Consider the following 57,671-nt stretch of genomic DNA (forward strand, 5'->3'; position numbering starts at 1 on the left):
ACGACAAGTCATATAGGGGTGGAAATTAGTTTTGCAAATGAGGAAAAAAGTAAAAACACGCAAAACACGCAAAACACGCTTGACATATAAATGTCGCTGTGCTATTATGTTTTATGTTGCGTGAGCAAATGCGAAGTAGAGTTATCCACTCTCACCTTAGCACCTATGAGTGACTCGGGTTTTGATTAGATATAATTTACGGTTATTATAGATAAAATGTGGATAGACTTTGCTATCCACATTTTTTTTAACATTAAAAAGTATATAATTATTTGGAGGTGCACTACAATTAGCGAATTAATGATTAATGAAAGAATCAGGGACAGAGAAGTCAGATTAGTAAGTGAAAGCGGAGAACAGCTTGGTATCATGTCATCGAGGGAGGCATTAAAACTTGCAAGAGAGGCAGATTTAGATCTTGTAAAGATTGCACCAAATGCTAAGCCACCGGTTTGTAAGATTATTGATTACGGTAAGTACAGATATGAGCTTGCGCGTAAAGAAAAAGAAGCAAAGAAAAAACAGAAGACGATGGAAGTCAAGGAAGTAAGACTTTCTCCGAATATTGATACAAACGACCTGAACACAAAGGCAAATCAGGCAAGAAAGTTTATCACAAAAGGAGATAAAGTCAAAGTTACTCTTCGTTTCCGTGGAAGAGAGATGGCTCATGTAAATTACAGCAAACAGATACTTGACAGTTTTTATGAAAGACTTGAGGATATTGCGGTAGTTGACAAAAATCCTAAGATGGAAGGTCGTTCAATGGTTATGTTCTTATCACAGAAACGTTAGGATTTTAAAGAGTTGGTAAAGCTTGTCTAAAAGACATTCTTTAGATGGAATTAATAAAGTTCCGATAGATAAACATATGTTAAGGAGGAAATTATCATGCCAAAAATGAAAACCAAAAGAGCAGCAGCTAAGCGTTTTAAGACAACAGGAACAGGTAAGCTCATGAAGATGAAGGCTTATAAGAGCCATATCTTAAATAAGAAATCTACAAAGAGAAAGAGAAACCTCAGAAAAGCAACAGAGGTTGATGCTACAAACGCAAAGATGATGAAACGTATTTTACCATATTCAAAATAATTTAGGAGGATAGATCAATGGCACGTATTAAAGGCGGTTTAAATGCAAAGAAGAAACACAATAGAGTATTAAAGCTTGCAAAAGGTTATAGAGGAGCAAGATCTAAGCAGTATAGAGTTGCAAAGCAGTCTGTAATGAGAGCTCTTACATCTTCCTTCGCCGGAAGAAAAGAGAAGAAGAGACAGTTCAGAAGACTTTGGATTGCTCGTATCAATGCAGCAGCAAGAATGAATGGACTTTCATACAGCAAATTTATGTATGGTCTTAAGCTTGCAAATGTAGATCTTAACAGAAAGATGCTTTCAGAGATGGCAATCAGCGACCCTGAAGGTTTCGCAGCACTCGTAGAAGTTGCAAAATCTAAGCTTGCATAATTGATTCATAAAGCAGAAAATATAAGGGAAGCTGTTGCATAGTGAAGTGGCAGCTTCCCTTTTAAGAAATGAGGAGTATTATGGGAAAATTTCAAATTGAAAAATGTGGTGAGATTGATGGTCTGTATCTGATTCAGCCTACAGTATTTGGCGATTCAAGAGGATACTTTATGGAAACTTACAACTATGAGGAGTTCAAAGAGGCAGGACTTGATATGGTATTTGTTCAGGATAACCAGTCAAGCTCTACTAAGGGAGTTCTAAGAGGGCTTCATTACCAGAAAAAACACACACAGGGTAAGCTTGTAAGAGTTTTATCGGGGGAGGTTTTTGATGTTGCTGTTGATATAAGAAAAGGTTCAAAAACTTACGGAAAATGGTTTGGTGTGACATTAAGTGCCGAGAAGAAAAATATGTTCTATATTCCTGAAGGGTTTGCACATGGATTTTATGTATTATCGGATACGGCAGAGTTTGCTTATAAATGTACAGATTTTTATGATCCTTCATCAGAAGCAGGCATTAAATGGGATGACCCCGCAATAGGCGTAGAATGGCCTATACTTGATGGGACAACTCCAAACATATCTGAGAAAGACGGAAAGCATCCTGCATTTACAAATGATATAACACTTGACTATTAATAATAGATTATTAAAAAGTTGTTAAGAAATAAAAGGTAACAGTTCAGTCTTGCATTTCTTACATTCATAAACCTGCCAGCGAGCTGTCAGTCGCTGCTTTGCAGCTTTTGTTTATTTCATTTCAGAAATGAAAGGCTATTCTACCATAAAAAGCTACTTAACAATACAATGAACAAGTTCATTGTATTGCCAATTATCTTTTTATGGCTGAACTGTTACAATAAAAGGCATAATGTAATATGTGAATGTTGCATTATGTCTTTTATTGTTATATTATGATGTCAGGGTCAAGCCATCAGATAGCAATTTGTATGTAAACATATATTGCTATCTGCTTTTGACTCGTGTATCATAATATAAAAATATAAATATTGTTGGTGAATTGACAATAAACTGCCATCAAAGGAGATTATAGTAGGGATAAAGTATGAGAAATAAAATTTCTTATACCATGCACGAAGATAGTGCATGAATGGTGATAAGTATAAAATATTATGATTTTTATACTTATTTGGGTAAAGTGTAATAATGAGAAATGGAGAGTAAATATGTATAAGATGGCAGAAAAAATGAGAAGAGGTATTAGTTTTTTAATGATTGTTCTGGTCTTTCTGGCAATGGGTATGGCAGGGGTCAGGACTTCGGCAGCAGAGAAGAATACTACAAGCATAAATTCAATTAGAAACAGAAATAAAAAAAGTGTTGATGAATATGAGTTGAGCAAACAAAAAGATGAGATAATCGTAAAGGAAAAGAAAAGGTTATCTGTTCTGAATATAAAAAGAGAATGTAATATAGAATTTAGCAGTTCAGACACTAATGTACTTGGTGTAAAAAAATTATCAGATAATACCTGTGAATACCGTGGAAAAAGAGTGGGAAGTGCTGATATAAATGTCAAGATAACAAAGCCGGGATTTTTGTTTATGCCGGATACCACTTATTTGAAATGCAGAGTAGAAGTATCGCCAAAAGCCGTCAGCATACGCTTTACAAAAAAGAAAATTAAAATAAAATCAGGTAATTCAAAAAAGCTTAAACTGACGACCAGACCAAGTATTTCAAAGGAAAAAGCAACATTTGTGTCATCTGATACAGATATTGTGCAAGTTGATTCAAAGGGCAGGATTACGGCAGGATTTATAGGAACTGCTACAATAACTGCGAGAATATCAAATGGAAAAGTTGCAAAGTGCCGTGTTGAAGTAAGAGCACCGGGCAACAATAAAAAACAAAAGAATTAAAATGTTTTAATTTAAGGAGATGAGGTGTACCATGCAGTATATTTTAATAGCTGATGATAATAAGGATATAACTGATATTTTGTCTGTTTATGTAAAGAAAGAGGGGTATGAGCCTATTATAGCTAAAGATGGAGTTATGGCAGAGGATATGTTTTTTAAATACGAGCCAGCGGCGGTTCTTCTTGATGTAATGATGCCTTTTAAGGATGGATATGAAGTATGCAAGAGCATAAGACAAAAGTCGGCAGTGCCTATTATCCTTATAACGGCAAGAGGTGAGGATTACGACAAGATAATGGGACTCGATATAGGTGCAGATGATTATGTAGTAAAACCTTTCAGCCCAAGTGAAGTTATGGCTAGGCTTCGTGCAGTACTGCGCCGTATAAACCGTGATGAAGTATCAGTTGGCTCAGATTCGGTATTAAGAATAAACAATATGGAGGTAAATCTGGACGAGTATTCTTTTATGATAGATGGAAAAAAGATTCCACTTACCAAAAAAGAAGTAGAGACAATGTGGACACTTGCAGGCAATCCAAACAAAGTATTCACGAGAGATAATCTTTTAGACAGTCTTTGGGGATATGATTATTATGGAGACAGCAGAACAGTAGACTCACATATAAAGAGACTCCGTGCAAAGATAGATTCAGTGGAACATCCGGCGTGGAGTATAAAAACAATATGGGGGGTAGGCTACAAATTTGCGATCAATGAAGAAGATATGTAAAAGAATATCCGATAAAATAAAAGGCAATGACATATCTATAAGGATATATGTATCATTTGCCTTTGTTTTGATATTTACGGGGTTGCTGACTGGTGCAATATTTATAAATTTATATCAGAAAAATTATGTTCGTTCCTATACGGAGCTTCTTACAAAACAAGGGAAAATGATTTCAAAGCGTGTTTCTAAATTTGCAAGTAAGAAAAAACAATCACAGTTTCAAAGATATAATGTATATATGGACGAAATAGAACAGGCGGAAAAAACTGACATATGGATAGTTAGCAATGAACAGGCAGAAAATCCCTTAGATGAGGACTATACAAATGCTGAAATTTCAAGAGAAACCATTACAAAACAGATGGGTATTGTAATGGAAAATGCATATAAAGGACAGATTTCCTCAAATGCAGCTTATGACCAGGTATATGGAATGGTAATATTATATGTCGCTGTTCCAATAAAAATCGTTAAGACAAAAGAGGTATGTGGAGCTGTTCTTATGGTGTCGATGGTAGACAAGCAGACGATGGGAATAGATGAGGGAAAATATCTTATAAGCATAAGCCTTTTTATATCGGCTGTCATATCAATAGCTTTAGGGTTTGCATTTTCAAAATACCTTTCAAGACCGCTTGAAAAAATAGGAAAATATATAAATCGGATAGCGGCAGGAGATTATTCAGGGATAAATGTAAAAAAGCCGGGAAGTCAGATAGGTAAGCTTGAAAATAATCTTGATGATCTTTCAAAACGGCTGTATAAAGCAAAAACTGAGCGTGAAAATCAGGAACAGCTTCGTATGGACTTCTTTGCAAATGTTTCACATGAACTAAGAACTCCTATAACTGTTATGCGTGGTTATACTGAAACTTTAAATGACGGAGTCATAACGGATGAAGTTATGGTAAATGAATATTACCGCAAAATGCTCATAGAATGTCGCAGTATGGAAAGGCTGGTAGGGGATCTGTTCATTTTGTCTAAAATGCAAAACCCTGATTTCAAGATAGAAAAAGAACCGGTCAGCATCAGACAGGTATTTGGTGATGTGCTCCGCAGTGCACGCGAGATAGCAAGAAAGAAAAATATAACCATAACTCAGAAATTATCAGTGGATGATGAAGAACCCTGCATGATTCTTGGAGATTATGAAAGACTCAGACAGATGTTTATGATAATAATAGACAATGCCGTCAAATTCTCGTATGAATCAGGGGAGATAATAATCTCCATAGAAAAAAGAATTACACCAAAAAAACAGGTAAAGATATATGTTTCGATACAGGATTTCGGAGTCGGAATATCAAAAGAAGCGTTGCCATATATATTTGAAAAATTTTATAAATCAAAGTTGAAACAAAATCAGAAAGGAACCGGACTTGGTCTTATGATTGCAAAGCAGATAGCGTTAAGACACGGCTGTGATATTATGGTTGAAAGTGAGATAGAGCAAGGAACAAAATTCTCTTTTGAGTTTGAAGAATGTGTTTCGATGGATGAATATGAATAAATATTAAAAATGTGGTTGTATTTTTTTACGAAAGTGTATATACTATTAGTAACAAAAGCATACATGCCTGGGGTGTTCGATACTCCTGATATTTTGAACCTACACTTTTGAATTGGGATTCCTATATCTATATGAGGATGCCAAGCCGCCACCTATAGCAGCGGAAGGCAGAATCATATGTGCGGTTGCCCACCTAGCACTTGCTAGGACTCAAAATTCGGGACACGGCACTTTGGGTATGCTTTTTTTTGAATAAAAATACTTAACGACAGTTAAAAATGAAATGGAGGAAACAAAAGTGGCACAGAAAGGTGATTTATTATCATTCCGTCCGGACATAAAGGTACTGGACGCAACAATTCGTGACGGAGGTCTTGTCAACGATTTTTATTTTACAGACGAGTTTATCAGAAATCTTTATCTTGCAAATGTAAAGGCAGGAGTAGATTATATGGAATTTGGCTATCGTGCCGACAAAGAAATGTTTGATGCAAACAAGTTTGGAAAATGGAAATTTGCTGAAGATGACACTATCAGAGAAATTGTTGGTGATAATAACACAGACCTTAAGATTTCCATTATGGCAGATGTAGGAAGATGTAACTATAAGCAGGATATACATGACAGGGCAGACAGTCCTGTAGACCTTGTAAGAGTAGCAACATATGTGAACACTATGCCGGCAGCACTCGATATGATAGAGGATGCTCATAAAAAGGGATATGAGACTACTTGTAATATTATGGCTATCTCAAATGCAAAAGAGTCAGATATAAACACTGCACTTGAGATGCTCGGAAACAGTCCTGTTGATGGAATTTACATAGTTGACAGCTTTGGTTCTCTTTTCCCTGAGCAGATAAGAAAAATATCAGAGCAGTATATGGAAATCGCTGATAAGTACGGCAAATATATCGGTATGCACGCACACAACAATCAGCAGCTCGCTTTTGCAAATACTATAGAGTCATGTGCACAGGGTGTATCTTACCTTGATGCAACAATGGGAGGAATGGGCAGAGGAGCAGGAAACTGTCAGATGGAGCTTTTACTTGGTTTCCTTAAAAATCCACAGTACAATCTTTTCCCTATAATCAAATTTATTGAAGAAAATATTGAGCCGCTCAAGGCAGCAGGAGTTGAATGGGGATTTGCTATTCCATATCTTCTCACAGGTCATTTAAACCAGCATCCGCGTACAGCTATCGCAGCTATGAAAGCCGGAAGAAAAGACTATACGGAGTTTTATCGTGAGATTATCGACAGAGATGATTGATAAAGTTTCGATGTTCACATGAAAGTGTGGGTAAAACAGTTTTTTAAAATTGTTAAGAACATAACCGCGGATATGTTGTGAGTGAGCAGAAGACATAAAAATTTGGTAGAGGAAGTGTCATAAGTTTTCTATTACAGCTAACAGAAATGTAAAGCCTGACTGTTATTGTAGTGAAAACGGGCACTTCCTTTTTAATATTATCTTTTTATGGCTGAACTGTTACTGGGATTATAATAATTGTGATTATAAGAAAAGTGTACTATAATAAAAGCGAGTTGTTATTAACACCTGCGGTGCGGACGACAACCAAAATGCCGCAAGGCAAAATATAGAAAATATTAAGGGAGAATAAAAGTGAGTATAGATAAAAAGAACGAAAAGCCCATAGGAGTATTTGATTCAGGGGTAGGGGGGATAAGTGTACTTAGAGAACTGGTAAAGATAATGCCAAACGAAAATTATCTGTATTTTGGGGATTCAATAAATGCTCCCTACGGAACAAAAGAAGTCAGTGTGATAAGAGAGCTTACTATAAAAAATATTGAGAAACTGTTGGATATGGGTGCAAAATCGATAGTAGTAGCTTGCAATACTGCGACAAGTGCCGCAGTAAGAGTGCTCAGGCAGATGTATCCTGAGATACCGCTTGTAGGTATAGAACCGGCAATAAAACCCGCCGTTGAATATAAGGAAAAATCGAGAGTGGTAGTGATGGCTACACCGATGACTTTGAAACAGGAAAAATTTCAGAACCTTATGAAAAAATATGAAAATCAGGCAGAAATAGTGCCGCTCCCATGTCCGGGACTTATGGAATTTGTAGAGAGAGGCGATTTAGAAGGGGAGGATCTTTACAACTATCTGTCGATTTTATTTGGTTCGGTAAACAGTAAAAAAATTGACTCAGTTGTACTTGGATGCACACATTATCCATTTGCAAAAAAAGCCATAGAAGCTGTAGTTGGTAAAGATGTGCAGATATTTGACGGTGGTGAGGGAACAGCGAGAGAAATGCGAAGAAGGATGCAATGTGCATCACTTATAAATCCTTCTAAAGAGAAAGGAACGGTGAAATTTATAAATAGTAAAGACACTGAAGAGGAAAGAGAATTATGTGAATTTTTATTAAATTTGAAAATGTGATGATATAAGGGTGAAAAATAGGCGGTAATGAATTATATAAGTTTAAGAGAGGAAATGGGTTAGGGTAAAATGGTAAATAACAGGGAAGATATTGAGGAGTGTTTTCTAAAATGTCCAACAGAGACAAGGCAGTCTTTTATGGCAGCTTTACAGATGGTGTATGATGAGGTTTTTGAAATAAATCCATATGATGACTGTGTATATATTTTAAATAGCAGATATGATACAGCTATGTGCGGCATGACGGTATGTTATTCAGATTTTTTTGGGGAATATGTAGATGCTATGGTTTACTTATATGATTGTGAGGAATTCATATCAGATTTTGAGCCGGAGGCATTAAGGAAATTTGCAGAGTCAGAGGATATGAAACAGGAGAAGAAATTTGTAAGACTTAGAACAGATACAAATAAAAAAGAATGGTATATAGCTACATTAATAAAAAATCCGGCTGACAAAAGAAGAATCATACTTCTGATGAAAAACGAAAATGAAGTATGTATAAATGAGATGCAAAAAAAGGCAATCATGGAGGACTATGATTATGTAATAGGTATAAATATACAGAATGAAAAGATAAGCATATACAGCAACAATGAAGCAAAATATGGACATTCAACATTATATAATGTCTTTTATGAAAAATTTTTAAACCAGCGAATAAAAAAATATGTATTAAGTGAGTATGCCGAAAAAATATCAGAAAAAATGCAGCTTGAAAATATAAAAAGACAGTTAGAAAAAAATGAAGTTTACATATGTTACGCAACTATGCAATATCGTGGAGAAATATTTCATAAAAAATTCAGGTTTGTTTATCTTGATGACAAGAAAGAAACAATACTTCTTTCACAGATGGATGTGACTGAACAGATAGAAAGGGAAGAAAAGAAAAATGATGCGGTAAAGATTGCCGTTCAGGAAGCAAGAAAGGCAAATGAGTCAAAGAGTTATTTTCTTTCAAGGATGAGTCATGATATGCGTACACCGTTAAATGCCATAATAGGCATGGACATGATAGCGGCATCACATATAAATGAAACGGATAAGGTTATGGAAAGCTTAAACAGTATACTTTATTCAAGCAAAAATCTTCTGGAGCTTGTCAACGAAGTGCTTGATGTAAGTAATTTTGAGCGTGGAAAGTTTTCGCTTAATGATGCGGTATTTTCATGGACAAAAGAGATAGAAAATATTATGCAGCTTATAAGACCTCTTGCAGATAAAAAACATCTTGAATTTGATACAGACTATAAGAAGCTTCGGTTTGAAAATGTGGTTGGTGATGCAAAGCGTATAAGACAGTTATGTATAAATCTTTTGAGTAATGCAGTCAAGTACACTGAAGATGGAGGAAAGATTTATTTTTCAATATCAGAGAGAGGTGTAGTAAAAGAAGAGACAGATAATATTTATATGGAATATGAGATAATAGTGAAAGACAATGGGATAGGTATTTCCGAAGAATTTATGCCATATCTGTTTGATATGTTTGAAAGAGAGAAAAAGGTTCTTGGAGAAAACATATCAGGCACGGGGCTGGGTATGACGATAGCGAGAAATCTTGCAAGGCTTATGGACGGCGATATATATGTCGAGAGTAAAGAAAACGAGGGTACGAAATTCAGTGTTACCTTAAGACTTAGATTACCTGCACCCGATGAATCAGTGACAACAGATGATATAAATATGGGAATATCAGGTGGAGTTATACGGTTTTAGGTTAAATTTTAAAATGCAAAGGAGAAAAAAGATGAGTTATTTTCCGTTTTTTGTTGATATATCGGATAGGGAGTGCCTTATTGTCGGAGGTGGAAAGATAGCATACAGAAAGGCGTGTGCCGTACTTAAGTATGGTGCAAAGGTCTTAGTCGTTGCACCAGAGATATGTGAGGAATTTGAACTATTAAAAAAAGAATATACGGGAGCAGTAAAGACTTGGCAGAGGGAATTTACTGACTCAGATACTGACAACAGATTTTTTGTGATAGCGGCAACTGACGATGAAAAGATAAATAAAAAGGTATCAGAAATCTGTTTTAAGAAAAACATACTTGTAAATACCGTTGACAGAAAAGAATATTGTAACTTTTATTTTCCGTCGATAGTAAAGAAAGGGGACATAGTTGTCGGTGTAAGCAGTGGAGGAAAAAGTCCAGTACTTGCAAGAGAGCTTAGAAAAAAAATAGAAAATGCGATACCTGAAAACCTTGAAAAGGTAAATGTATGGCTCGGAGACTTAAGACCATATATCAAAGAACAGATACAGGAAGAAGAAAAAAGAAAAGAAGCATTTGAAAATATATACAGGATGTGTGAAAAAAAAGGAGATATACTGACGGAGGAGGAACTAGACAAGGCATTAGAAGAGTTATAGAGCACATAAATGTGCAAAGCAGCAACATTATAAGAAACAATTAATAGTAAGCAGAAGTTACAAAAGACATAAAATGTAACTAACAGCAAAAGGCATTTATTCGGATGAAACCGGTAAATGCCTTCTTTGTGTTGAAAAATAAGGTCAAGTCATAAATTTTTATTAAAAAAATCTTAAAGGTTTACCTGCTTTTTTCTTAAAAAAATAAAGCATAGTATATTAGGTATGAAAAAAATTAAAAAAAATTTTGAAAAGTTGCAAGATTTTGGGTTTTTATTTTGTTTAGTATAGTGAAGGGTATAAAATTAGTTATGTGAACATAGGTTGACAGTTGGTATAAAGTGCATGGGCGGGAGGAATCAAAAAGTATTCCTGCTACTAATTGACTATTGGACTTAACAGATATTATGTCAAATATGGAGAAAGGAGGAAGAAAATTTGAAAAATCATTGGTGCAAAACAATACTGTTAGGAATTTTGGCAGTTACTATGATATTAGGAAACTCAGAAAAAACATTAGCTTGTGACAATCTTGAATGTGAACAAAGTTCAGAAATTGCTACATTAGCTTCAGTCATGGAAAAGGCTAGCAGTCATTTAAGCATATCAAAAGGAAAGGCTGAGATGAAATTGAATTATATAGCTGAGACTAAAATGGATTCAATAGTGGTTTCGGTCAGACTGCAAAAGTATAGTTCCGGAACATGGAAGAGATTAAAAATCTGGGATGATGTTAAGTTTTCGGGAAGAATAATTACAGTAACAAAGAACTATAAAGTGACATCCGGTGGTAAGTATAGAGCTAAGTTTGTAGTTACTACAAAAAATGGTAATAGCCAGAAGACAGAAACATTCTTTTCTAATGTAGTTAATTATTAGATGAGAAACTATGTTTAAGGGAAAATTATTAAAAGTGATGAGGATTATATGTACAATTTAAAGAAAAAGAAAGAGAGGAAGAAACTATGAGAAAAGAGATAAAAAAACTTATAGCAGCAACGATGAGTATGGCATTAGTGCTTGGAGTGGGAAATATGGTAAATAGTAGTGCTGCTGAGAAAAAAATAGCTTATAGAGCGTTTTCTTTTAAAGTTGAATCAGGTTATGCAGCAACTAAAAATAAGGGAGATACGGTAAAAAGGACAACGAATGATGTTTCTAATGCATGGGGAGTTAATTTTAAGACATCGGATGAACCGACTAAAGATAATAAAAAAACATATACAATCTTTTATATTGCAGAAGTAGTAAAAAATGAAACTAATAAATATGGTTCTGCATTACACAAGATACAAGAAGGTTCAGGGCTTAAGACTTATTCTGCATATAGAAATGTAAGTCCGGGACCAACTGCATTATATGCAAAGGATAATAAAGATGGTTCAAGAGAAGCATATACGATTACAGGAACATGGTCGCCTCAGATTGGTGATACTCCTGAGAATGATGGTGAATAAATGATTTAGTTATAAATATTCTAAACAGACGCCCTGTGCTATATATTTATATGTATGGCATGGGGAGGAATGGAGTTGTATCTATGAATAAATTTGTCAAAATATTATTGGGAACTTTAGCAGGTGTTATCATCGTGGGAACAATCTTAAAACAGTCAGGTGTTATCTCAAAAATTCACGATGATAACGAAATTGATAAGATGGCAGAAGAAAAAAGAAGCTGGGAAAGCAAAGCGGTGGGGAATGCAAAATTTTATCTGGAGATATATGATTATACAGGAAATAAGGAACTTGGAGATGATTTTATAGGATTTAGAGTAAAATCCAAAAAGGACAGTTCTTTTTCTGATGATGGAGATGTATATGTTTCAGTCAAAGATATGGAAAAGAAATCATATAGAAATCTTAGGCTTGCATCTGCATTTCAAGTTGGTGAGAATGGTGATATTTCTAAAAAGAATTATTATTATTTTGTTTTACCAATGAGTTGCGAATATTTAAAATTCGGAAATAAAAAATTTAAAACAGATATTGGGGAAATAAACACGAAAGCAAGAGGAAAAGTGAAATTTAATATTTGTTTGTTTCATGACGGAGACAATGCTGATGTTTATAAAGATGGAGCTATAGTGTTTCACGATAAAAACGGGAAAGATTATGAATATGTGATGGAGTAGAATAAATATCTGTTTAGAGATTAGAGCATAGAAAAGGGGAAAATATGATAAGAAGTGAATTATATAAATTTTTTAAATCATGGAAGTCGAAAATAGTAATATTTATAGCTTTAGTATTAGGAGTATTACATTCGATTGATTCAATATTTTTTACGGGAACAAGTGATGTGAAGTTAAATCCGTATCATCCTGCATTTGCTTCATTTATGAGTGGAATATCGGCAAAGGGGTATTATAGAACATATTTTCTGTGGACAATGCCTGTGCTTTTTATGATTGCATATTGTGGAAAGTATGTTGTGGAACATAAACATAATGTTGCCATGGTCAGTTATATGAAAAAGAATAAAAAAACTTACTTTTTTTCTAAAATAATAACTTCAGCAATCGTTGCAGTAATAATAAACATTGTGCCAAACATTGTAAGTATTGTTATGACGGTTACTTTTCTTCATGGAAAAAAGGGATTTATGGATTCTGAGCAGTTCTCTGTGGCAGAGCTGGGAAAGTTTTCGTATTGGTGCGTTCATAATCCGGATTTAACATATATAATATTTCTTTTAACAAATTTGCTTGTGGCAGCTTTGTTAGGCATTATGTGTCAAAGTATTATATTTTTGCTTATGGATACAAAACTTTCAATGCTCATTGTGAGTGCAATATGGATTGGAATTTATTTTGGGAATGGATATTTCTTTATAGGGAATGTTATGCAGCCGTTCGTTGATGAAAATACCTTACAGACATTTTTAATGTGTTTTGTTACATATATTCCGATGGTTTTAATCTGGAGTGTTGCAGCATATTTTAAGGTGGTGGGAAAAAATGATGAAATTTAGTGTCAGAAATAGAGAAGTGATAAAAGTATTTGCCTGTGTGCTGTTTATGTTTGTAATATTGTGGTGCAGTATAAATATGCGTATAATCTTTGGAAGTGTAAAAGTGAGCCCTGACAATATTACTTCGATAATGAGGGACAAGTACCAGAACTGCATACAGATACTTGGAATTATAGTACCTATTGTATATTCATTGGCATTTTATAAAATTTTTGCTCTTGGCGAAAAACACATTATAATAAGATATGGAAAAAGAAGATATGAAAAAATAGAATCAAAAAATATATTTATTTTTTCATTTATATTTGCTGTTGAATATATATTGACGGATTTTATATTTATGAATCTGTTTTCAGATATTTCCGTGCTGTTAAAGAGTGCATATTATCTATTTGTACTTTTAAAGTTTATAATGCTTATCTTATATTTGAATTTAATTGGAGCAACTTTATATATTTTAAGAAACATATTGGGATTTTCAAATTTATATATTATTGTCGGTTCATTGATATATGTTTTATGGACGTCACTTTATTATATTTTATTAAGTGATACCTGTCCCTCATTTTATATGAATTTTGCAACAGAATGGTTTGACTATCATACATTTGACTCTTTTTCCTACATAATAAATCTGGCAAAATTATTCTTTGCATCGCTTATACTAAAATATTTGGGAGAGATTGTCTTTTTAAGAAGGGATATTTTGGAAAATGAAGAAAACTAAAATAACATATATCTGTGCAATGATAGTCATATTTATTTCAGGAATATGTCTGTCAGGGTATGGGGAAGAGATGATGTATGGTGGTGTGGGATTTGAGAGCATAATAGGACCTTATCTGTTTTCGGCACTAAGTTTTATCTGTTTTACGATTGTTGAGAAAAATAATCCGCTTTCAATGTTTGCGGATGGAAATCTTGCAAGAATGATGCACATACATTCCAGGAGAAAGGCAGTTACATTCGATATTGTCCGTATATTTATAACGGTATTTGTATTGCAGGTATGTGAGGTTGTTGCAATTTTAACAGGTTCACTGTTATGGCAGAAGAGTTTGTCGGTGAGTGTATTGATTCAATATTTTCTGATGAATTATATTATAAGACTGCTGCTTATTTATGTGCAGTATTTTTTAGAACTTAATATTGCATATAATTTTGCATTTATTGCAATATTTCTTGTTTATGTAGCAGGTTTGTTTGCCGGAATGCATTTATATGAGAAGATTATGGAAGAATCAGATATACACAAACAAAATCTGTATAAATTCATAAATAAGTGTGATTTTTTAAATTATACGAGTGTACCACGCACGAGAGAACTTGTCGGTAATTGTATTACCCCGGTGGGTATCATAATTTTATTGATAATTCTTGTATTGGTTATAATAAAAATTTATGTAAAACATATTGATTTGCTTAAAAAAGATTAGGTGGTTGTGAAACCGATTATATGTTGTGTTAATTGTTATATCCTTACAATTTAATTACAGATTATGATAGTTTCACAAAAATTTATAGATAACATGGATATACGGAAAGGAAGAACGATTATGAAAATAGAGATTAAAAATCTAACAAAAAAGATTAAGGGTAATACGGTACTTGAAAATGTGAATCATACTTTTGAAAGTGGAAGAGTATATGGACTTCATGGAAGAAACGGAAGTGGAAAGACAATGCTTTTAAGAAGTATCTGTGGTCTTATACTCCCGACTGAGGGAAGTGTTGTTATTGACGGAAAGGTTGTCGGAAAAGACATTGAATTTCCGGAGAGTGTCGGCATAATCATTGAGCATATGAGCATGGTCGATGATATGACAGGATTTGATAACCTGAAAGCTTTAGCTAAGATAAACAACAGTGTATCAGACGATGATATAAGGATGTGTCTTGCGGATGTGGGACTTGACCCTGAGGATAAAAGAAAAGTAAAAAAATATTCTCTCGGAATGAAACAGAAATTAAATATAGCACAGGCTGTTATGGAGAAGCCGAAACTCTTACTGCTTGATGAACCGACAAACGGACTTGATAAGGAGAGCATCGCAAAGTTTTATGACATACTTAAAAGGCTTAAGGCTGACGGAACGCTTATTATAATAGCAAGCCATATAACCGAGGATTTAGATGCATTGTGCGATGAAATAATAGAAGTGGAAGAGGGAAAGTTGGTATAGTATGGGATAAAATCGTTACTGTTTGTACCGTTGGCATCAACAGTAACAAATAAATGAACGGAGGAAAAGATTTGAAGAAGAATAAACTTGATTGGGATTATGAAGAACAAGAAAAATTTGATCAGCTATATAATGCATATTCAAAACTTATGTATTATATAGCTTTTGATGTATTAAAAGATGAAGGTCTTGCTCAGGATGCGGTGCAGGAAGCTTTTATTAATATTTCTAAAAGTTTTTCAAAAATAAAAGAAAAAGATTGCCAGGAACTTAAGGGATTTATTGTTGTAGTAATTAGAAGAGTAGCAATAAATATGTATAATAAACGAAAAAGAAATAATGTTGTATCATTTGAAGAATTATATGAAAAAGGTATTTTGAGTAAGCATGGATTAAAAGAAGATAGTACATTTCAAAATGATTTTACGGAATCAGCGGAAGATAATAAAGTCGTGTATTATATACGTAAATTGCCTGAAAAATACGCAGATATAATGTTGTTTTATTATGTTTATGGTTATACTGCTGATGAAATAGCCAAAATGTTTGATATGAATATAGCAACGGTGTATTCATATCTGAGCAGAGGCAGAAAAAAGCTGGAGAAACTTCTGGATGGAAAAAAAATTTTGATTAGTTAAATGATGGTAGGGAGGATAAGTTTATGAACGATAAGGAAATAAGAGATTATCTTAAGGTGTATGAAAGAGAAGTGGAGAAAAAATATGATGATGTTGACTTGGAAAAAATTCAGTTACCCAGTGACTTTAAGGAACGGACAAAGGATAAGATTATTAGTGGGAGAAATGATGAAAAAACCACAGAATACAGGAAACATAAAATTTTAAGATTACTTACTAAAGCTTCTGCTATAGTTGTTTTTATAAGTTCGGTTTTATTCGCTGCCACAAAAATGGATGCTAATATATTTGGATTTGATGCTTGGAAAACGACAAAGATAGATAAGAATTCAGGTGGGAATGTTGGTATAACTTACGATCAAAATAAGAAAACTAAAGAAAATGGGGCAGATAAAGCTAAGGAAAGAAAAAAAGATTTTCCTGATTATGTGCCTGAAGTTTATAAGATAAGTGAACAAAATACTGATGAAGACTTTAGTTATATAAAATGGGTTGAAAATAAGAAGTATTTATTTTATTCAAAAAATAAAATTTTAAAAGACGCCAGATATTCAGGAAGGGATATAGATGGCAGAAAAGTAAGTATTGCCGGTTATGTGGGTTATATATATGAAGAACAGGGGGAGAGAACATTGCAATGGAATGATGATAAATATATAAATACCATTGGCACAGACGATGATATGGATGAAAGCGAGTTGTTTAAGATGGCTGAGAGTATGTATTAGTCGTAACAAATGGAAGGCTGAACTGTTATTATTAGTCATGTTCATTTTAAAGCATACTTGACTGCGGGTGTATTGTATTAATGATTTTCAGTTAAATAACGCAGGATAAATTTTCAGCCTGCAAGACGGAAGAATGAGCCGTAGCGGGCTACGGCGATTGATGACAACGCAGCAGATGGAAAGTTATACAAGTTATTTGACGAAATATCAATGATACAGTACACTGAGTTATATAGGATGTATTATAATTAAAAACGAATGATGCCGCTGTGGATTGCATTATTGTTATCTGTTTTGCACATTGCATCAAACAAATCCGATATACATAGAAACGAGGTCAGTATGATTAGGATAGGAACAAGGAAAAGTAAACTTGCTTTAATTCAGACAGAGCTTGTCAAAACTCAGATCTTAAAATATTTTCCGAATGAAAAAATTGAGATTGTCCATGTGGTTACGCATGGTGATAAGGTTCTTGATAAGCCGCTCGGTGAGATTGGCGGAAAAGGTGTTTTTACAAAAGAGATTGAGGAAAAGCTGCTCGACAAAACCATAGATATTGCCGTTCATAGTGCAAAGGATGTGCCTATGGAACTTGCGGATGGGCTTTGTCTTGGGGCGGTTCTTTTAAGGGATGACAACAGGGATGTTATTCTAAAAAGGAAAGAAACAAAAAAAATCGGTGCAGGCAGTATCATCGGAACAAGCAGCTTGAGGAGAGAAATCCAGATAAAGCAGATTTCCCCGGATGTTACGATAAAATCACTGAGGGGCAATGTCGGAACAAGGATAGATAAATTAAAATCAGGTGAGTATGATGCTATTATTCTTGCGGCGGCAGGGTTAAAAAGGCTTGGTCTTGACAATGATACAGAGCTTGATTATATATACCCTGACGAGGAGAAATTTATATCTGCGGCAGGGCAGGGGATTCTTGCAATCGAGTGCAGAAATGGTGATTTAAAAGATGTAATGGCGGTACTTGATGACAGAAAGGCAAGGATATGTCTTGAAGCTGAGCGTGAATTTTTAAAATGTCTTGACGGAAGCTGTAATGCACCATGCGGTGCTCATTGTACGGTGGATGAGCACGGTTTTTATTTCAGGGGAATGTATGCTTATGATGGAAAAACTCCAAAGTATGCTGTTATAAATGAAAAAACGGATGAACAGTGGGAAAAAATCTCTGAGCCTGTCAATGCAGATAATACGGATTTAAAATTTGCCATTAGTCTTGCAAAAAGGCTTGTTGATGTTTTGAAATCTGATGCTAAGAATACTGATATTAAAAATGAGAATGGAAATAAAAAATGTTGTGTAAATTTAAAATCAGATAATGGAAATACTGATAAAAAAGATATTGATATAAATACGAAAAAAGATGAACTAAAAAAGTCATTTACTGGTAATAAAGGAATGGTTTCTCTTGTCGGTGCGGGTCCGGGAAAGAGGGATTATCTTAGTATCGAGGCTCTAAGATGTATTAAAAAGGCGGATGTTATCGTATATGATGCACTTATCTCACCGTCAATATTAAATGAAGCGAAGATGGATGCAGAGCTTATCTATGTTGGAAAAAGGGCTGATACGATTTATAAAAAACAGCCTGAGATAAACGAACTTCTCGTAAATCTTGCTTTGAGCGGAAAATATGTTGTGCGTCTTAAGGGGGGTGACCCCTTTATTTTTGGTAGAGGAGGCGAGGAGGCTTTAGCACTTAAAAAAGCGGGGATAAGCTATGAAATCGTGTCAGGAATTTCTTCTTCGTACAGTGTCCCGGCAAGTGCAGGTATTCCGGTAACGCATCGGGGGGCTGCTTCATCGGTTCATATTATTACGGGGCATGAACATCCTGCAAAGCCATCAGAAGCTCTTGATTTTTCTGTTATTGCAAAAGAGGAGGGAACTCTTGTATTTCTGATGGGACTTAGAAGTCTTGGAAATATCTGTGAAAAACTTATCAAAAACGGAAAGAACGGAGAAACCCCCGTGGCTGTTATATCAAAAGGAATGACGGCAAAACAGAGGACTGTATATGGAAATCTGCTTACTATTAAGGATGAGGTCCGAAAAAATAATATAGAAGCACCGGCAATAATAGTGGTCGGTGATGTTGTCGGAGTCGGAAAACAGATATGTGAGTGGCAGAGCAAAAATGAAAAAAAAGTGCTTAGCGGAAAGCGGATACTTGTAACAGGTTCAAGGAATATGGCGGACAGTCTTGAAAAAGAATTTGAGCAGTACGGCGGTGAGACGATTGCGATAAGCCTTGTTGAGACAATACCTGATTACAGTGATTGTGATGATATATTTAATAATCTTGAAAAATATTCATGGTTTATCTTTACAAGTGCAAATGGTGTAAATATTTTCTTTGACAGGCTGAGAAATTTAAGAGTAGATATACGAAAACTTGCAAATGCCAGATTTGCCGTAGTGGGTACATCGACAAAGAAAGCACTCGAAAAATATGGTTTATATGCGGATTTTATACCATCAAAATTTACATCAAAAATATTGGCGGAGGAATTGTCAAAAGAATTGACAGATAAGGATAAAATACTTATTGTAAGAGGAAAGCAGGGTAAAAACTTTATCGAGGATAAATTTAGTGAAATGTCGGTTGAGTTTGATAAAATCTGCATTTATGAGACAATTCAGGACGAAAGGCGTGCTGACGAAGTAAAAAGGATATGTCCTGATGTTGATTATATTGTCGTGACAAGCGGCTCAGGTGCAAGAGCATTAAGGGATATGGCAGGTTGTGAGAATGACAATATCGTTGCGATAGGTCCGGTGACAAAGAGGGACTGCGAGGAGGCAGGACTGAGGGTGAAACTTGTTGCAGAGGAGTTTGATGCAAGAGGTATTGTGGATGTTATTGTAAGGGATGTTGAAAAACAAGGGTAGGCTGTGATGATTGTACAGTTACCGTACAATCTATTACAGGTAAAGATAGTTTTAAAATAGATATTATAATTTAAGATAAAGATAGTTTCATAATATAAATTTAGAAGAATAATTAATTATACTATATAGATATATAGAATTTATATAGGTATTATTAAGATGAATATTTGTAAATATAGATATGGAGGTACTTTTTAAGATGAATATAAGGTCGAATATGGAAAATTCTAAGGTTTTGTTTGAGAAGTCACTTGAGAAGATTCCCGGTGGTGTTAATAGTCCGGTGAGAGCATTTGGCAGTGTCGGAGGTTCACCTCTTTTTATAAAAAGTGCTAATGCCGACCACATTTACGATGTGGATGGCAATGAATTTATTGATTATGTATGTTCGTGGGGACCAGGAATTTTAGGTCATGCACATCCACAGGTTATCGAAGCGGTAAAAAAAGCCTGTGTTGACGGTCTTACTTTTGGTGCTCCTACTAAAAAAGAATTGGAGCTTGCTGAACTTATAACTGATGCAATGCCATCTATTGAGAAAGTAAGGCTTGTAAATTCGGGGACAGAAGCTACGATGAGTGCCATTCGTACTGCAAGAGGCTATACGGGCAGAGATATGATAATAAAGTTCAGGGGAAATTATCACGGTCACTCTGACGGGCTTCTTGTGAAAGCTGGTTCGGCAGCTCTTACGACTGCTGTTCCTGATAGTGCGGGAGTTCCGGCTTCTTATACGCAGAATACTCTTGTTGCAGAGTACAATAATGAGGACTCCGTAAGAGAACTTATGGAGCAGTATGGTGAAAATGTTGCCGCAATCATAGTTGAGCCTGTAGCCGCCAATATGGGGGTTGTTCCTCCGAAAGAGGGATTTTTAAAATTTCTTCGTGATATTACATTAAAATATGGAACAGTTCTTATATTTGACGAGGTTATAACAGGATTCAGGCTTAAATTTGGCGGAGCACAGGAGTATTTTGGTGTTAAGCCGGACATGACTACGCTCGGTAAGATTGTCGGCGGTGGTATGCCTATCGCTGCATATGGCGGAAAAAAAGAGATAATGGACAGGGTTTCTCCGACAGGACCGGTTTATCAGGCTGGTACATTGTCAGGAAATCCTATTGCGACAACGGCAGGAATTGAAACTCTTAAGATTTTAAAAGCACATCCTGAATACTATAAACAGATAGATGAGAGTGCAAAAAAACTTGCAGATGCGTACAGAAAGATGGCAAAAGAGAAAAACATTCCTCTCCATGTAAATCAGATAGGTTCGCTTTTATCTGCGTTCCAGACAGGTGAGGTCGTGGATGATTATGATAGTGCACTTACATCTGATACAAACGCATATACAGAATATTTCTGGAAAATGCTCGACAATGGGATTTATGTTGCACCTGCACAGTTTGAAGCAATGTTTGTATCAGTCGCACATACAAAAGAGGATATCGAGAGGACTTGTGAGGTTATCAGTTTATGAGCATACAATTACTTTGCGTTAGTCATAAGACCGCAGATACAAAGATAAGAGGTCTGTTTGCATTTGATGATGATGCAAAGGCGAGGATAATGGAAAGGCTTATAAGTTCGCCTTATATAAATGAAGCGGTACTTCTTGCAACTTGCAACAGAACGGAACTTTATTGCGAAGTCAGGGAAAAAACAGAGACAGCGGTGCTTTTTATGCAGCAGGTACTTTTAGAAGAAGCCGGAGTTTCAGAAAATTCAGAAATTCAGGATGTAATATTAAGATACGAAGAAAAAAAGGCGGTTCATCATCTTTTTATGGTGGCGGCAGGTCTTGACTCTGTTGTGCTTGGTGAAGACCAGATTTTGGGACAGGTAAAAAATGCTTATCTTGCAAGTGACAAAAAAGGATATATAGGAAATTCGTTTCACTCACTTTTTCAGGCAGCGATGGCGGCGGCAAAGAAAGTAAAGACAGACACACCTATGTCAAAGACTTCCGTATCGACTGCAAGTCTTGCACTAAAGCAGGCGGGCGAGAAATTTGGTACATTATCCGGAAAAAACATTATGATAATAGGTGCGTCCGGAAAAATCGGAAATATAGTTATGCTGGATGCACTTGATATAGAGGGAGCAAATGTTTATGTAACCGCAAGAAACCACATTCCAGAGAAAAATGCGAGATGCAATATAATAGATTACAAAGACAGATATGAACATATGGAAAAGATGGATGTTATAATAAGTGCAACATCAAGTCCGCATTATACTGTCACAAGAAAGCATTTTGAGGAAAAGGAGCACAAAAATAAAGTTGTGTTTATCGACCTTGCAGTTCCGTTTGACATATCGCCTGATATAGAGGAAATACAGGGTGTGGCGAGATATTCAATGGAAGATATGGATAGGCTTGCCGCAAAAAACAATGAATTAAAGAAAAGTTATTTGTGCGATGCAAAAGAGATAATAAGAGAATATGAGCAGGAATATCTCAAAAATGAGATATTTAGGGCAAACCGTGAAAAAATAGATAGATTTATGGCATATATCAAAGAAAATGCTGAGAAAAAATCACTGGATGCGGCGGTTCATAAGATGATTTTTGATATAAAAGAAAAGAGTAATGCACAGGAATTTCAGGATTTTGTGGAAATAATTGCAAAAATACAGTGGTATTGTTGATTTATCGACGAGATATTATTGCTGTATGATTAAAATATGTATTGATGCAGAGGGAAAAATAATTTTTGTACTAAACATTATATTTTTGATAACAAATTTTGTGAGAAAAACAGATATAAAGAAAAGAGGGCAAATATGATACAGAGAGCAAGAAGATTAAGACAAAATGAGATATTAAGGAAGATGGTGAGGGAAACAAGAATGGATAAGTCATCGCTTGTTTATCCTATGTTTGTAAGAGAAGGAGAGAATATAGTAGAGGAAATCCCGTCTATGGAGGGACAGTTCCGTTATAGTATAGACAGAATGTCCGAGAAACTTGAAAGTCTTAAAAAAGCAGGTGTTAAAAGTGTTATCCTGTTTGGCATACCTGATGTAAAAGACGAAGTCGGAAGTGGTGCTTATGATGATGATGGAATCGTGCAGAGAGCTTTAAGAGCTGCAAAAAAAGATTTTTCAGATATGTATTTTATAACAGATGTGTGTATGTGCGAATATACTTCACACGGTCATTGCGGACTGCTCTGCGGTCATGATGTAGACAATGATTCCACACTTGAACTTTTGGCAAAGACAGCGGTTTCTCATGTAAAAGCCGGTGCGGATATGGTTGCACCGTCAGATATGATGGATGGAAGAGTGCTCGCTATCAGAAATGCACTCGATGAGAATGGATTTACCAACACACCGATAATGTCATATGCCGTGAAATATGCATCATCATTTTATTCACCGTTTAGGGATGCTGCAGGCTCAGCACCGTCTTTTGGTGACAGAAAATCTTATCAGATGGATTATCATAACAGAAAAGAGGGCATAAAAGAAGCATTGCAGGATGTTGAAGAAGGAGCGGACATCATTATGGTAAAACCTGCAATGAGTTATCTTGACATAGTGAGGGAAGTTGTTGATATAGTGGATGTGCCTGTGGCAACATACAGTGTGAGCGGAGAGTATGCTATGGTAAAAGCGGCTGCAAAAGCAGGCTGCATAGACGAGGAAAAGATAGTGTGTGAGATGGCAGCAGCAACCTACAGAGCTGGTTCAAGCATATATCTTACTTATTTTGCTGAGCAGATAGCAGAGTATATGGATAGAGGACTGCTTGGGTAGTGAAAATAGGTGGAAAGATGAGGGGTATATGGACGAGAGGAGAACGAACAATGACAACAAGAGAAGAAGCATTAAACTTCGGACTTTCATTTCCAAACACTTACCAGAGTGCTCCGTTTCACGATGAAAACTGGCAGCTTGTGCGTGTAAAAGGAAGTAAAAAGGTTTTTTTATGGACATATGAAAGAAACGGCTTCATCAACCTTAATGTAAAGGTAAATGATGAGTGGCGTGACTTTTGGAGAGATGCTTTTGAGTCTGTTATTCCGGGGTGGCATCAGAATAAGGAAAACTGGAACACTATCATTCTTGACGGCTCAATTCCTGACAAGGATATTAAAAGGATGATTACGGAAAGCTATGAGATAGTGACTGACAGTCCCACTAAGAGGATTTACGAGGCGGTTAAAAAAATCCCCGCAGGAAAAGTTGCAACTTACGGGCAGGTTGCGGCTATGGCTGGCAATCCTAAAATGTCAAGAGCCGTCGGCAATGCCCTGCACAAAAATCCAGACCCGGAGAATATACCGTGCTTCCGTGTGGTAAATTCTAAGGGGGAACTTTCGGGAGCATTTGCGTTCGGCGGTGAAAACGAACAGAAAAAAAGACTCGAAGCTGACGGCATAAAGGTTGAAGATGGCAGGGTGGAGCTTAGTCGGTATGGAGTTGATTGGTAAAACAAAACTGACACAAAAATAAAACAAAACTGACACGAAATTTTCGTCCCGGTGACACGAATTATCTTTATCATATATTTAATCTTGACAGGTACATGATTTATATGTAGAAAAATGCACTTTTTTGTGATATAGGAATTTAAGCCATATCATGCAGTTAAAGCATTATTATATGATAACAAAATGAACTACCAGAATTTTTAGTTCAGAAGAATTTGAGAGTACATCAAAATAAAAAGGAGTCACCGGAATGAATATTAAGAGTCAGTTAAGCAATGTGATAAAAAAGAAATTATTTAATACATTTATAATCAATGAAGAAGTTTTTTCACAGATGGCTGAAAAAGAACAGCTTTCAGAAAATCAGGAAAAATACGGATATGCTACAAATATTGAAAATGTTCAACAGTCTATGGCGGTGCAGACTTATAAAAAAGAACTGGCGATAAAGCGCATTTTAGACAATGATATTTACAGTTTCAAAAATGCTCTTTTGATATTAAATCCTTATAAAATATCGTTGTTGACGGCAGTGCTGCTTTTTAACACTGAGATGCAATGTATGGTGAGATATGTGATAAAAGGGATTCGTGGCTCTAAAGATTATACGGTGTGTGATGAGACATACACAACAAGACACAGAGTTCCGATAATAGGTCTTTATGAAAATGCTTATAACCTTGTTCAGGTGTATCTTTTAGATGCTGACAAAAATGTACTTGATATGAACAAGATAATGATACATACGCCTAAACTTAGAGGAAAACTCGAAACGAATGTAAATGTGACGGGGCAGACGGATGAAAAAGACGACAGATTTATGCTTGTGACAGGCGGTTACAGCGGTTCAACTTATGCCTTTGATGAAAATGGAAATGTCCGATTTATACTTGGAAGACCGTCGCATCCTTATGGCATACATGAGCTTGGCAATGGAAGATTTTTATATGCTGAAAAATATATGCGTCAGCCTAATTACGGAAATGCACATTCTGTGGTGATGCACGAGATGGACTATATGGGTCGTGTTTATAAGACATTTCTTCATCCAAACGGATTTCATCATTGGGCAGTGAGAGAAAAAAATACCGGAAATTATCTTATAGCATCAAGTTCGATAAATGATTCATTTGCAGAAAACATGATAATTGAAATAGATGCGGAAACGGGAAATGTGCTAAGAAGCATAAATGTGAATGAGCTGTTTGATGATACATATGTTACGAGAAGTGACTGGGCACATATAAATTCATTTGACTACATAGCTGAAGAGGACTGCGTCATAGTATCAATGAGAAATATACACACGATAGCGAAGATAAGTCTTAAAGATAATGAACTTGTATGGATTATTGCAAATCCAAAATTTTATAAGAATACAGCACAAAAGGACAAGGTATTAAGACCGGCAGAGAGTATGGAATGGTTTTTTCAGCAGCATGCGGTTTCACTTTTAGATTATGACAGTGATGCAGGGAAATATAAGATTATCTTATTTGACAACCATACGGCTAATCGAAGACCCGTAAGATATTTTGATAAGATAGAGGGCTCAAATGTACTTATATTAAATATAGATGAAAAAAAGGGAACAGTGTCAAAGGAAAAAAGAGTGCCGACTGCTTTAAGTATCACACGCTCGAACGCATTTGTGACAGATGACGGAGATTATATATATGCGATGTGTGGAAATCTGAAAGAGGAGATTGACGGCTGCAGGGCAAAAATATATAAATATGACTATCAGACAGGTAAATGTGTAAAAGAAATATCCTGTAAAAAGGATTTCTTTAGTGGAAGCGAGATGAAATTTGATGCAAAAGAATTATCGAAATCTGTTTGCGGTGACGGAGATATAATTGTAGGGGAACTTAAAGCTCCAACATATAAAGAGGGAAATTTTGAAAATCTCAGCAATGCCATTGCCATAAATGAGTATGAAGAAAGTGATGATGTGGAGTGCTTTGAAAACGGTCTTCCTGTCATTGTTCGTATAGTCGGAGACCTATTGCAGATATACGGCAGGGATCACTTGGTAAAAAAGGTGTATCTCTACAATGAAAATGGAACATATGAGCAGGATTTCTCAGATACGGAGCAGAAAAGTCAGATATTTATAAAGCAGAAATACTATGTAAATGTGCCGTTAGACAGGATAAAAAACGGGAGTTATAATATTGCATTAAATATAGATGATAAAATTTACACCACAGAGTATTTTATAAAAAGTAACAGGCTGAACTGTTACTATAAATAAGCATTGCAAAAATATGTGATTGACATTAAACAAAATATTGTGTACTGTTATAATGTATGACATTCTAAAATCATTATTATAATGTTATATGTTATGCATGAATATGTGACTTGTTTTTGTCATATAAATATGCGAAACTGATATTAAAATGTACTCTCGGAATCTTCTGAACGAAGAATATCGAGGTGGATTTTTGATATGCAATAACATTTTCGTAGTGCTTACACGGTGTGTACGACGAGAAACTGGAAACAATATATCGGAAATCCAGCCGAAAGGACTCGTTTTGAGGAGATACAGAGGGTATATTAAAAACCAAAGGAGGATATGAAGTGAAAAAATCAGTTAAATTTTTAGTTGCTACAGTTGCACTTACAGCGGGTATGCTTGTCTTTTCTAAGGCAGACAGTAAGGCGGCAGTAACAGGAGTTACACAGACAGAGGGGGATAATAGCAGTATAGGTCTTCAGTGGAATGCGGATCTTGGAGCTAAAAGTTATGCGATTCAGTTTAGCCAGGACGGAAGTACATGGGTTACTGTACAGACTACATCATCTGCAAGTGATACGGTCTATTCTCTCACGGCAGGAAGTACATATTATGCGAGAGTTGGAAGTTTTTCTACATATTCATGGAAAATTGATAAGACTAATACACCGACACCAGCTTCAGGATGGTCAGAGCCTGTCGAAGTAGTTACAGCTCCAAATGCAGATGGTATGACACTTATTCAGACGGGCGCTGCGACAAATAGTGTTACGATGAAAAGTTCAGATGTTGTCGGAGCTAATCTGTATCAGTTATATACAGGTGATTTTCAGATAGGTGAAAGCACAACAAGTACAATAAAGTCTTCGGTGGCACTTAATACTGGAACAAGCTACGATGTGAAATGTTATCCTTGCCGTAAAGCAGAGACAACAGGATTTATAGCAAAATCCGGTTATGCAAGTAAATGGGGAGTAAAAACACTTACCAACAAAGTAGATTCTTCTAACTTTGGATTTACAAATATCTGGTATAATTTGAATGATTATAAGATAGGTATCTACGCTGATTCAGCAGTAGGAGCATATGACGGAGTTCAGGTTCAGCTTCAGACACCGGCAGGAAAAAATAAAAGAACTTGTTCAAATGCTGGAAACACAGTCGAGATAACAAATTTCAACGGTACATTTTATCGTTACAGAATTCGTACATATGTGTCATGCGGCAACAATAAAAAGGCATACAGTGCATGGAGCAGTTACAGATATGCAGGACTTTCTTCAAAAATATCTGCAAAGGCAAATAAAAAAAGTGTGAAATTAAGCTGGTCAAAAGTAAAAAATGCTTCAGGTTATAAGGTGATGATTTCTACAAGTAAGGAGTCTGGTTTTAAGACTGTTAAATCAACTAAAGCAAAGACAACAGCCCTTACTATTAAAAAATGCGGTAAAAGTAAGATTAAAAAGCATAAGACATATTATATAAGAATACTTGCAAGCACAAAGTCAGGTAAGAAAACTTATAAGAGTGACCTTATAAACACATACGAATTTTATATTTACTAGTGTAGTGTATCATTGATTTTCAGCTAAATAACGCAGCGTAAATTTTCATTCTGCAAGGCGGAGGAATGAGCCGTAGCGGGCTACGGCGATTGACAACAACACAGCAAATGGAAATTTATGCAAGTTATTTGGCGAAATGTCATTGATACAGTACACTAGAATGTATTAAGAAAAGAACATTTTTAATATGGGATAATTAAAGAACTGCTGTTTTGGATGCATATTTGGATGGCAGTTCTTTTTATGGCTGAACTGTTAGTTATTTTGTAACAGTTCAGCCTTGCATTTCTTACATTCATAAACCTGCCAGCGAGCTGTCAGTCGCTGCTTTGCAGCTTCTGTTTATTTACGCGAAAGCAAAGTGAGGATGGAACAAATAAATTTGTTCCATCTGAGCGCACTCGCGAGGGCTTTGCCCTCATTTCAGAAATGAAAGGCTATTCTACCATAAAAAGCTACTTAACAATACAATGAACAAGCTCATTGTATTGCCAATTATCTTTTTATGGCTGAACTGTTACCTTATTTTTAATATTTTTATATAATTCCTATTGACATGATAGGAAAAGTAGGGTATAGTTATAGCCATGAGTTACTAAAACATATAGAAAAAGTAGGAAATACGATAAATAAAGGGGGTTGGCCAATGGATTTTAGAGAACTGACAACCGATGTGCTGGTCATTGGCGGCGGCACGGCAGGCTGTTATGCAGCTATCACGCTCGGTCAGGAGAAGGATGTAAATGTCCTTATCGTTGAAAAAGCCAATATTAAGCGAAGCGGCTGTCTTGCAGCAGGTGTAAATGCCATAAATGCTTACATCACAGAAGGTCATGTTCCACAGGATTATGTGGATTATGCAAAAAAAGACGCTGACGGTATAGTGAGAGAGGATCTGCTTCTTTCAATGTCAGAGAGGCTAAATGAAGTTACGGCACATATGGAACACCTCGGTCTTGTTATTTTAAAAGATAAAGATGGCAAATATGTTGCAAGAGGCAACCGAAATATAAAAATAAATGGTGAAAATATCAAGCCTATACTTGCAGAGGCAGTAAAAAAACTTGATAACACAACAGTTATAAATCATGTAAACATCACTGATTATATAGTTGAAGACGGTGTTATCAAAGGTGCTTACGGGTTTGATGTAAATGACAGGACGGTTTATAAGATAAATGCAAAAGCAGTCATCTGTGCGACAGGCGGTGCGGCAGGTCTTTATAGACCGAACAATCCGGGATTTTCAAGACATAAGATGTGGTATCCGCCGTTCAACACCGGAGCAGGATACGCTATGGGTATAAAGGCGGGAGCCGAGATGACAACATTTGAGATGCGTTTTATCGCACTCAGATGTAAAGACACGATAGCACCTACGGGAACTATTGCACAGGGAGTTCATGCAAAGCAGTTAAATTCTGCCGGTGAGATATATGAAGATAAATATGGTATTACAACATCACAGCGTCTTTATGGTACAGTAACAGAGAACAAAGAAGGCAGGGGTCCTTGTTACTTAAAGACAGACGAAATATCAGATGAACAGCAGAGCGATCTTTACAAGGCATATCTCAACATGGCACCGAGCCAGACGCTCAAATGGATAGAGTCGGGAAGAGGTCCTAAAAATGAAAATGTCGAGATAGAGGGAACAGAGCCATATATAGTAGGTGGTCACACGGCGAGCGGCTATTGGATAGACAATGACAGAAAGACAACTATCACCGGTCTTTATGCGGCAGGTGATGTTGCAGGAGGATGTCCTCAGAAATATGTCACGGGAGCATTGGTAGAGGGTGAGATAGCGGCACAGTCGGCAGCAGAGTATGTAAAAGAATTTGCAGGCTCGGATACAGATAGTAAGGCAGCAAATGATTCATCAGTAAAAGTTATCGATGGCAAAGATGCTTCGACAGATGAAAAGAAAGCCGAGTATGAAAGCTATTTCGCAAATCCAAAAGGATTTATAGATACAGAGCAGCTTGAGGAGACCATGCAGAAAATAATGGATCAGTATGCAGGCGGCATAAGTACAAATTACGAGTATAATGAGAGCAGACTTGAGATTGCAAAGAAAAAGATTGACGATATTGAAAAACTTTCTGTAAATCTTCATGCGGATGATATGGACGATTTGCTGAGAATTTATGAATTAAAAGAGAGATTAGTCGTATGTAAAGTTTTAATTGAGCATTTAAAGGCAAGAAAAGAGACAAGATGGCACAGTTTTGCCGAAAATTTGGATTATACTAATAAGAGCGACGATTATCTCAAATATGTAAACTCAAGATATGAGGATGGCAGGATAAAAATTATTTACAGAGATTTGGTGACGGGAGGTAAGGTTTATGAGCATTCGGATAAATGATGAAAAGTGTGTCGGATGCGGACTTTGTATTGAAGCCTGTCCGGGAAATCTGATTAAAAAAAATGAAAAAGGAAAAGCTTTTATAAAGCATGAAAGAGATTGCTGGGGTTGCACATCATGTATAAAAGAGTGTAAAATAAATGCAATTGACTTTTTTCTGGGAGCTGATGTTGGAGGCGCAGGCAGCGTTTTATCAGTATCCTCTAAGGGAGATATAAATACATGGACGATCACAAAGGCTGACGGAAGTGTAGAGGAGATAGTTATAAACCAAAAAGACGCTAATAAATATTGATAAAAGGAACAGGAGGTTCGTTATGGGAAGTTTATCTCATCTTGATGAATTAGAGGCAGAGGCAATCTACATAATAAGAGAAGTGGCAGCGGAGTTTGAAAAGCCGGTAATGCTTTACTCAATCGGTAAAGACAGTTCGGTAATGCTTCATCTTGCAATGAAAGCATTTTATCCGGAGAAACCACCATTTCCATTCCTTCATGTAGATACAACATGGAAATTTAAGGAAATGATAGAGTTTCGTGACAAAATGGCAAAGAAACTTGGAATTGACCTTATAGTATATACAAACGAAGATGGAGTTAAGAAAGGAATCAATCCTTTTGACCACGGTTCAGCTTATACTGACATTATGAAAACACAGGCACTTAAACAGGCACTTGATAAATATCAGTTTACGGCAGCATTTGGCGGCGGCAGACGAGATGAAGAGAAATCGCGTGCAAAAGAGAGAATCTTCTCATTTAGAAATGAAGCTCATGCGTGGGATCCTAAGAACCAGCGTCCTGAGATGTGGAAACTTTTCAACAGTAAGATATTTAAGGGTGAGGAAGTAAGAGCATTCCCGCTTTCAAACTGGACAGAGAAAGACATCTGGCAGTATATAAAGAGAGAAAACATTGAAATTCCTTCACTTTATTTTGCAAAAGAGCGTCCTGTCATTGAGAGAGACGGAAATATCATTATGGTAGATGATGACAGACTTAAACTCAGACCGGGTGAGAAGATAGAGTACAAGAAAGTTCGTTTCCGTACACTCGGATGCTATCCTCTTACGGGTGGTGTTGAGTCAGATGCAGAGACACTTGATGAGATTATTGAGGAGACACTTAGTGCGGTAGAGTCAGAGAGAACAAGCCGTGTTATTGACCATGAGGCAGCAGGCAGCATGGAAAGAAGAAAGAAGGAGGGTTATTTCTAGGATGAAAGGATTATTAAAATTTATTACATGCGGAAGTGTGGATGATGGAAAATCTACACTTATAGGACATATATTATATGATTCAAAATTACTTTATGCCGACCAGGAGAAATCACTTGAGCTTGATTCAAAGGTTGGAAGCAGAGAGGGAAAGATTGACTACTCACTTCTTCTTGACGGACTTATGGCAGAGAGAGAGCAGGGTATCACGATAGATGTTGCATACCGTTACTTTACAACAGACAATCGCAGTTTTATCGTTGCCGATACACCGGGTCATGAAGAATATACAAGAAACATGGCAGTAGGTGCATCATTTGCAGACTTATCGGTTATACTTATAGATGCAAAGCAGGGTGTTTTAGTTCAAACAAGAAGACATGCACGCATCTGTGAGCTTATGGGAATTAAATACTTTGTATTTGCCGTAAACAAGATGGATCTTGTAGATTACAGTGAGGACAGATTTAAGGAGATAGAAGCTCAGATTGCTGAACTTGCAAAAGAGCTTGACCTGGCAAATTATGTCATCGTGCCTGTATCAGCAACAGAGGGTGATAACATCACGACAAAATCAGAAAATACACCGTGGTACACAGGTGTTCCGCTTCTTGAGTATCTCGAAAATGTTGATATTGAAGAAAAGACAACAGAAAAAGGTTTCTATATGCCTGTTCAGAGAGTAAGCCGTCCAAACCACACATTCAGAGGTTTCCAGGGACAGGTTGAAGCAGGAACAATAAGCGTAGGTGATGAGATAACAACACTTCCAAGCAATGAGAAAGCTCATGTAAAGAGCCTACTTGTAGGAGACAAAAAGGCTGAGACTATCGAAAAAGGACAGCCGGTTACAATACAGCTTGACAGAGAGGTTGATGTATCAAGAGGATGTGTACTTGAAAAAGACACAGATATAAAAGTATCATCATCAATCACGGCAACACTTCTCTGGATGGATGATGATATTCTCGAAAACGGCAAAAACTACTTTGTAAAACTCGGAACAAAAATGATTCCTGGTATCGTAACGGAAATCGTTCACACTGTAGATGTAAACACAGGTGAGGAAAAGAAAGCTGACAAACTTTCAAAGAATGAAATCGCACTTTGCACAATATCGCTTGCGGATAAGATTGTAGTAGATGAATTTAAAAACCACAAGACACTTGGAGAACTTATCCTTATCGACCGTGTAACAAACATGACATCAGCTTGTGGTGTTGTTGAAAAAGTAAATGAGGGCGGTGAAGGACTTTTTGCAGGAAGAGTTGACAGAAATGTACGAGCAGCATTAAACGGTCAGAAAGCAGTAGCAATAGCATTCCCGGTTGAGAGACAGGGCGTGTCAAGAAGTCTCCTTGAAAAAGTAGAAAAAGAACTTTCAATCCAGGGCAAGCATACATACCTTTATGCTCCGGGGTCAGAAGAAAATATTTCAGATGTTATCAAGCATCTTCACCATGCAGGAGTTATAACATTACTTCTTGTAGAGGAGAAATATGCATCAACAGTAAGAATTGCGAGTGAAGAGTATTATCATGTACTTCCTGAGGATATCAAGGTCGAGACAGATGAAATTGTTAAATATATTGATGAACTTTCTGCCTATGATGTGAGAGTGGCAGGAAACGGTGAATTTATTTGAAGAGCAGAATAGGCATTGCCCGGCTTTTGTATGAACGGTAATGTTAAGAAATAATGTACTCTCGGAATTCTTCGTTCAAAAGATTACGAGAGTACATAATAAAATATGGAGGGGTTGTAGATATGAAATTATCCAAGAGAGGCAGATATGCGTTAAGAGCATTGGTTTATCTTTCACTTAACAGTGATAAAGAGAAAATGACATTGAGCAAGATAGCAAAAGAAAATGATATATCTACCAAATACCTTGAGCAGATTTTTTCAAATCTAAAACGCTCCGGTATTGTAAAAAGTGTGGCTGGTATAAACGGAGGTTATCTTCTTGCAAGACCATCCACAGATATAAGCGTGGAGGATGTATTAAATGCAGTGGAGGGTGATTACAAGATAGAGGACGAGGAAATATCCGAAAACTGTATGGTAAAAGGTATATCCAAAGCACTCCAGAGACTTGTTATAGACCGTATAAATGAGGAGACAGGAAAAGTAATCAAAAATGTAACACTCAGAAAACTGGCTGATGAATATTCAAACACAGACAGAGATGCGGATGAGATGTATTATATCTGATGAGATAAAATGGAATGGAAAGATGGACTGTTTGCAATGCAGGTAGTCCGTCTTTTTTATTATGTTTACTATTGTATGGTAAAAAACTGAGAGGTGATGTATAAGAAAAAAACATTATCAAATTATAAAATTAAAGAGTCAATCATTGCTTTTGTGTGATGGGGCAATACATGATTGTACGTAGCACGAATATCCTTTCATGAATGAAATGTCTTGACGAACATATATTCATGTGATAATATAGAAATACAAAAGACGAACAAATGTTTGCAAAACTGGGAGAAATTATTGCATTTTTATTATACAGTATGTATAATGTAAGAAAGGAGACATTTATGGGGAAAGAAAATGACATACAGTGGCATTTGGGATTTTGTGCCGCAATGGAACTGGAGCTTAGGGAGTATGCAGACAAGCTGGAATTTCACAGAGAATATCCACTCAGTCGAAAGCCATTGCTCATAGACCTGCTTGTAGTGGAAAAGACAGATGACTTTGAGATAACAAATGATATAGGTCAGATATTCCGGAAGCATAACATTATGGAATATAAGTCTGAAAATGATACACTAAACGAAGATACATATTTCAAAGTTATGGCATATGCCTATCTGTATAAGAGCAGTGAAAAACACATAGGTGACATAGATATAAACAGTGTGACTGTTACATTTGTGAGGGAAAGAAAGCCGGAAAAACTTTTAAGATGGTTTTCGGATAATAATTACAAAGTATATGAAAAAACTAGAGGAATATACTATGTAGAAAAAGATGGATTTGTAAAAACTCAGGTCGTAGTCACGGCAGAAGTTGGAGAAAAAGAACATATATTTCTAAAGACATTAAAAAGAGGATTGAAAAGAAGTACGGTAGATAATTTTTTAGATGAAGCATTTGAACTGCATGAGCCTTTTGAAAAAGACTGCATAAATTCATTACTGGGAATAATGGTATCATCAAATCAGGAGTTATTTGACAGTATAAAGAATGGAGGGACAGGAATTATGAATGAAGTATTAAGAGAATTTTTTAAGGATGAGATAAAGGCAAATGAAGAACAGGCAATGAAAAAAGGAATAGAGCAGGGAATAGAGCAGGGAATAGAACAAGGAATAGAACGAGGCAGGATAGAAACTTTATATAACGACTGCAATATGTCAGTGCCGGATATAGCAAAAAAAGTATCAAAATCTGAAGATTATGTAAAAGAGATTATAAAGAAAATATCAGCAGCTTGTCTGTAAAAATATGGAAATATATCTGAAAATACAGAAAATACAGATACAAAATAGAAAACATCAATTAAAAAATGAAGAAAAGATGGACTATCTAATACCAAGATAGTCCATCTTTTAATATAGAGGGAAATGCTCGTAATGTAGTGTGATACCAACGAGAATTGCGAAGCAATTCTTGTTGGCAAAACGCCGGTTTTGCCTTTTTTTTTGCTGAAAAAAACGGAAACCGATTTTTGACATGGGTGTGTTATGGTAGTAAATACAGGTAATTTAGTTGGTTGCAAAACTGGTTTTATGTTGTGATTATCACAGTTTTGCAAATGCCTAAATAATTTGTGAAAGGAGGATTTGCAGGATGTGAGAGACAAAGACACTGATGACTGAAAAATACTATAGAAAGAGGTGAAGTGATATTTTCTTGATAAAATAGCTAAAGAAATAAAAATTAAACTATATTAAATAAGAAACGGAGGAAAAAGAAAATGAGAGAAAGGGTAAAAAAATATTTATATGTAATAATTTCATTATTGCTTGTACTGAGTGTTTTTGGAGGTGAACTGTCAGCGAGAGATGCACAGGCAAAAACAGTAAATCGTGTATTTAAAGGAAGAAATAACTGGCTGTTTTATAATGCACAGGGTGATGGTACTACGATTTACGATTATAAGGGAATTAATCATTACTCAAAATTCAATTTAAGAAGAGTTGAAAACAATTTAAAGACGGCAAAGAGAGCCGTGAAAAAAAGAGGTGCCGAGTTTGCAGTTTTGTTTGCACCAAACAAAGAGACGATTTATTCAATGTATATGCCAAAATCAATCAAGAGAAAGACGACATATTCACGCTATGACCAGTTGAGGGACTACCTGAATAAAAGTGGTGCGATAAAAGTAATATGTCCGAAGAAACAACTTCTCAAATACAGAAAAAAATATCAGCTTTATTATCCTAATGACAATCATTGGAATGTCAAGGGTAGATATATTGGTGTTCAGGAGATGTTAAAGATTACGGATGGCGAAGATGAGGTTACACCGCTTTCAATCGAGGATGTGAAGTTCAAAAGAATAAAAGACCGCACAGGTGATCTTAATATTTTATCTAACGGTAAGTATAAGTTTAAAAGCAAATGTTTTCTGTTGAAAACAAAGATTAAGAAACAGTATAAGAGCAATAAAAAAGTTTTAATCGTAGGTGACAGTTTTGGGGAATGTATGTCTAAACTTGCGAAAAAGTTTTATAAGAAAGTTGGATTTGTTCATATATACAATTTTAGCATGAAACAGGTTAAAGGATATGATTATGTTATCTGGGAATCTGTAGAGCGTTACCAGGATAAATACAGTAGAATTAATTTTGCAGCAAAATAACAGTTAAATTACACAAGATTTGTGTCTGTGCACACTTGACACAAATTTAATACTATCAAGGAAGTCCCATATTTCTATTGTGCGTAGCAATAAGTGCAATGTGAGGATTTGTTTGTATCAGGAGGGGCTGCAAGCCACTTCTGATATGCTGATGCAGTAGCTGATAGTGTTATGTGCAAGTAGCAGAGCGGATTGCGAATATCCGTTTACTATGTATAAAAAATGTGTGCAGAAATGAGGATTATTATGAAAAACAAAAAATTATTTTTAGGAACAGTATTAGTATTATTGGTAAGTATGCTTTTAGGTGTAAATGTAAACAGTGCAAGTGCTAAGGACAGCAAAGAGAAAAAAGCGTGTGCTGCTGCAATAAAAGCGACAGGAAATGTAAAAAAGATAACATATAAAAGCACAACGGCTTCAGATTTTGATGCGATTTCATTTACACATCAGAAGAAAGTTGCGTCATCATTTTTCGTAACAAGTGATAATATGGCATATTGCGTTTGCGTTGCAAGAGCAAAAAATGTAAATTATGCAAAAAAACTTTACAAGGCATTTAAGAATTATAAGTATAACAAAACACATGATACATATTTTAAAAAGGATTATACAAAAAGCGAACAGAGTGTTCTTAAGAGTGCTGTTTACGGAAGAAAAGGAAAGTATGTATGGTACATTTCAATGGGAAATACAACAAACAATAAAAAAGGTGAAAGAGCCGTCAAGAAAGTATTGTAAGGCTTAGGAGGAATAGAATGGTATTTAGCAGTCTGTTGTTTTTGGTGCGTTTTTTACCAATCGTACTTATTTTATATTACATTTCACCTCGTAAATACAGAAATTTTGTGTTGTTTGTGTCAAGTTTGTTCTTTTACGCATGGGGAGAACCTGTTTATGTGACCTTAATATTGTTTTCGAGTGTTGTTGATTATATTGCGGGAAGAATGGTCGGTTATTATAAACAGCTTGGCAGTAAAAAAGGTCAAAAGATAGCGGTGCTTTGCTCGGCAACGATAAATCTGAGTTTATTGTTTGTGTTTAAATATGCAGACTTTTTTATATCTTTGGTCGACCATGTACCGTCGATAAATATTGCACAGCTAAATCTTGCCCTGCCGATAGGAATTTCATTTTATACATTTCAGACCATGTCTTATACGATAGATGTATATCGCGGCGAGGCGAAGGTGCAGAAAAATTTTATTACTTTTGGTGCATATGTGGCACTGTTCCCACAGTTGATAGCAGGTCCTATTGTTCGTTATCAGACCGTGGCAGAGCAGATGGATTCGAGAAAAGAAACACTTGATTTGCTTAAACAGGGAGTTCTCAGATTTGTTGTCGGTCTTGGAAAAAAGGTTTTGATAGCGAACCAGGTCGGTGCTTTGTGGAACGAGATTGCACAGACAAAAGTAAATATGCTTACAACATCACAGGCATGGCTTGGAGCTGTTGCATTTACATTACAGATATATTTTGATTTTTCGGGATATTCTGATATGGCGATAGGTCTTGGAAAGATGTTTGGTTTTGAGTTTTTGGAAAACTTCGATTATCCGTATGAGTCAAAAAGTATCACGGAATTTTGGAGAAGATGGCATATATCGCTCGGAACATGGTTTAAGGAATATGTGTATTTTCCTTTGGGCGGAAACAGGAAAGGGAAAAAACGCCAGTTTCTTAACATAGCCATTGTTTGGTGTCTGACAGGATTGTGGCATGGTGCGGCAATATGTTTCGTAGTCTGGGGAGTCTATTACGGCTTGCTGCTGATAATAGAAAAAAGTATTTTAAAAAAGTTTTTGGACAGGCTTCCGGCTTTTATTGCGAGAATATACACTTTAGTCATCGTTACTGTCGGATGGAGCATCTTTTCATGACCGGATATGCTTGACGGCGGCAGGTATTTAAAAACGATGTTTGGATTGGACGGTGCGGGAATTGGAAACTCCCACACGGCATTTATGCTGCTCAATTATCGGTTTGTTCTTCTGATGGGAATTATCGGCTCTACCTCTTTGGCAAAGCGGTTGTCAAACCGCATCCTGCCGGATGGGACGCTGAGACGGGAGATTTTGGCGGCATTGTTTGTATTCCTTATATTGGGAATATGTATGGCTTATTTGATAAATTCGTCATATAACCCGTTTTTATATTTTCGTTTTTAGAAATATTTTTATGGAAAGGTGGACATATGAGAAAATATTTGTCAGTTATTGTTTTTTTGTGTGTTATTTTTGGTTTTACCATCGGTTCGGCGGTTGTTCCGTCAAAAAAGTTTTCAGAGATGGAAAAGCGTAATCTTCAGCAGAAACCAAAGGTATCTGTCAGTAGTGTTGTAAAAGGCAGTTATCAGAAGAAGTATGAAAAGTATCTGTCAGACCAGTTCTTTTTGCGTGACAAATGGGTGAATATTTACGCTCAGTTAGAAAAAAATACAGGTAAGAAAGAAATCAATAATGTATATATCGGAAGGGATGATTATCTTATTGAAAAATATTCAGAACGGGATTTTGATGATGAATTGCAAAAAATGAATGTAAAAAATCTCGCATTGTTTCTGGATGCCTGCTCGGAAGAATTAGGAAAGTCGAATGTTACTTGTATGTTTGTTCCGTCAAAGATTGATGTATTACGAAATAAATTATCTGTTTTGGAGGAAGATTATGACGGAAGTAAAATCGTGGAGAGGGTATGGTCAAAAGTAAAAAATAAAGACAGGGTAGTTAATCTTGCAGATGTGTTGAAAAAGCGGAGCAACGAGTATATCTACTATCGTTCCGACCATCATTGGACAACGCTCGGTGCATATTATGCTTATCAGGAATATGAAAAGTTAAATGGAAGAACAGCTCCCGCGTTGAAAGAGTATAAGCAGAAGGTTGTATTTGATGATTTTCTGGGAACTACCTACAGTAAATCCCATGTTCCGGTAAAAAAGGACGAGGTCACAACATTTAGCAGGGGAGATGAAAAAGTCAGCATAAACGGCAACAATGGAGAATTTACATCCAATTCATTTTATTTTGAGGATGTTGCTAAAAAAAGTTCTGACCGTTATCAGTTGTTCTTTTCTAAAAATACGGGCAAGATTGAAGTTACAACATCGGCTAAAAACAACAAGGTGCTGCTGGTGTTGAAAGACTCTTATGCAAACTGCTTTATTCCTTTTTTGTCTAATGAGTACAGTAAGATAATCATGATAGACTGTCGCTATACAAAAATGAAAATGAAGCAGATATTCAGGCAGTACCCCGAAATAACAAATGTTCTCGTCATGTATAATATTGAAAAATTCAGAAAAGATACGCATATTTCTTCATTGCAAATGTCTTTGGAGGAGTTGAAAGCTGCAAGGACTAAGACTAATGATAAAGATAAAAAGGATAAAGATAGTGAGGAGGATATTTTTTCTGGCCTTGTTTCGCTTGATTAGTCCGTTGGTTTAATGGGAAAGTATTTAACATTGTCAAACAGGCAGCAGAGCGGATTGTGAATATCCGTTTGAGTTTATATAATTGTAAAAAATAAGAACCTGACTATTTGGAATATAAAGAATCAGGTTCTTATTTTCATATATGCTTGTAATAAAATATGGCAAGCTGTGTCCTGTCACGGAGTCCGAGTTTATCAAGTATGCTGCTCAAATAATTTCTTACCGTTCCCTCACTCAGATAAAGGTCTGCCGCAATTTCTTTGTTACTGTGTCCATCTGCAATTTCTTTAATGACTTCAAGTTCACGCTCATTTATATCGTAGTCAGAGTAATCAAATTCATGTTTTTTATTTAAAAGTTCCGGAAGTTTTGAAATTATCTCAGTGCCAAATACAGACTGTCCGGAGTAAACTGCTTCAAGTGTGGGAACAATCGCCGTATAATCCTGTTTTAATATGTAACCCTTTGCACCATATTTGAGTGCTGTTACTATATATTCATCATCGAGAAAAGTTGTGAGAAGAAGTATTTTTGCGGTATTGTCAAAGGATAATATTTCTTTTGTGGCATCAAGACCGCTCATTTCTTTCATTTGAATATCGGTGAGCAGAATGTCAGGCTTGAATTTTTTATATAATCTTACGGCATCAGTACCGTCTGAACCGGTTGCGGTCACGGTTACTTTGCCTGAGGATTCAAGAATTGTTTTAAGTGCTTCTGTTACAAGTGTATCATCGTCTACTATTATTATATTCATAGTTTATCTCCATTCGTGTTATTTTTTATATAGTATGAAAATTTTTTGGAATAGATATAAAAATGCAAAATCCGTTATCAGTATAAATTTTTATAGTGCCCTTTAACATATGTATTCTGGAGTACATATTGTTTAGACCGATACCGGAAGTTACGCTCAGATAGCTTTCCGATTCATAAGGTGAGCAGTCAAAGTCTGTGGCATTAGTGCCATTGTCCTGCAAAATGAGCTGATATATTGCAGGATGTTCTCTGAGCGTCAGTTTTACGGCAGTCGCATTGCTGTGTTTTTCAATATTTGTCAGTCCCTCTTTTACTATTGCTATAAAGGTATATTTAACATCATTTGGAATATTTTCTTCAATATCATATATAAGGTTTATTTTGCAAAAATCAAAGTCTGCGGTAAGATTTTTAATTGTATTTTCAAGGCTTATGGAATTATTGTGCAGGTTGTGGACACTTTCGCGTATATTGTTCATTGCCGTTGAAAGACATTCTTCAAGGTTATCTATAGAAGGACATAAACTTTCGTTTTTATTTACGACTTTTATCGCACCCGTAAGCATAATTGCACGCGTGAGCATATGACCTACATTGTCATGAATTTCCCTTGCAATACGGTTTCTTTCCATAAGTGTTGCGTTATTTATCTCATAATCCTGATTGGTGAGCAGGCTCTTATTTTTTTCTTTGAGAAGAAGATTTATTTCGGTGCTGTCATCCCTGAACTGTCTTGAATGTTCAATAAGTTTTTCATGTTCATTTGCAAAATGGCATATATGAACTGAAAAAATGCAGAGTATAAAAATATATAAACTCAGATAAACAGATGCACCATTCGGCAGAGTGAGGTTATATAAGTTTCCACAAAGCATACATCTGAACAATGTAAATAACAGGTATAAAGCGGTGATATTACGGTGGCACTGTCTTACGATACAATATAAGGCAATAGGAAGAAAAGCCGTGGCAGTCGGAGAGACAAGCGTAAAAATACCGTATAAACAACATATAAAAAATGTAAAGCGGCTTTTGTCAAGAAAGTATGTATATGTGAGGATGACAAAAGCAAAAAGTATGCCTGTAATCGTAGAAACCCAAAATATGTCTGCGTTTTTATCAAGTGCAAAATAAAAAAGGCATAATATAAAAATTAAAATACAGTTTGTAAAGTGTTTCAAGGCAGACTCCTTTTTATTTTCATTGTAATAGATATAATTATATCACAAAACTAAAAGATATGTCTTTATGAATAAGTATGACATTTGTCATTTTTTTTGATGACAGTGTTCACTACAGGAAATAATGTTTTTTCGTATAATAGGAAGTGTAATCGAAAATAACCTGATTTATTAGAAAAGAGGATTTTTATGAATGAAAAAATGATTAAAATAGATAATATTGTGAAAAGATATGGAAGTTTTGTTGCTCTTGACCACCTTAAACTTGAGATAAGAGAGGGAGAGATTTTCGGGCTTTTAGGTCCGAATGGCAGTGGAAAGACTACTACTATCAGTTGTCTGTTGGCTCTTTTGAGATATGACAAGGGGGAGATTGATATATTCGGGGAAAAGATGACACCGGACAGTTATGAACTTAAAAAAAATATCGGCATAGTTCCACAGGAGATTGCGGTGTTTGATGAGCTTACAGTGAGACAGAATATTGATTATTTCTGTGGATTATATATAAATGACAGGAAAAAACGAAAGAAACTTGTGGATAAGGCGATAGATTTTGTTGGTCTTGAAAAATACATAAAGATGTATCCGAGACAGCTTTCGGGCGGACTTTTAAGGAGACTGAACATAGCGTGCGGGATAGCACACGAACCTAAAATAATAATAATGGATGAGCCTACGGTTGCCGTTGACCCGCAGAGCCGCAACAGCATACTTGAGGGAATTAAAAGACTCAATAAAAATGGTGCGACAATAATATACACTTCACATTATATGGAGGAGGTTGAGCAGATTTGTTCAAAGATAGCGATAATTGACAAGGGACAGTGCATAGCATACGGAACTAAAGAAGAACTTAAAAAGATGATTAAGACGGGAGAAACAATAACTTTAGAAGGAATTATGCTTGAGGCTGAAAATATAAAAGAAATAGAGAACATACCTCATGTTTTTGATGTTTCATACAATGAGCAGACGCTTGTTGTGCGATGCACAGGTGCAAAACACAATCTTATCCGTATCTTAGAGTATATGAATAATAAAGATATTTCATTCGGCAGGGTATTTTCAGAACTGCCTACATTAAATGATGTTTTTCTTGAGATAACAGGGAAGAAACTCAGAGACTAAAGAATATAGAAATGAGGTGCATTATGTTACATGAAATAAAGTATAGGATAATAACGATTTACAGGGATAGGCAGGCTGCTTTCTGGTCGCTTTTATTTCCAATAATACTCGGTACGCTGTTTTCACTTGCTTTTGGAAATTTCGGAAAGGACATAGATACGATAGATACAGCTATTGTAAAGGAAGATACTTCTGACAGTGCAAGGGCTTTTGAAAATTATTTAAAAGAGATAGAAAAAAGTGACCCAAAGGTAATTAAACTTAAAGTCATGTCTGACAAAAAAGCAAAACAAAGTCTGAAAAAGGGAAATATTTCAGGGATTTATTATGTGAAAGAAAAGCCGGAGCTTACAGTTACGGATTCAGATATGCAGGTTAGTATATTAAAAGAACTTTTAAGTGAGTATGACCAGAATGTTTCATTATATAAAGACATTGCGAAAGAACATCCCGAAAAACTTGAGGAGATTATAAAAGATAATTCTTATTACAATATGTCAAAGGAAGTCGGCATAAGCGGAAAAGAGGTTCACGGAGTAGTGCAGTATTATTTTGCACTTATAGCAATGGCTTGCCTTTTTGGAGGATATGTCGGATATACGATAGGAATACAGCTTCAGGCAAATATAAACAAGGTTGCTATAAGGAGAAATATATCATCTTTTGGAAAACTAAAAATGATTGTGTGTGACACATTAGTGGGCTGGGGTGTTCAGACGGTAAATGTGTCGGTATGTCTTTTATATCTCAAATATATTTTAAAAATAGATATAGGAAGCAATATGCCAAAAATGTTTGCCGTATGTATGGTTGGAAGTCTTATCGGTGTTTCAAGCGGTATATTTATCGGCTGTCTTGGAAATATGAGTTATGAATTTAAGATAGGTGTGATAACCACATACAGTATTTTAAGTAGTTTTCTTGCCGGACTTATGATAGCACAGATAAAGGGAGCTATTGAAAAATATTGTCCGATTGTAAATAGGATAAATCCGGCAGCACTTATATCTGATGCGATTTACAGCATGGATATTTATGATGAGCCGTCCAGATTTAATCTTGATATGTTTATTATGATATTTATGGCGGTTTTGTTTACGGGTGTTTCGTTTTTGATAATGAGGAGAAAAAGATATGACAGTATTTAGCGGATGTTTAAAGATTATAAAGAGTAAGATTGGCATAACGATTATGTATTTTGTTATATTTACCGGAATAAGTATAGCAATGCAGTTAAATAACAGTAAACAGTCTGTGACAGATTTTCAGTCAAAAAGGATGGATATAGCATTTGTAGACTGCGATAAAAGTGAGATTTCAGGGTACATATATGATTATCTGAATACAAATCATAATGTACGGAAAATGAAAAATGATAAGTCGCTTATGCAGGAAACACTCTATTACAGTCAGGAAGATATGGTGATAAAAATTCCAAAAGGTTTTGGTGATAAGGCACTTAAAAATGGTGGGACAGAAAGATTTATTCAAATAACACAGGAACTGGGAAGTTATGGATATATTTATGTAGAGCAGCAGATAAACAGAGTTTTAAACAGCATGAGAAAATATGTAAATGCAGGATTTTCAGTAAAACAGGCATACAAAAATACAATATCCGTAAAGAAAAGCCGTGTAAATCTTATTGATATAAACGGAAACGGCGGAGAAAAAACTGATTTTTCATATATGTTTAGATTTTACCCGTATCTCGCAATAACGGTAATCTGTACATCTGTGGGAATGGTGCTTGTAGCTTTCAAAAAAAAAGAAATCGTAAGGAGAATGAATTCGTCGGCGACAAGTCTTAAAAGCCAGAATGTGCAGCTTCTTCTTGTGTTTTCTATATTTGGCATTATTATATGGCTGTTAAGCCTTATAATAGCATTCTTTATGTATGGAAGAATTGAGTTTTTAAAATCTCCTAATATAGGATTATATATATTAAATTCGTTTGTAATGACAATAACGGCACTTACGATAGCATATTTTATAGGAATGATGGTAAAAAAGACAGAGATGGTAAATCTTATCGTGACACCTGTATCTCTTGGAATAAGTTTTATTTCGGGAGTGTTTGTTGAACTTAGTGTGCTTGGAGATACGGTAAAAAAGATAGGCAGATTTCTTCCGGTTTACTGGTATGAGGATTTAAACGATATGCTCTCGACATATAGTGAGCTTAGCAAAAGCCAGTTAAATAAGGTATATACAAATCTGCTGTTGCAGCTTTTATTTGCGGTGGCATTTATAGGAGGAGCACTTGTTGTAACAAAGTACAGGAGAGAAGAGAAATGAAAATATCAGTGCACAGAAAAATGTCAATGATAACAAAAAGTATGTAGAATATGACAAAAATCCGATAAACTCTCTTTTTTATGCTATAGTTTTTATCGTAATAAAAATAAACTAAGCATAGAAAAGAGGTTAATTATGAGAAAGATGTTAAAGAAAATTGTAAGTGCCGTACTTGTTTCAGCAATAATGTTTACATCATTAAATATTCAGTCTGCAGGTGCAGATGCGGCGAGCAAAAATAAACGGAAAAGAAACTTCTTATAAAGTATATAAGAAAAAATTTAAGCAGTTGACAAAGGGCGGAAAAGAAAGTCAGTTTAAATTAAAGAAAAACACCGCAGCAAACAGAAGTAAATATCTTAAATAAAATACGGAACAGTCTGTTATTATCGGCAGGCTGTTCTTTTTGGTTAGTGTAACAGTTCAGCCTTTCATTTCTTACATTCATAAACCTGCCAGCAAGCTGTCATTCGCTGCTTTGCAGCTTTTGTTTATTTCATTTCAGAAATGAAAGGCTATTCTACCATAAAAAGATAATCAACAATACAATGAGCAAGCTCAAGTATTGTCAATTATTTTTTATGGCTGAACTGTTACGGTTAGTAACAGATTACATTATATATACTGGATTTTTTTAATAATATGTTATATTATATAATGGATTATTATGTAATTATATATAAATCCGGAGGTTTGCCGTGAAAGAAATGACGGAACTTGAAAAATATTACAATAAATTTAATGAAGAAAAAAGACTGACGAGAAGACATGGTCAGGTGGAATTTATTACATCTATGAAATACATACATGAGTGTATAGGTGACAGAAAATGTGTAAAAATACTTGATATAGGTGCAGGTACGGGAAGATATTCTGTCGCACTTGCAGAGGAAGGGCATGATGTGACGGCAGTTGAACTTGTAAAGTACAATCTCGGTATATTGAAGTCAAAAAACAGTACGGTCAAGGCGATGCAGGGAAATGCCATGAAATTATCAAAACTTCAGGATGATACTTTTGACATAACACTGCTCTTTGGTCCTATGTATCATCTTTTTGGATTTGAGGATAAATTAAAAGCCATGAATGAAGCAAAAAGGGTGACAAAGCCGGGAGGAAAGATACTTGTTGCGTATTGCATGAATGAATACAGTATATTGACATATGGATTTAAGCAAAATCATATAAAAGAAGTTGTAAAAGCGGGAAAAGTTACAAAAGATTTTCATTGTCTGCCTGAAAAAGAGGATTTGTATGATTATGTGAGGGTCGAGGATATAGACAAAATCCGCAAAGCAGCTGACTTAGACAGGATAAAACTTATATCTGCCGACGGACAGGCAGACCTTATGCGTCCTGTATTAAATGCGATGGATGAGGAGACTTTTAATCTGTTTGTGGAGTATCATCTTGCGACCTGCGAGAGACAGGAACTTGTAGGTGCGGGTGCACACACGGTGGATATTTTGGAAAAGCGATTATAAAACAAAGTTCTTGTAATAAAAGTTTGTGGGATGTATAATAGTGGTTGTGTCAAAATTTCATGCTATGCAAATAAGAGTACACATATAAGGGGATGGTTTCTTAGTCAGAGGCTTTATGGTGTGTATGCAGAACATAGTTGAAGTGACAATGTGAAATATCATATGGAGGAAGAAAATATGTATAATATACTAAGCGGTTGCTTAAATCCAAATCAGATAACAATGATAGGTATTCTCGCAGCATTCCTGCTGACATTTATATGTCTTAAATTTCCATTTCCGTTTCTGCCGGTGGATCAGGGCAGGGAGTTTGCGGTAAACGGTGCATTATCAAAGGGAAAGACAAGAGGTGTCGGACTTACATTTGTAATAGTATTTATTATCTGTTCGCTGCTCTTTATGCCGATAACAAGAGAGTTTATCATATATTGCATACTTTTATTTGCAATAATGTTAAGCGGTTATCTTGATGATGCGGCAGAGACACCATGGCAGGATTACAAAAAAGGTGCGATAGACCTTATTTTATCTATTGTTACAATGTGGACATTCTTAAACTTTAATGAGTCTGTTATACACATTGGAAAAAATGTTATCACACTTCCGATGCCGGTTTATTTTGTGCTCGGTATAATTCTTATCTGGGTTTCAATAAATGTAACAAACTGCACAGACGGTGTGGACGGGCTTTCAGGAAGCCTTTGCTGTGTTGTAATATCAGCGTTTACGGTGATTTTTGCAAATGAACTCGGATATTATGTGATAGCTGATTTTATATTTGTGGCAACGCTTCTTGCTTATCTTTATTTCAATTCAAATCCGAGCAGTATGCTTATGGGAGATGCAGGTTCAAGGGCACTCGGATTTTACATTGCCATTATTGCAATGAAAACGGGACATCCGATAAGCTACATATTACTTGCTATTGTGCTTATAATTGACGGAGGTCTTGGACTTGTAAAGATTTTTTTGAAGAGATTTTTGAAGATTTCAATCCTTGTAAATACAAGAACACCGCTTCATGACCATGCACGAAAAAATAAAGGGTGGTCGGATACACAGGTTGTGTTCAGATTTATAATAATGCAGATAGTCGCTGCGATGATAGGTTATATAATCATTAGTCTGTTATAAAATGACAGGGTATATTTGCAGGATTATATTGCACAAGCTGTTATAAAATACTTTTTGACAAAACATCATAAATAAAAAAGACATGGCATAAATAAGAAGACAGGTCATGTCTTTTTTGATTTATACAGATGTTTATGTATTATTTTGTATTAAAAATTGTGTGGCTGCAACAGATTTTCGGATACAATTATATGCAGGATAGCTGCTGTATCATTTTACCGGGTGGTCATGCACAAAATGTTGTCAACGGGCATAATATATAAATGATAATGTTTAGAGGTGCTTGAGGTGCAATCCTTTCCAAAACCAATGAGTGCAAAAGAAGAGGAAGAATGCATCAAAAGATACCAAGTGGGAGACAGGAGTGCGAGAGAACTTCTTATTGAAAAAAACCTGCGGTTAGTCGCATATATAGTTAAAAAATATAATACATCTGACAGGGAGCTTGAAGATCTTATCTCGATAGGGACAATAGGTCTTATAAAAGGTGTGGATTCTTTTGACGGTTCAAAAAATATAAGACTTGCAACTTATTGTGCAAGATGTATTGAAAATGAAATATTGATGAATATAAGAACGGAAAAAAAGACATCAAGAAATGTTTATCTGTACGATTCGATAGGTTCGGACAAAGAGGGGAATGAAATAAATCTTATAGATGTTATCGAGTATGAAGATGAGGATATTGTAGAAAAGATTACGCAGGATGAGAGAATAAAGAGACTTGATGATAAAATAAAAGAAGTTTTAAGTGGGAGGGAGCAGGATATTATAAGGAAGAGATACGGTATAGGTGGTTTTAAGATAAAAACGCAGCGTGAAATTGCAGCCGAGTATGGAATATCAAGGTCTTATATATCGAGAATAGAAAAATCAGCATTGCTTAAGCTGAGAAAAAGTTATGAAAATGATTGTTTATAGATGGCGGTTGTGTTAATATATAGGATAAGAATGGGAGATTTTGTACGATTGATCTAAACCTGTAGTTTGATATTACAGGCTTAGTATAAATTTTCGGTGATTTATAGTACAGATTGTAGGAGGATATCAATGAAAGTACTTTTAGTAGATGATGCGGCATTTGTGCGTATGTCGTTAAAAAAGATCCTTGATGATGCAGCATTTGGATTTGAATATGTTGAAGCCGGTGATGGGGAAGAGGCTATAGAAAAATATAAATTATATTCACCGGATCTTGTCATTATGGATATTACGATGCCTAAGATGGATGGGATTGCGGCAGTAGGCAGGATAAAAGAGATTGATGACAATGCAAGGATAATAATGTGTTCATCAATGGGATATCAGGAGAAAGTTGTTGATGCAATTACAGCGGGAGCAAAAGATTTTATTATAAAGCCTTATGAGGCAGAAAAAGTTATAAAATCGGTAAAGGCAGTATTAAAATTAGATAAGGAATAGTATGGAAAGTAAAAAACTTTCTATGCACAAAAAATATGTGCAGAAATGAGGATTAAAATGACATATTTAGAAGAATATAAAGAGGGAAATAAATTTTCCGGGATTTATCTTTGTAAGTCTAAACAGATATTAAAGACAAAGGCAGGAAAGACATATTATTCTCTGATACTTCAGGATAAAACAGGAGTTATAGACGGAAAAGTCTGGGAGTTGAATGCCGGGATAGCAGAATTTGACAGTATGGATTTTATTATGACAGATGGCACTGTAACATCATTTCAGGGAGCCCGTCAGGTAAATATAAATCGCATAAGAAAAGCCGGAGAGGGTGAGTATGACCCTAAAGAATACATTCCGGCATCAAAGTATGATATAGAGGAAATGTATGCAGAGCTGAAAGGTATCATAGCAACGATAAAAGAACCACATCTTAAACAGCTTACGGAAGAATGTTTTATAAATGATAAAGAGTTTGTAAAAGAATTTAAGATTCATTCGGCAGCCAAATCAGTACATCACGGATTTATCGGAGGACTTTTGCAGCATACGCTTGCAGTTACAAAGATGTGTGTATTTCTTGCAGACAATTATCCTATACTTGACAGAGATTTGCTTGTTACTGCCGCAATCTTCCATGATATAGGAAAAGTATCTGAATTATCAGATTTTCCGGCAAATGATTACACGGATGACGGTCAGCTTTTGGGACATATATTTATCGGTGCGGAACTTATAGGAAATAAAGTGCGTCAGATAAGCGGATTTCCACCGGTACTTGCAACGGAGCTTCGCCATTGCATACTTGCTCATCACGGAGAACTTGAGTATGGTTCGCCGAAAAAGCCTGCTATAGCAGAAGCGATGGCACTTAACTTTGCAGACAATACGGATGCTAAGCTTGAGACTATGACTGAGATATATGACAAGGCAAATCCAACAACTGAATGGCTCGGATTTAACAGATTTGTCGATTCAAATATCAGACAGAGTTCAGGAAGTGCGGCAAAGAGGAGATAGTAACGATATAGAAATAAAAAGCCGGGGAGCTGATTATCTCAATAGAAATATGGATAGTTGGTTTGTCGGCTTTTTTCACCAGGGGATAGTAATTTAACACTATCAAGGAAGTCAACGGTTTCTATTGCGTAGAGCAATAAGTGGTGGGTTGCATCTGTTTAAGTGGGAAAACATCATTAAATATAAAAACAGTTGAATATAATAAAGGAAATAGCATTATGAGTAAGGAAAAAAAATTCGTGTGTGAAAAGAACGAAGAACTTGAACTTGATATAACGGACCTTGGCAGTACTGGCGAGGGAATAGGCAAGATTGATGGGTACACATTATTTGTCAAAGATGCACTTATCGGGGATAAGGTAAGAGTTAAGGTAATAAAGACAAAGAAAAATTATGGTTATGCAAGACTGCTGGAGATAATAAAGCCGTCTGAGTTCAGGGTAGAGCCTGAATGTCCTGTTGCAAGACAGTGTGGAGGCTGCCAGCTTCAGCATTGTTCATATGAAAAGCAGCTTTCGTGGAAAGAGGAGAAAGTGGCTAATTGTCTCAGGAGGATAGGCGGAGTGCCTGTTTATACTGAGGAGGAATATAAAAAAATTGTAGCCGGGAAATCGGATGGCAGTAAATCGGTTGAAAATACCTTAAATGGCACACCGATAATAATGGAACCAATATTAAGGATGGATAGACCTGTTCATTATAGAAATAAAGCACAGTTTCCGGTCGGATATGACAAAGACGGAAATCTTGTTGCAGGATTTTATGCAGGAAGAACACACAGTATTATACCACAGACGGACTGTCTTATACAGCATGAATGTAACAAACAGATAGTTGAGACTGTTCTTGAATTTATGAAAAAGTATAAAGTAACGGCATATGATGAAAAAAAGAACAAAGGAATAGTGCGGCATATACTTACAAGAGTGGGAAAAACAACTGGTGAAGTCATGGTATGCCTTATCATAAATGCAAAAAAACTTCCTTATCCGGAAGAATTTGTGGAAATGATAAGAAATTGTGGAATTAACCTTGAGATAAAAAGTATCACTGTTAATATAAATCGTGAAAAGACAAATGTAATACTTGGAGAAAAGATAGAAACACTCTATGGACACTCATATATAGAAGATTATATCGGGGACATAAAATACCGCATATCACCGCTCTCATTTTATCAGGTAAATCCTGAGCAGACGAAGAAACTTTACCAGACGGCACTTGAATTTGCTGACATAAAAGAAAGTGAAGTTGTATGGGATTTGTATTGCGGTATCGGAACAATATCTCTTTTCATGGCACAGACAGCGGCGAAAGTGTGTGGTGTTGAGATAGTACCGCAGGCAATCGAAGATGCAAAACAAAACGCAGAACTCAACCATATGACAAATACGGAATTTTTTGTCGGGGCGGCAGAAGATGTAGTACCAACGCAGTACGAAAAAAGCGGTGGAAAATTAAGGGCAGATGTAGTGACAATTGACCCACCGAGAAAGGGATGTGATGAGAAACTGCTTGAAACAGTTTTAAAGATGGCACCATCAAGGATTGTATATGTAAGCTGTGACCCGGGAACGCTGGCAAGAGATGTGAAAGTGCTTGTTGAGAGGGGATATGAAGTTAAGAGAGTAAGGGCCTGCGATATGTTTGGGGGGAGTTTTCATGTGGAGACGGTGGTTGGACTACAACGCAAAAGTATGTAGAAATCTTTGAATTTACGCAATTATCCTATCTGTCAGAAGAAGAACAGTATGAGCTTCATGCGGTGATGGATTTGGAACAGTGCACATCTTCTTTATCACAGGCAAACCGGATGAAATGGATGAGCCAAAGCGGTGAACTTGATATGGACGATATATATTCGGTGCTTGAGGAGGAAAAGCCAAATCAGAGGGAGCAGATAAAGATTCGGGCAGATACGCTGGATGATTATTTTACGGATGGTTTTACACCAAAGCAGAAGGTGGAGCTTATAGAAAAGTTTGTGAAAGAATGGCACAAAAAGCAGGTTACGATGAAAGAAGGGAACAGGCAAAGATGCAAGAAGAATGATCCTTATCTTGAAACAAGAGAAAAAGAGGATGCATTTGCTGACAGGATAGTCGAAAAGGTTGAAAGAAAAGTTCTTTCTAATCTTCCGGCAATGCTTGGATTATATGTTGTAAAGAATAATCACAGTGAAGATAGGGAAGAATGAGTATGTCGAAAGATAGAACAGTTAAGTTTACTTTAAGATTAAATATGCTTAATCCTGCGCATGTTAATATTAATAAGATTCTAAGTGAACTGGATATGGATATATTCAAGTCAAAGAATCAGTTTTTTATAGATGCGGCAATTTATTATATAGAACATTTTGGTCGGGAAGCACTGACAGAATTGAAGGAAAAGAAAGAACCTCAATTTATATCAACTGAGGAAATGGCAGTCATAGAGGAGTGGATCAGACAGGAGGCAAGAGAAGAAGCAAGGCAGGAAGCAAACAAAGAGGTTATGAGCATGGTTGGCAGCTATGCCGCCAAAAAGCGACGGTAACACCATAAAATGGCGCAATAAAGTGATGTCAGCAATCATAATTGCCATTAAAAAGTGACGGCAGCAGTTAAAAATATTTGTGTTGTAAAAAGCAATACATGGTGGTACACTATAAGAAAAAGGAGGTACATACTATGGCAACAAAAACTGCAAATGTAACAGCACGAATTCAACCGAATATAAAAGAGCAGGCAGAGGCAATTCTTGACAGACTTGGAATTCCTGTATCTGTATTCATAGATATGACTTACAGACAGGTTATTATGCGTGATGGAGTACCATTTTCACTTGATATTCCGGATAAACTTGTTACAAGAGATTCTATAACACAAGCTGAATTTGATACGATGATGCAGACCGGGCTTGCACAGGCAAAAAAGAACGATTCTGTATCTGTTGATGAGGCTTTTAATCAATTAAAGTCGGAGATATAGTGCATGAATGAATATGAGGTAAGGGTAACAAGGCTAGCATTAGAGCAGATGAAAGAGATAGTGCATTATATTTCAAATGATCTAATGGCACCGGATGCAGCAGATAATCTGCTTGACAAGATGAAAGAAGAGATTACTAAGTTGTCGAGTTTTCCGAAAAAACATGCCTTGATTGATGAAGAGCCATGGAGGACTGAGGGAGTACGCAAGATTGTTGTTAAAAATTTCCTGATTTACTATTGGGTTGATGATGAAAATAACAGAGTTCAGGTAACAGCAGTTATTTATAGCAGGAGAGACCAGATCAGGCAGCTAAGTAATATGGATATGGAGTAGTGGCTTAATCCATAAGGATTACTATAAAAGTATATAGTTGCAAATATATAAAACTGAATACACGCAATGAAAGAAGCAGATATGTGGAAATATTTCATGTGTCTGCCTTTTTCATGCCCTAAAGATAACAACAAGTATCAGAGAAGCTTGTTTCATACAGTTATATATCCCACACCGCAGGTGTGTACCGGCAGGGTATTAGGGGCAGCCGCCACTAACGAGATGGGTTTTCGTAACACGAAAACCGTATTTCACCTACTATGTTACAGAAATTTCCAAAGCAGTGAAAATAGATTTACAAAGGACAGAAAAAGTAGCTATTACAGCAAAACAAATAAGAAGAATTACACGAGAGGAGGAATGTGTATGGGCAGACCAAAGAGCAGACAGGCACCAAGAACGACACTGAGTATCCGGGTATCAGAGCGAGAGCGGAAGCAGATAGAGGAGAAAGCAGCGGTTACAGGAATGGCTGCATCGGCATATATTCGTACAATGGCATTGGAAGGAGAAAATGTGGACATAACCATTCACGAGAACAGACAGAAGCTGATGCATGAATTATCTGCAATAGGCAACAACATCAACCAGATAGCACGAATGGCAAATACGAATTGATACTACAGTAAAACTGATAACAAATGATGATTATAAGTCATTTAAGCATTGGACAAGCGAATACCAGCGCAGCTTCTATGTAAAAATAGTGCACTTGCGTCAGATGGAAGTGTACCGTTTCAAGTCAAAGGCAGCCCGCCGCTATCATGACCTGAAACGAATGAATGAACTGTAGGAGCAGTATCTTTATCTGGTAAATCACAAAATCGAATCAGCGGATGAAGTGCTTGAACGACATGAGCAAATAGAAGAAAAAATAGCAGATATCAGTGCTGAGCAGAAAATGATTTATGCCGAAAATAGAAAGCTGGGAAAACTTACAGAGGACGGAGCAGAGATAATCCGACATGAAAATACAGAAAGGCTTGAGGTATTAAAGAACAGGAAGAAAAGGCTTAACCATGAGTTAAAGCTTGAGGACAGCATTATAACAGAATACATGTATCAGTCCTATCTTCGATTGGAATTTGAACCAGAAACTAATAAGGATAGGGAGACAGATCCGTTACACCCTGCTATACCGGAATCTCCATGGGAGAAGGAGCGGAAGGATGCAGAATACAAGAAAAGGATAGATGAATTACTTGCTAAGCTCCATGCCGATGAGGAAGCTTGCAGGGAAAAAGAACGGAAAGAGCTGGAAGCAGAACAGGAGCGAAAACGTAGGCTTGAGGCAGAAAAAAGACACATAGAGCAGGAAAAAGAAAAGAAAGCAAGGAAGCTGCTTGCATACAGCAGGTGGCATCTGGATGCAAATGATAAGTTCTATGAAGCTGTAGTACTGCCATCATCGAAAGAATATGCAGGTGAGTATCTTACCTGGATGAGTGAACAGATGAAGATAAAGCAGGAACAAAAACCGCTGGAATACTTTGAGAGAATGATTCCGTCATATGATGAGTATGTGAGGGAGAAGTATCCTGAAAGCATTGAGTTAGGGTATGAGTTATCAAAGCAGGAATTCAAGCCTACAATATTACAGCAGAAGGGCTCTAAAGGTCCGGTGGACCTTTGCTCAGCGCGGACCGAAGTGGAACGGAGAAAGGTCGACAGCAGGAAAGAGAAGGTGGACTTCTCTCTGGAGGATATGGATTTATCTGAATTCAAAGGAAAAGCAACTTATGAGCAGATAAAGGCATATGTGGTGGAGCAGACTGGACTTAAGGTTTCTTCGCTGTATATTGCACAGATTAAGAAGAAATGCGGACTGGATGTGGGAGAAAACTTTAATTTGCAAAAATCAGAGAATGCGAGACAGCCACAATGTACACCGGAGAAGGAAGATGCGATTATACAGGCGTTTAGACATTTTGGAATCATATAGTTTGTGGAGAAGCAGCATCGTGTGTTGAAAATATAGTGAAATATGGGAAAAAGGACATTCCAGAACTGTAGATTTTACAGGTCAGGGGATGTCTTTTTTGCAGAAATGGAAGTGTTCAAGGGACAAGGTAATGATACTAAAGTATTAAGACTGATATGAATGATATCTATCTTATCTAATCAGTTAAAGAAATGGAGAAATAATAAATGAGAAAAATGTATTATGAAGACGCAAAAGAAAATGCAGCATTTGAACGATGTACCGATGTTATCACTAACATGATTATAAAATATGGTCCACTGTTAAAAAGAAAGTGGGCTGTAGAAGAATGGTTAAGAAATATTCATGTGGGATGCTTTTGGAAAGAACTTGCTGTAAAGCGATATGGAAGATATGTAGAAAATATGAAGAAGTGGAAGTTTGGTCTGGAAAAAAGTGCTGCATGACAATATCAGATTGACTTACACATGAATCCAATTTATAATAAAGTCAAAATGATAATGACATAAACGGAGGAAATGAAAATGGAAAAGATTGAAACACTGGAAGCTGCACTTAAGAGAATAGCAGAATTGGAAAGTGAAAACGAGAAACTTCGTGAAGAACTGGAATATTATAAAAACAGAAAGATGAGCGGACGACAGAAACATAATGCCAAGTGGATGGCAATATATAATGATTTTGTTGCAGGTTATGAAAGTGGAATGACTATGATAGAGATTGCAAAGCGTAATAATGTCAGTGAGAGAACAATTTACAGGTATAAAGCGTATTATGACAAGATGAGGAACACAAAGGAGAATGTGTTAGAGTAATTGAAGAAATTAATAGTAAAAAACATATTGCTGGTGTCAGCAATATGTTCATAAGAGGAGAAAATTTGAATGGAAAAGAGAATAATAGAATTGTACAGAAGAAAATTTGATGATATCCGACATGAAGCGGATGGCATTGAGTATTGGTATGCAAGAGAACTAATGAAATTATTGGATTATGTTCAATGGAGAAATTTTGATAATGCAATAAATAAAGCAATGATTTCATGTGAGAATAATGGAAACGTAGCAGAAGATCATTTTTCAAGATTTAACAATACAATTGAAGTTGGAAACGGTGCACTTCGTGAAGTTGAAGATTATATGCTTACTCGTTATGCCTGTTATCTTATTGCTGAAAATGGAGATCCACGAAAGGAGCAGATTGCTTTTGCACAATGCTATTTTGCGGTTCAGACTAGAAAACAGGAATTGATTGAAGAAAGGATTTCTTATATCGAAAGGACAGAGGCAAGAGGAAAATTAAGGGAATCGGAAAAAAGATTGTCTCAAAATATATATGAACGTGGAGTAGATGATGCAGGATTTGGTCGTATTCGGTCTAAAGGAGATCAGGCTTTATTTGGTGGATTTACCACGAAACAGATGAAAGAACGTTTGTGCGTACAGGATAAAAGACCACTTGCGGATTTCCTACCAACACTTACCATTGCCGCAAAAAATCTTGCAACTGAAATGACGAATTATAATGTTGAAGAAAAGGACTTGCAAGGAGAATCTGCAATCACTGTTGAACATGTGGAAAATAATACTTCTGTTAGAGACATGCTTGGACAAAGAGGAATTAAACCGGAAGATTTACCAGCATCGGAAGACATTAAGAAACTGGAACGTAGAGTGAAGAGAGAAGAGAAAAAGCTTGCAGAGCAATCTGGAAAGTTGACAAATGAATAATACAGGAGTGTGAGATTATTGAAGAAGAAAACAAGATGTTACATATATACTCGTGTGTCTACGGCTATTCAGGTTGACGGCTATAGTCTTGATGCACAGAAGGACAAGCTTAGAAAATATGCAGAATTTCAGGATATGGAGATTGTAGGAGAATATTCGGATGAAGGTAATTCTGGCAAGAATATAAAAGGGCGTCATGAGTTTATGCGAATGATGGATGACATTGAAGAGAGCAAGGACGGAGTTGATTTCGTCCTTGTATTTAAATTATCCCGATTTGGCAGAAATGCGGCGGATGTGATCAGCTCTTTACAGCTTATGCAGGATTATGGT

General features: G+C 36.0%; 62 protein-coding genes, 1 other RNA gene and 1 other annotated feature (1 of these 64 running past the window's edge). Of the genes, 61 read left to right on the forward strand and 2 right to left on the reverse strand.

The window, feature by feature from the left end; genetic code table 11:
• Positions 1 to 127 precede the first annotated feature (127 nt).
• Positions 128 to 254 (forward strand) — a sequence feature (ribosomal protein L20 leader region).
• A gap of 46 nt (positions 255 to 300) precedes the next feature.
• The 39 genes from infC to DWZ63_RS08840 all read left to right on the forward strand — a co-directional run bounded on the left by infC (position 301) and on the right by DWZ63_RS08840 (position 39,935).
• Positions 301 to 795 carry a translation initiation factor IF-3 gene (gene infC / locus DWZ63_RS08655; protein WP_055944674.1) on the forward strand — a complete coding sequence of 165 codons (495 nt, stop codon included), beginning with the start codon at positions 301 to 303 and terminating at the stop codon, positions 793 to 795.
• A gap of 96 nt (positions 796 to 891) precedes the next feature.
• Entirely contained in the window at positions 892 to 1,092 is a 201-nt protein-coding gene (rpmI, locus tag DWZ63_RS08660; protein ID WP_022014892.1) for a 50S ribosomal protein L35, read from the forward strand.
• Positions 1,093 to 1,109: 17 nt separating this feature from the next.
• Positions 1,110 to 1,466, forward strand: coding sequence for a 50S ribosomal protein L20 (gene rplT / locus DWZ63_RS08665; protein WP_022014891.1), 357 nt, complete (start codon positions 1,110 to 1,112; stop codon positions 1,464 to 1,466).
• Positions 1,467 to 1,546: 80 nt separating this feature from the next.
• On the forward strand, positions 1,547 to 2,110 hold the full coding sequence (gene rfbC / locus DWZ63_RS08670; protein WP_055944671.1) for a dTDP-4-dehydrorhamnose 3,5-epimerase: 564 nt from the start codon (positions 1,547 to 1,549) through the stop codon (positions 2,108 to 2,110).
• 548 nt (positions 2,111 to 2,658) lie between these two features.
• Positions 2,659 to 3,354 (forward strand): Ig-like domain-containing protein, encoded by a 696-nt coding sequence (locus DWZ63_RS08675; protein ID WP_055944668.1) that lies wholly within the window; start codon positions 2,659 to 2,661, stop codon positions 3,352 to 3,354.
• 31 nt (positions 3,355 to 3,385) lie between these two features.
• Positions 3,386 to 4,087, forward strand: a complete 702-nt coding sequence (locus DWZ63_RS08680; protein WP_055944666.1) for a response regulator transcription factor — start codon at positions 3,386 to 3,388, stop codon at positions 4,085 to 4,087.
• Positions 4,071 to 5,600 carry an ATP-binding protein gene (locus tag DWZ63_RS08685; RefSeq protein ID WP_118499513.1) on the forward strand — a complete coding sequence of 510 codons (1,530 nt, stop codon included), beginning with the start codon at positions 4,071 to 4,073 and terminating at the stop codon, positions 5,598 to 5,600. Before DWZ63_RS08680 ends, DWZ63_RS08685 begins: the two co-directional genes overlap by 17 nt.
• A 61-nt stretch (positions 5,601 to 5,661) precedes the next feature.
• Positions 5,662 to 5,843: non-coding RNA, 6S RNA (gene ssrS / locus DWZ63_RS08690), on the forward strand.
• Between the two features lie 55 nt (positions 5,844 to 5,898).
• Positions 5,899 to 6,876, forward strand: a complete 978-nt coding sequence (locus DWZ63_RS08695; RefSeq protein ID WP_022014961.1) for an aldolase catalytic domain-containing protein — start codon at positions 5,899 to 5,901, stop codon at positions 6,874 to 6,876.
• Between the two features lie 354 nt (positions 6,877 to 7,230).
• On the forward strand, positions 7,231 to 8,019 hold the full coding sequence (gene murI / locus DWZ63_RS08700) for a glutamate racemase (protein ID WP_022014962.1): 789 nt from the start codon (positions 7,231 to 7,233) through the stop codon (positions 8,017 to 8,019).
• A 69-nt stretch (positions 8,020 to 8,088) separates the two neighbouring features.
• Positions 8,089 to 9,741: a HAMP domain-containing sensor histidine kinase gene (locus DWZ63_RS08705; protein WP_118499515.1), complete on the forward strand. Its 1,653-nt coding sequence runs from the start codon at positions 8,089 to 8,091 to the stop codon at positions 9,739 to 9,741.
• A 31-nt stretch (positions 9,742 to 9,772) separates the two neighbouring features.
• Positions 9,773 to 10,396, forward strand: coding sequence for a bifunctional precorrin-2 dehydrogenase/sirohydrochlorin ferrochelatase (locus DWZ63_RS08710; protein WP_055944657.1), 624 nt, complete (start codon positions 9,773 to 9,775; stop codon positions 10,394 to 10,396).
• A gap of 438 nt (positions 10,397 to 10,834) precedes the next feature.
• On the forward strand, positions 10,835 to 11,275 hold the full coding sequence (locus DWZ63_RS08715; RefSeq protein WP_055944654.1) for a hypothetical protein: 441 nt from the start codon (positions 10,835 to 10,837) through the stop codon (positions 11,273 to 11,275).
• Between the two features lie 86 nt (positions 11,276 to 11,361).
• Positions 11,362 to 11,853 carry a DUF2712 domain-containing protein gene (locus DWZ63_RS08720; protein WP_055944651.1) on the forward strand — a complete coding sequence of 164 codons (492 nt, stop codon included), beginning with the start codon at positions 11,362 to 11,364 and terminating at the stop codon, positions 11,851 to 11,853.
• An 83-nt stretch (positions 11,854 to 11,936) separates the two neighbouring features.
• Entirely contained in the window at positions 11,937 to 12,530 is a 594-nt protein-coding gene (locus tag DWZ63_RS08725) for a hypothetical protein (protein WP_022013852.1), read from the forward strand.
• 44 nt (positions 12,531 to 12,574) lie between these two features.
• Complete coding sequence (locus tag DWZ63_RS08730) at positions 12,575 to 13,369, forward strand: hypothetical protein (protein ID WP_055944648.1); 795 nt, start codon at positions 12,575 to 12,577, stop codon at positions 13,367 to 13,369.
• The gene (locus DWZ63_RS08735) at positions 13,356 to 14,096 is read left to right on the forward strand and encodes a hypothetical protein (RefSeq protein WP_118499517.1); all 741 of its coding nucleotides are present in this window, start codon (positions 13,356 to 13,358) and stop codon (positions 14,094 to 14,096) included. Before DWZ63_RS08730 ends, DWZ63_RS08735 begins: the two co-directional genes overlap by 14 nt.
• Positions 14,083 to 14,805, forward strand: a complete 723-nt coding sequence (locus tag DWZ63_RS08740) for a hypothetical protein (RefSeq protein ID WP_055944642.1) — start codon at positions 14,083 to 14,085, stop codon at positions 14,803 to 14,805. Before DWZ63_RS08735 ends, DWZ63_RS08740 begins: the two co-directional genes overlap by 14 nt.
• Before the next feature lie 117 nt (positions 14,806 to 14,922).
• Positions 14,923 to 15,552, forward strand: a complete 630-nt coding sequence (locus tag DWZ63_RS08745) for an ABC transporter ATP-binding protein (RefSeq protein WP_118499667.1) — start codon at positions 14,923 to 14,925, stop codon at positions 15,550 to 15,552.
• 71 nt (positions 15,553 to 15,623) lie between these two features.
• Positions 15,624 to 16,193: a sigma-70 family RNA polymerase sigma factor gene (locus tag DWZ63_RS08750; RefSeq protein WP_055944636.1), complete on the forward strand. Its 570-nt coding sequence runs from the start codon at positions 15,624 to 15,626 to the stop codon at positions 16,191 to 16,193.
• A 23-nt stretch (positions 16,194 to 16,216) separates the two neighbouring features.
• Positions 16,217 to 16,921, forward strand: a complete 705-nt coding sequence (locus tag DWZ63_RS08755) for a DUF4367 domain-containing protein (RefSeq protein WP_055944633.1) — start codon at positions 16,217 to 16,219, stop codon at positions 16,919 to 16,921.
• 342 nt (positions 16,922 to 17,263) lie between these two features.
• Positions 17,264 to 19,831 (forward strand): hydroxymethylbilane synthase, encoded by a 2,568-nt coding sequence (gene hemC, locus DWZ63_RS08760; protein WP_055944630.1) that lies wholly within the window; start codon positions 17,264 to 17,266, stop codon positions 19,829 to 19,831.
• 199 nt (positions 19,832 to 20,030) lie between these two features.
• Positions 20,031 to 21,314: a glutamate-1-semialdehyde 2,1-aminomutase gene (gene hemL, locus DWZ63_RS08765; protein ID WP_330672401.1), complete on the forward strand. Its 1,284-nt coding sequence runs from the start codon at positions 20,031 to 20,033 to the stop codon at positions 21,312 to 21,314.
• Positions 21,311 to 22,486, forward strand: a complete 1,176-nt coding sequence (gene hemA, locus DWZ63_RS08770; protein WP_055944627.1) for a glutamyl-tRNA reductase — start codon at positions 21,311 to 21,313, stop codon at positions 22,484 to 22,486. Before hemL ends, hemA begins: the two co-directional genes overlap by 4 nt.
• Positions 22,487 to 22,621: 135 nt before the next feature.
• The gene (gene hemB, locus DWZ63_RS08775) at positions 22,622 to 23,599 is read left to right on the forward strand and encodes a porphobilinogen synthase (protein WP_055944624.1); all 978 of its coding nucleotides are present in this window, start codon (positions 22,622 to 22,624) and stop codon (positions 23,597 to 23,599) included.
• Positions 23,600 to 23,649: 50 nt separating this feature from the next.
• Positions 23,650 to 24,276 carry a methylated-DNA--[protein]-cysteine S-methyltransferase gene (locus DWZ63_RS08780; protein ID WP_022013861.1) on the forward strand — a complete coding sequence of 209 codons (627 nt, stop codon included), beginning with the start codon at positions 23,650 to 23,652 and terminating at the stop codon, positions 24,274 to 24,276.
• A gap of 250 nt (positions 24,277 to 24,526) precedes the next feature.
• The gene (locus DWZ63_RS08785; protein ID WP_118499519.1) at positions 24,527 to 26,533 is read left to right on the forward strand and encodes an aryl-sulfate sulfotransferase; all 2,007 of its coding nucleotides are present in this window, start codon (positions 24,527 to 24,529) and stop codon (positions 26,531 to 26,533) included.
• 332 nt (positions 26,534 to 26,865) lie between these two features.
• The gene (locus DWZ63_RS08790) at positions 26,866 to 28,086 is read left to right on the forward strand and encodes a hypothetical protein (RefSeq protein ID WP_055944618.1); all 1,221 of its coding nucleotides are present in this window, start codon (positions 26,866 to 26,868) and stop codon (positions 28,084 to 28,086) included.
• Positions 28,087 to 28,732: 646 nt separating this feature from the next.
• Positions 28,733 to 30,457, forward strand: coding sequence for an adenylyl-sulfate reductase subunit alpha (locus DWZ63_RS08795; RefSeq protein WP_118499521.1), 1,725 nt, complete (start codon positions 28,733 to 28,735; stop codon positions 30,455 to 30,457).
• On the forward strand, positions 30,438 to 30,752 hold the full coding sequence (locus DWZ63_RS08800) for a ferredoxin family protein (protein WP_118499523.1): 315 nt from the start codon (positions 30,438 to 30,440) through the stop codon (positions 30,750 to 30,752). The genes DWZ63_RS08795 and DWZ63_RS08800 overlap by 20 nt, the downstream gene beginning before the upstream one ends.
• Positions 30,753 to 30,774: 22 nt before the next feature.
• Complete coding sequence (gene cysD, locus DWZ63_RS08805; RefSeq protein ID WP_118499525.1) at positions 30,775 to 31,674, forward strand: sulfate adenylyltransferase subunit CysD; 900 nt, start codon at positions 30,775 to 30,777, stop codon at positions 31,672 to 31,674.
• A gap of 1 nt (position 31,675) precedes the next feature.
• Positions 31,676 to 33,319, forward strand: coding sequence for a GTP-binding protein (locus DWZ63_RS08810; RefSeq protein ID WP_082440751.1), 1,644 nt, complete (start codon positions 31,676 to 31,678; stop codon positions 33,317 to 33,319).
• Positions 33,320 to 33,441: 122 nt separating this feature from the next.
• The gene (locus tag DWZ63_RS08815; protein ID WP_055944600.1) at positions 33,442 to 33,888 is read left to right on the forward strand and encodes an Rrf2 family transcriptional regulator; all 447 of its coding nucleotides are present in this window, start codon (positions 33,442 to 33,444) and stop codon (positions 33,886 to 33,888) included.
• 335 nt (positions 33,889 to 34,223) lie between these two features.
• Positions 34,224 to 35,132 carry a hypothetical protein gene (locus DWZ63_RS08820; protein ID WP_147353213.1) on the forward strand — a complete coding sequence of 303 codons (909 nt, stop codon included), beginning with the start codon at positions 34,224 to 34,226 and terminating at the stop codon, positions 35,130 to 35,132.
• Between the two features lie 476 nt (positions 35,133 to 35,608).
• Positions 35,609 to 36,496, forward strand: a complete 888-nt coding sequence (locus DWZ63_RS08825) for a hypothetical protein (RefSeq protein WP_118499527.1) — start codon at positions 35,609 to 35,611, stop codon at positions 36,494 to 36,496.
• Positions 36,497 to 36,742: 246 nt separating this feature from the next.
• Positions 36,743 to 37,237: a hypothetical protein gene (locus DWZ63_RS08830; RefSeq protein WP_118499529.1), complete on the forward strand. Its 495-nt coding sequence runs from the start codon at positions 36,743 to 36,745 to the stop codon at positions 37,235 to 37,237.
• A 17-nt stretch (positions 37,238 to 37,254) separates the two neighbouring features.
• Positions 37,255 to 38,379: an MBOAT family O-acyltransferase gene (locus DWZ63_RS08835; protein ID WP_347474837.1), complete on the forward strand. Its 1,125-nt coding sequence runs from the start codon at positions 37,255 to 37,257 to the stop codon at positions 38,377 to 38,379.
• Between the two features lie 36 nt (positions 38,380 to 38,415).
• Positions 38,416 to 38,667, forward strand: a complete 252-nt coding sequence (locus tag DWZ63_RS16205; RefSeq protein ID WP_347474838.1) for a hypothetical protein — start codon at positions 38,416 to 38,418, stop codon at positions 38,665 to 38,667.
• Between the two features lie 26 nt (positions 38,668 to 38,693).
• Positions 38,694 to 39,935, forward strand: a complete 1,242-nt coding sequence (locus DWZ63_RS08840; RefSeq protein ID WP_118499531.1) for a DHHW family protein — start codon at positions 38,694 to 38,696, stop codon at positions 39,933 to 39,935.
• Positions 39,936 to 40,071: 136 nt separating this feature from the next.
• Here DWZ63_RS08840 and DWZ63_RS08845 read toward each other — a convergent pair whose 3' ends face one another.
• Positions 40,072 to 40,692: a response regulator transcription factor gene (locus DWZ63_RS08845; protein WP_118499533.1), complete on the reverse strand. Its 621-nt coding sequence runs from the start codon at positions 40,690 to 40,692 to the stop codon at positions 40,072 to 40,074.
• A 25-nt stretch (positions 40,693 to 40,717) separates the two neighbouring features.
• On the reverse strand, positions 40,718 to 41,569 hold the full coding sequence (locus DWZ63_RS08850; RefSeq protein WP_118499535.1) for a histidine kinase: 852 nt from the start codon (positions 41,567 to 41,569) through the stop codon (positions 40,718 to 40,720).
• A gap of 34 nt (positions 41,570 to 41,603) precedes the next feature.
• On the opposite strand from DWZ63_RS08850, the gene DWZ63_RS15550 reads away from it, so the two are divergent.
• The 22 genes from DWZ63_RS15550 to DWZ63_RS08945 form a co-directional block, all read left to right on the forward strand.
• On the forward strand, positions 41,604 to 41,828 hold the full coding sequence (locus DWZ63_RS15550) for a hypothetical protein (protein WP_147353214.1): 225 nt from the start codon (positions 41,604 to 41,606) through the stop codon (positions 41,826 to 41,828).
• 236 nt (positions 41,829 to 42,064) lie between these two features.
• On the forward strand, positions 42,065 to 43,006 hold the full coding sequence (locus tag DWZ63_RS08855; protein WP_347474839.1) for an ABC transporter ATP-binding protein: 942 nt from the start codon (positions 42,065 to 42,067) through the stop codon (positions 43,004 to 43,006).
• Between the two features lie 23 nt (positions 43,007 to 43,029).
• Positions 43,030 to 44,154 carry an ABC transporter permease gene (locus DWZ63_RS08860; RefSeq protein ID WP_182431474.1) on the forward strand — a complete coding sequence of 375 codons (1,125 nt, stop codon included), beginning with the start codon at positions 43,030 to 43,032 and terminating at the stop codon, positions 44,152 to 44,154.
• Positions 44,141 to 45,304, forward strand: a complete 1,164-nt coding sequence (locus tag DWZ63_RS08865) for an ABC transporter permease (protein ID WP_118499539.1) — start codon at positions 44,141 to 44,143, stop codon at positions 45,302 to 45,304. Before DWZ63_RS08860 ends, DWZ63_RS08865 begins: the two co-directional genes overlap by 14 nt.
• 135 nt (positions 45,305 to 45,439) lie before the next feature.
• On the forward strand, positions 45,440 to 45,568 hold the full coding sequence (locus tag DWZ63_RS16125; protein WP_022014342.1) for a hypothetical protein: 129 nt from the start codon (positions 45,440 to 45,442) through the stop codon (positions 45,566 to 45,568).
• Positions 45,528 to 45,671: a hypothetical protein gene (locus DWZ63_RS15695; RefSeq protein ID WP_172794169.1), complete on the forward strand. Its 144-nt coding sequence runs from the start codon at positions 45,528 to 45,530 to the stop codon at positions 45,669 to 45,671. Before DWZ63_RS16125 ends, DWZ63_RS15695 begins: the two co-directional genes overlap by 41 nt.
• A gap of 340 nt (positions 45,672 to 46,011) precedes the next feature.
• Entirely contained in the window at positions 46,012 to 46,788 is a 777-nt protein-coding gene (locus DWZ63_RS08870) for a class I SAM-dependent methyltransferase (RefSeq protein WP_055945625.1), read from the forward strand.
• Between the two features lie 177 nt (positions 46,789 to 46,965).
• A complete protein-coding gene (locus DWZ63_RS08875) occupies positions 46,966 to 47,922 on the forward strand; it encodes a hypothetical protein (RefSeq protein WP_022014340.1) in 957 nt (318 codons plus the stop codon).
• Between the two features lie 288 nt (positions 47,923 to 48,210).
• Positions 48,211 to 48,843: an RNA polymerase sporulation sigma factor SigK gene (gene sigK, locus DWZ63_RS08880; RefSeq protein WP_022014339.1), complete on the forward strand. Its 633-nt coding sequence runs from the start codon at positions 48,211 to 48,213 to the stop codon at positions 48,841 to 48,843.
• Between the two features lie 129 nt (positions 48,844 to 48,972).
• A complete protein-coding gene (locus tag DWZ63_RS08885) occupies positions 48,973 to 49,344 on the forward strand; it encodes a response regulator (RefSeq protein ID WP_270467206.1) in 372 nt (123 codons plus the stop codon).
• 57 nt (positions 49,345 to 49,401) lie between these two features.
• Positions 49,402 to 50,361: an HD domain-containing protein gene (locus DWZ63_RS08890; RefSeq protein ID WP_055944576.1), complete on the forward strand. Its 960-nt coding sequence runs from the start codon at positions 49,402 to 49,404 to the stop codon at positions 50,359 to 50,361.
• 218 nt (positions 50,362 to 50,579) lie between these two features.
• Complete coding sequence (gene rlmD / locus DWZ63_RS08895; protein WP_118499541.1) at positions 50,580 to 52,064, forward strand: 23S rRNA (uracil(1939)-C(5))-methyltransferase RlmD; 1,485 nt, start codon at positions 50,580 to 50,582, stop codon at positions 52,062 to 52,064.
• Between the two features lie 62 nt (positions 52,065 to 52,126).
• Positions 52,127 to 52,558, forward strand: a complete 432-nt coding sequence (locus DWZ63_RS15965; RefSeq protein ID WP_347474840.1) for a hypothetical protein — start codon at positions 52,127 to 52,129, stop codon at positions 52,556 to 52,558.
• Positions 52,559 to 52,560: 2 nt separating this feature from the next.
• On the forward strand, positions 52,561 to 52,896 hold the full coding sequence (locus DWZ63_RS08905) for a hypothetical protein (protein ID WP_243020551.1): 336 nt from the start codon (positions 52,561 to 52,563) through the stop codon (positions 52,894 to 52,896).
• Positions 52,897 to 53,030: 134 nt separating this feature from the next.
• Positions 53,031 to 53,330: a type II toxin-antitoxin system RelB/DinJ family antitoxin gene (locus DWZ63_RS08910; RefSeq protein WP_055068119.1), complete on the forward strand. Its 300-nt coding sequence runs from the start codon at positions 53,031 to 53,033 to the stop codon at positions 53,328 to 53,330.
• 3 nt (positions 53,331 to 53,333) lie between these two features.
• Positions 53,334 to 53,666, forward strand: coding sequence for a type II toxin-antitoxin system RelE/ParE family toxin (locus DWZ63_RS08915; RefSeq protein WP_082440747.1), 333 nt, complete (start codon positions 53,334 to 53,336; stop codon positions 53,664 to 53,666).
• A 366-nt stretch (positions 53,667 to 54,032) separates the two neighbouring features.
• The gene (gene mobC / locus DWZ63_RS15700; RefSeq protein ID WP_182431475.1) at positions 54,033 to 54,284 is read left to right on the forward strand and encodes a plasmid mobilization relaxosome protein MobC; all 252 of its coding nucleotides are present in this window, start codon (positions 54,033 to 54,035) and stop codon (positions 54,282 to 54,284) included.
• Between the two features lie 283 nt (positions 54,285 to 54,567).
• Positions 54,568 to 55,608: a hypothetical protein gene (locus DWZ63_RS15970; protein WP_243020553.1), complete on the forward strand. Its 1,041-nt coding sequence runs from the start codon at positions 54,568 to 54,570 to the stop codon at positions 55,606 to 55,608.
• Positions 55,609 to 55,814: 206 nt separating this feature from the next.
• A complete protein-coding gene (locus DWZ63_RS08930) occupies positions 55,815 to 56,054 on the forward strand; it encodes a hypothetical protein (RefSeq protein ID WP_055944569.1) in 240 nt (79 codons plus the stop codon).
• A 78-nt stretch (positions 56,055 to 56,132) separates the two neighbouring features.
• On the forward strand, positions 56,133 to 56,423 hold the full coding sequence (locus DWZ63_RS08935) for a helix-turn-helix domain-containing protein (protein WP_055944566.1): 291 nt from the start codon (positions 56,133 to 56,135) through the stop codon (positions 56,421 to 56,423).
• A 69-nt stretch (positions 56,424 to 56,492) separates the two neighbouring features.
• Positions 56,493 to 57,338, forward strand: coding sequence for a DNA damage-inducible protein D (gene dinD, locus DWZ63_RS08940; RefSeq protein ID WP_118499545.1), 846 nt, complete (start codon positions 56,493 to 56,495; stop codon positions 57,336 to 57,338).
• An 18-nt stretch (positions 57,339 to 57,356) separates the two neighbouring features.
• Positions 57,357 to 57,671: the 5' portion of a recombinase family protein gene (locus tag DWZ63_RS08945; RefSeq protein ID WP_055944562.1), read on the forward strand. The gene runs 111 nt beyond the window's last position; only the first 315 of its 426 coding nucleotides appear in the window; it begins with the start codon at positions 57,357 to 57,359; its stop codon lies beyond the right edge, outside the window.

It is taken from the genome of Clostridium sp. AF34-13 (assembly GCF_003477845.1).
GTDB lineage: Bacteria > Bacillota > Clostridia > Lachnospirales > Lachnospiraceae > Butyribacter > Butyribacter intestini.

What these genes read in the sequence shown, in the direction of transcription:
- infC (WP_055944674.1), top strand. Translation starts at nt 301, where the DNA reads ATGATTAATGAAAGAATCAGGGACAGAGAAGTCAGATTAGTAAGTGAA.
- rpmI (WP_022014892.1), top strand. Translation starts at nt 892, where the DNA reads ATGCCAAAAATGAAAACCAAAAGAGCAGCAGCTAAGCGTTTTAAGACA.
- rplT (WP_022014891.1), top strand. Translation starts at nt 1,110, where the DNA reads ATGGCACGTATTAAAGGCGGTTTAAATGCAAAGAAGAAACACAATAGA.
- rfbC (WP_055944671.1), top strand. Translation starts at nt 1,547, where the DNA reads ATGGGAAAATTTCAAATTGAAAAATGTGGTGAGATTGATGGTCTGTAT.
- DWZ63_RS08675 (WP_055944668.1), top strand. Translation starts at nt 2,659, where the DNA reads ATGTATAAGATGGCAGAAAAAATGAGAAGAGGTATTAGTTTTTTAATG.
- DWZ63_RS08680 (WP_055944666.1), top strand. Translation starts at nt 3,386, where the DNA reads ATGCAGTATATTTTAATAGCTGATGATAATAAGGATATAACTGATATT.
- DWZ63_RS08685 (WP_118499513.1), top strand. Translation starts at nt 4,071, where the DNA reads ATGAAGAAGATATGTAAAAGAATATCCGATAAAATAAAAGGCAATGAC.
- DWZ63_RS08705 (WP_118499515.1), top strand. Translation starts at nt 8,089, where the DNA reads ATGGTAAATAACAGGGAAGATATTGAGGAGTGTTTTCTAAAATGTCCA.
- DWZ63_RS08710 (WP_055944657.1), top strand. Translation starts at nt 9,773, where the DNA reads ATGAGTTATTTTCCGTTTTTTGTTGATATATCGGATAGGGAGTGCCTT.
- DWZ63_RS08720 (WP_055944651.1), top strand. Translation starts at nt 11,362, where the DNA reads ATGAGAAAAGAGATAAAAAAACTTATAGCAGCAACGATGAGTATGGCA.
- DWZ63_RS08725 (WP_022013852.1), top strand. Translation starts at nt 11,937, where the DNA reads ATGAATAAATTTGTCAAAATATTATTGGGAACTTTAGCAGGTGTTATC.
- DWZ63_RS08730 (WP_055944648.1), top strand. Translation starts at nt 12,575, where the DNA reads ATGATAAGAAGTGAATTATATAAATTTTTTAAATCATGGAAGTCGAAA.
- DWZ63_RS08735 (WP_118499517.1), top strand. Translation starts at nt 13,356, where the DNA reads ATGATGAAATTTAGTGTCAGAAATAGAGAAGTGATAAAAGTATTTGCC.
- DWZ63_RS08740 (WP_055944642.1), top strand. Translation starts at nt 14,083, where the DNA reads ATGAAGAAAACTAAAATAACATATATCTGTGCAATGATAGTCATATTT.
- DWZ63_RS08755 (WP_055944633.1), top strand. Translation starts at nt 16,217, where the DNA reads ATGAACGATAAGGAAATAAGAGATTATCTTAAGGTGTATGAAAGAGAA.
- hemC (WP_055944630.1), top strand. Translation starts at nt 17,264, where the DNA reads ATGATTAGGATAGGAACAAGGAAAAGTAAACTTGCTTTAATTCAGACA.
- hemL (WP_330672401.1), top strand. Translation starts at nt 20,031, where the DNA reads ATGAATATAAGGTCGAATATGGAAAATTCTAAGGTTTTGTTTGAGAAG.
- hemA (WP_055944627.1), top strand. Translation starts at nt 21,311, where the DNA reads ATGAGCATACAATTACTTTGCGTTAGTCATAAGACCGCAGATACAAAG.
- hemB (WP_055944624.1), top strand. Translation starts at nt 22,622, where the DNA reads ATGATACAGAGAGCAAGAAGATTAAGACAAAATGAGATATTAAGGAAG.
- DWZ63_RS08780 (WP_022013861.1), top strand. Translation starts at nt 23,650, where the DNA reads ATGACAACAAGAGAAGAAGCATTAAACTTCGGACTTTCATTTCCAAAC.
- DWZ63_RS08785 (WP_118499519.1), top strand. Translation starts at nt 24,527, where the DNA reads ATGAATATTAAGAGTCAGTTAAGCAATGTGATAAAAAAGAAATTATTT.
- DWZ63_RS08795 (WP_118499521.1), top strand. Translation starts at nt 28,733, where the DNA reads ATGGATTTTAGAGAACTGACAACCGATGTGCTGGTCATTGGCGGCGGC.
- DWZ63_RS08800 (WP_118499523.1), top strand. Translation starts at nt 30,438, where the DNA reads ATGAGCATTCGGATAAATGATGAAAAGTGTGTCGGATGCGGACTTTGT.
- cysD (WP_118499525.1), top strand. Translation starts at nt 30,775, where the DNA reads ATGGGAAGTTTATCTCATCTTGATGAATTAGAGGCAGAGGCAATCTAC.
- DWZ63_RS08810 (WP_082440751.1), top strand. Translation starts at nt 31,676, where the DNA reads ATGAAAGGATTATTAAAATTTATTACATGCGGAAGTGTGGATGATGGA.
- DWZ63_RS08815 (WP_055944600.1), top strand. Translation starts at nt 33,442, where the DNA reads ATGAAATTATCCAAGAGAGGCAGATATGCGTTAAGAGCATTGGTTTAT.
- DWZ63_RS08820 (WP_147353213.1), top strand. Translation starts at nt 34,224, where the DNA reads ATGGGGAAAGAAAATGACATACAGTGGCATTTGGGATTTTGTGCCGCA.
- DWZ63_RS08825 (WP_118499527.1), top strand. Translation starts at nt 35,609, where the DNA reads ATGAGAGAAAGGGTAAAAAAATATTTATATGTAATAATTTCATTATTG.
- DWZ63_RS08830 (WP_118499529.1), top strand. Translation starts at nt 36,743, where the DNA reads ATGAAAAACAAAAAATTATTTTTAGGAACAGTATTAGTATTATTGGTA.
- DWZ63_RS08835 (WP_347474837.1), top strand. Translation starts at nt 37,255, where the DNA reads ATGGTATTTAGCAGTCTGTTGTTTTTGGTGCGTTTTTTACCAATCGTA.
- DWZ63_RS16205 (WP_347474838.1), top strand. Translation starts at nt 38,416, where the DNA reads ATGTTTGGATTGGACGGTGCGGGAATTGGAAACTCCCACACGGCATTT.
- DWZ63_RS08840 (WP_118499531.1), top strand. Translation starts at nt 38,694, where the DNA reads ATGAGAAAATATTTGTCAGTTATTGTTTTTTTGTGTGTTATTTTTGGT.
- DWZ63_RS08845 (WP_118499533.1), bottom strand. Translation starts at nt 40,692, where the DNA reads ATGAATATAATAATAGTAGACGATGATACACTTGTAACAGAAGCACTT.
- DWZ63_RS08850 (WP_118499535.1), bottom strand. Translation starts at nt 41,569, where the DNA reads ATGCTTTGTGGAAACTTATATAACCTCACTCTGCCGAATGGTGCATCT.
- DWZ63_RS08855 (WP_347474839.1), top strand. Translation starts at nt 42,065, where the DNA reads ATGAATGAAAAAATGATTAAAATAGATAATATTGTGAAAAGATATGGA.
- DWZ63_RS08860 (WP_182431474.1), top strand. Translation starts at nt 43,030, where the DNA reads ATGTTACATGAAATAAAGTATAGGATAATAACGATTTACAGGGATAGG.
- DWZ63_RS08865 (WP_118499539.1), top strand. Translation starts at nt 44,141, where the DNA reads ATGACAGTATTTAGCGGATGTTTAAAGATTATAAAGAGTAAGATTGGC.
- DWZ63_RS16125 (WP_022014342.1), top strand. Translation starts at nt 45,440, where the DNA reads ATGAGAAAGATGTTAAAGAAAATTGTAAGTGCCGTACTTGTTTCAGCA.
- DWZ63_RS15695 (WP_172794169.1), top strand. Translation starts at nt 45,528, where the DNA reads ATGCGGCGAGCAAAAATAAACGGAAAAGAAACTTCTTATAAAGTATAT.
- DWZ63_RS08870 (WP_055945625.1), top strand. Translation starts at nt 46,012, where the DNA reads ATGACGGAACTTGAAAAATATTACAATAAATTTAATGAAGAAAAAAGA.
- DWZ63_RS08875 (WP_022014340.1), top strand. Translation starts at nt 46,966, where the DNA reads ATGTATAATATACTAAGCGGTTGCTTAAATCCAAATCAGATAACAATG.
- DWZ63_RS08885 (WP_270467206.1), top strand. Translation starts at nt 48,973, where the DNA reads ATGAAAGTACTTTTAGTAGATGATGCGGCATTTGTGCGTATGTCGTTA.
- DWZ63_RS08890 (WP_055944576.1), top strand. Translation starts at nt 49,402, where the DNA reads ATGACATATTTAGAAGAATATAAAGAGGGAAATAAATTTTCCGGGATT.
- rlmD (WP_118499541.1), top strand. Translation starts at nt 50,580, where the DNA reads ATGAGTAAGGAAAAAAAATTCGTGTGTGAAAAGAACGAAGAACTTGAA.
- DWZ63_RS08905 (WP_243020551.1), top strand. Translation starts at nt 52,561, where the DNA reads ATGTCGAAAGATAGAACAGTTAAGTTTACTTTAAGATTAAATATGCTT.
- DWZ63_RS08910 (WP_055068119.1), top strand. Translation starts at nt 53,031, where the DNA reads ATGGCAACAAAAACTGCAAATGTAACAGCACGAATTCAACCGAATATA.
- DWZ63_RS08915 (WP_082440747.1), top strand. Translation starts at nt 53,334, where the DNA reads ATGAATGAATATGAGGTAAGGGTAACAAGGCTAGCATTAGAGCAGATG.
- mobC (WP_182431475.1), top strand. Translation starts at nt 54,033, where the DNA reads ATGGGCAGACCAAAGAGCAGACAGGCACCAAGAACGACACTGAGTATC.
- DWZ63_RS15970 (WP_243020553.1), top strand. Translation starts at nt 54,568, where the DNA reads ATGATTTATGCCGAAAATAGAAAGCTGGGAAAACTTACAGAGGACGGA.
- DWZ63_RS08930 (WP_055944569.1), top strand. Translation starts at nt 55,815, where the DNA reads ATGAGAAAAATGTATTATGAAGACGCAAAAGAAAATGCAGCATTTGAA.
- DWZ63_RS08935 (WP_055944566.1), top strand. Translation starts at nt 56,133, where the DNA reads ATGGAAAAGATTGAAACACTGGAAGCTGCACTTAAGAGAATAGCAGAA.
- dinD (WP_118499545.1), top strand. Translation starts at nt 56,493, where the DNA reads ATGGAAAAGAGAATAATAGAATTGTACAGAAGAAAATTTGATGATATC.